General features: G+C 71.1%; 53 protein-coding genes and 4 tRNA genes (1 of these 57 only partly in view). 29 read left to right on the top strand and 28 right to left on the bottom strand.

What is annotated here, in order from left to right; all coding sequences use genetic code 11:
* Positions 1-699, bottom strand: partial view of a substrate-binding domain-containing protein gene (locus tag DEI82_RS02665; RefSeq protein ID WP_111035715.1) — the 5' portion only. 357 nt of this gene lie to the left of the window's left edge; only the first 699 of its 1,056 coding nucleotides appear in the window; its start codon is at positions 697-699; the stop codon falls past the left edge of the window.
* 241 nt (positions 700-940) lie between these two features.
* On the opposite strand from DEI82_RS02665, the gene DEI82_RS02660 reads away from it, so the two are divergent.
* Entirely contained in the window at positions 941-1,951 is a 1,011-nt protein-coding gene (locus DEI82_RS02660; protein WP_111011984.1) for a LacI family DNA-binding transcriptional regulator, read from the top strand.
* On the opposite strand, the gene DEI82_RS02655 is transcribed toward DEI82_RS02660, so the two are convergent.
* The 8 genes from DEI82_RS02655 to DEI82_RS02620 form a co-directional block, all read right to left on the bottom strand.
* A complete protein-coding gene (locus DEI82_RS02655) occupies positions 1,940-3,043 on the bottom strand; it encodes a M20 family metallopeptidase (protein ID WP_111035714.1) in 1,104 nt (367 codons plus the stop codon). The two genes, DEI82_RS02660 and DEI82_RS02655, sit on opposite strands and share 12 nt — an antisense overlap.
* Before the next feature lie 69 nt (positions 3,044-3,112).
* Positions 3,113-3,916 (bottom strand): ABC transporter ATP-binding protein, encoded by an 804-nt coding sequence (locus DEI82_RS02650; protein WP_220037224.1) that lies wholly within the window; start codon positions 3,914-3,916, stop codon positions 3,113-3,115.
* A 5-nt stretch (positions 3,917-3,921) separates the two neighbouring features.
* On the bottom strand, positions 3,922-4,644 hold the full coding sequence (locus tag DEI82_RS16115; protein ID WP_111035712.1) for a GntR family transcriptional regulator: 723 nt from the start codon (positions 4,642-4,644) through the stop codon (positions 3,922-3,924).
* Between the two features lie 111 nt (positions 4,645-4,755).
* Positions 4,756-5,745, bottom strand: coding sequence for an acryloyl-CoA reductase (locus tag DEI82_RS02640; RefSeq protein WP_111035711.1), 990 nt, complete (start codon positions 5,743-5,745; stop codon positions 4,756-4,758).
* 30 nt (positions 5,746-5,775) lie between these two features.
* On the bottom strand, positions 5,776-6,759 hold the full coding sequence (locus tag DEI82_RS02635; protein WP_111035710.1) for an aldo/keto reductase: 984 nt from the start codon (positions 6,757-6,759) through the stop codon (positions 5,776-5,778).
* Between the two features lie 38 nt (positions 6,760-6,797).
* Entirely contained in the window at positions 6,798-7,058 is a 261-nt protein-coding gene (locus DEI82_RS02630) for a Txe/YoeB family addiction module toxin (protein WP_111035709.1), read from the bottom strand.
* A complete protein-coding gene (locus tag DEI82_RS02625; protein WP_111010329.1) occupies positions 7,055-7,306 on the bottom strand; it encodes a type II toxin-antitoxin system Phd/YefM family antitoxin in 252 nt (83 codons plus the stop codon). Before DEI82_RS02625 ends, DEI82_RS02630 begins: the two co-directional genes overlap by 4 nt.
* Before the next feature lie 57 nt (positions 7,307-7,363).
* Entirely contained in the window at positions 7,364-8,392 is a 1,029-nt protein-coding gene (locus DEI82_RS02620) for a 6-phosphofructokinase (RefSeq protein ID WP_111010328.1), read from the bottom strand.
* Positions 8,393-8,516: 124 nt separating this feature from the next.
* Here DEI82_RS02620 and DEI82_RS02615 point away from each other — a divergent pair, with 124 nt between their 5' ends.
* Together DEI82_RS02615 and DEI82_RS02610 are read left to right on the top strand one after the other, a co-directional pair.
* On the top strand, positions 8,517-9,488 hold the full coding sequence (locus DEI82_RS02615) for a DNA-3-methyladenine glycosylase family protein (RefSeq protein WP_375334604.1): 972 nt from the start codon (positions 8,517-8,519) through the stop codon (positions 9,486-9,488).
* Positions 9,489-9,634: 146 nt separating this feature from the next.
* Positions 9,635-13,186, top strand: coding sequence for a proline dehydrogenase family protein (locus DEI82_RS02610; RefSeq protein WP_111035708.1), 3,552 nt, complete (start codon positions 9,635-9,637; stop codon positions 13,184-13,186).
* 62 nt (positions 13,187-13,248) lie between these two features.
* Here the strand turns inward: DEI82_RS02610 and DEI82_RS02605 are convergent, their stop codons facing one another.
* From DEI82_RS02605 to DEI82_RS02590, 4 genes are all read right to left on the bottom strand, one after another.
* Positions 13,249-14,046 (bottom strand): YqjF family protein, encoded by a 798-nt coding sequence (locus tag DEI82_RS02605; RefSeq protein WP_111026575.1) that lies wholly within the window; start codon positions 14,044-14,046, stop codon positions 13,249-13,251.
* The gene (locus DEI82_RS02600; RefSeq protein WP_111035707.1) at positions 14,043-14,903 is read right to left on the bottom strand and encodes a nitroreductase family protein; all 861 of its coding nucleotides are present in this window, start codon (positions 14,901-14,903) and stop codon (positions 14,043-14,045) included. The genes DEI82_RS02605 and DEI82_RS02600 overlap by 4 nt, the downstream gene beginning before the upstream one ends.
* 64 nt (positions 14,904-14,967) lie before the next feature.
* Complete coding sequence (locus DEI82_RS02595; protein ID WP_220037223.1) at positions 14,968-15,393, bottom strand: hypothetical protein; 426 nt, start codon at positions 15,391-15,393, stop codon at positions 14,968-14,970.
* A 2-nt stretch (positions 15,394-15,395) separates the two neighbouring features.
* Complete coding sequence (locus DEI82_RS02590) at positions 15,396-15,833, bottom strand: Lrp/AsnC family transcriptional regulator (RefSeq protein WP_111010397.1); 438 nt, start codon at positions 15,831-15,833, stop codon at positions 15,396-15,398.
* Positions 15,834-16,085: 252 nt separating this feature from the next.
* On the opposite strand from DEI82_RS02590, the gene ddaH reads away from it, so the two are divergent.
* Entirely contained in the window at positions 16,086-16,955 is an 870-nt protein-coding gene (gene ddaH / locus DEI82_RS02585; RefSeq protein WP_181435077.1) for a dimethylargininase, read from the top strand.
* A gap of 28 nt (positions 16,956-16,983) precedes the next feature.
* On the opposite strand, the gene DEI82_RS02580 is transcribed toward ddaH, so the two are convergent.
* The 4 genes from DEI82_RS02580 to DEI82_RS02565 form a co-directional block, all read right to left on the bottom strand.
* Complete coding sequence (locus tag DEI82_RS02580) at positions 16,984-18,261, bottom strand: MFS transporter (protein WP_111035706.1); 1,278 nt, start codon at positions 18,259-18,261, stop codon at positions 16,984-16,986.
* Between the two features lie 230 nt (positions 18,262-18,491).
* A tRNA-Phe gene (locus DEI82_RS02575) sits at positions 18,492-18,567 on the bottom strand.
* Positions 18,568-18,627: 60 nt separating this feature from the next.
* Positions 18,628-18,704, bottom strand: a tRNA-Asp gene (locus tag DEI82_RS02570).
* Positions 18,705-18,747: 43 nt separating this feature from the next.
* A tRNA-Glu gene (locus DEI82_RS02565) sits at positions 18,748-18,820 on the bottom strand.
* Between the two features lie 292 nt (positions 18,821-19,112).
* On the opposite strand from DEI82_RS02565, the gene DEI82_RS02560 reads away from it, so the two are divergent.
* Complete coding sequence (locus DEI82_RS02560) at positions 19,113-20,480, top strand: M23 family metallopeptidase (RefSeq protein WP_111035705.1); 1,368 nt, start codon at positions 19,113-19,115, stop codon at positions 20,478-20,480.
* Positions 20,481-20,511: 31 nt separating this feature from the next.
* Positions 20,512-21,996: an NlpC/P60 family protein gene (locus DEI82_RS02555; RefSeq protein ID WP_111035704.1), complete on the top strand. Its 1,485-nt coding sequence runs from the start codon at positions 20,512-20,514 to the stop codon at positions 21,994-21,996.
* 168 nt (positions 21,997-22,164) lie between these two features.
* On the opposite strand, the gene DEI82_RS02550 is transcribed toward DEI82_RS02555, so the two are convergent.
* Positions 22,165-22,653, bottom strand: a complete 489-nt coding sequence (locus DEI82_RS02550; protein ID WP_111010321.1) for an inorganic diphosphatase — start codon at positions 22,651-22,653, stop codon at positions 22,165-22,167.
* Positions 22,654-22,716: 63 nt separating this feature from the next.
* On the opposite strand from DEI82_RS02550, the gene tilS reads away from it, so the two are divergent.
* The 14 genes from tilS (at position 22,717) to DEI82_RS02485 (ending at position 35,736) form a co-directional block, all read left to right on the top strand.
* Complete coding sequence (tilS, locus tag DEI82_RS02545) at positions 22,717-23,841, top strand: tRNA lysidine(34) synthetase TilS (protein ID WP_111035817.1); 1,125 nt, start codon at positions 22,717-22,719, stop codon at positions 23,839-23,841.
* 49 nt (positions 23,842-23,890) lie between these two features.
* Complete coding sequence (gene hpt / locus DEI82_RS02540; protein WP_111035703.1) at positions 23,891-24,442, top strand: hypoxanthine phosphoribosyltransferase; 552 nt, start codon at positions 23,891-23,893, stop codon at positions 24,440-24,442.
* A gap of 126 nt (positions 24,443-24,568) precedes the next feature.
* Positions 24,569-26,566 carry an ATP-dependent zinc metalloprotease FtsH gene (ftsH, locus tag DEI82_RS02535; protein WP_111010319.1) on the top strand — a complete coding sequence of 666 codons (1,998 nt, stop codon included), beginning with the start codon at positions 24,569-24,571 and terminating at the stop codon, positions 26,564-26,566.
* A 9-nt stretch (positions 26,567-26,575) separates the two neighbouring features.
* Positions 26,576-27,550 carry a dihydropteroate synthase gene (gene folP / locus DEI82_RS02530; RefSeq protein ID WP_111035702.1) on the top strand — a complete coding sequence of 325 codons (975 nt, stop codon included), beginning with the start codon at positions 26,576-26,578 and terminating at the stop codon, positions 27,548-27,550.
* The gene (folB, locus tag DEI82_RS16430) at positions 27,547-27,924 is read left to right on the top strand and encodes a dihydroneopterin aldolase (protein WP_111035701.1); all 378 of its coding nucleotides are present in this window, start codon (positions 27,547-27,549) and stop codon (positions 27,922-27,924) included. Before folP ends, folB begins: the two co-directional genes overlap by 4 nt.
* Complete coding sequence (gene folK / locus DEI82_RS16425) at positions 27,921-28,460, top strand: 2-amino-4-hydroxy-6-hydroxymethyldihydropteridine diphosphokinase (RefSeq protein WP_111035700.1); 540 nt, start codon at positions 27,921-27,923, stop codon at positions 28,458-28,460. The genes folB and folK overlap by 4 nt, the downstream gene beginning before the upstream one ends.
* Positions 28,457-28,933, top strand: coding sequence for a DUF3180 domain-containing protein (locus DEI82_RS02515; RefSeq protein ID WP_111010315.1), 477 nt, complete (start codon positions 28,457-28,459; stop codon positions 28,931-28,933). Before folK ends, DEI82_RS02515 begins: the two co-directional genes overlap by 4 nt.
* 38 nt (positions 28,934-28,971) lie before the next feature.
* Positions 28,972-29,478 (top strand): PH domain-containing protein, encoded by a 507-nt coding sequence (locus DEI82_RS02510; RefSeq protein ID WP_111010314.1) that lies wholly within the window; start codon positions 28,972-28,974, stop codon positions 29,476-29,478.
* On the top strand, positions 29,475-31,205 hold the full coding sequence (locus DEI82_RS02505) for a PH domain-containing protein (RefSeq protein ID WP_111035699.1): 1,731 nt from the start codon (positions 29,475-29,477) through the stop codon (positions 31,203-31,205). The genes DEI82_RS02510 and DEI82_RS02505 overlap by 4 nt, the downstream gene beginning before the upstream one ends.
* The gene (locus DEI82_RS02500) at positions 31,202-31,900 is read left to right on the top strand and encodes a Rossmann-like and DUF2520 domain-containing protein (protein WP_111010313.1); all 699 of its coding nucleotides are present in this window, start codon (positions 31,202-31,204) and stop codon (positions 31,898-31,900) included. Before DEI82_RS02505 ends, DEI82_RS02500 begins: the two co-directional genes overlap by 4 nt.
* A gap of 97 nt (positions 31,901-31,997) precedes the next feature.
* Positions 31,998-33,557 carry a lysine--tRNA ligase gene (gene lysS, locus DEI82_RS02495; protein ID WP_111035698.1) on the top strand — a complete coding sequence of 520 codons (1,560 nt, stop codon included), beginning with the start codon at positions 31,998-32,000 and terminating at the stop codon, positions 33,555-33,557.
* A 209-nt stretch (positions 33,558-33,766) separates the two neighbouring features.
* Complete coding sequence (locus DEI82_RS02490) at positions 33,767-34,033, top strand: hypothetical protein (protein WP_146242812.1); 267 nt, start codon at positions 33,767-33,769, stop codon at positions 34,031-34,033.
* 81 nt (positions 34,034-34,114) lie between these two features.
* The gene (locus DEI82_RS16420; RefSeq protein ID WP_258369821.1) at positions 34,115-34,246 is read left to right on the top strand and encodes a hypothetical protein; all 132 of its coding nucleotides are present in this window, start codon (positions 34,115-34,117) and stop codon (positions 34,244-34,246) included.
* A 443-nt stretch (positions 34,247-34,689) separates the two neighbouring features.
* Positions 34,690-35,736: a sigma-70 family RNA polymerase sigma factor gene (locus DEI82_RS02485; protein ID WP_111011998.1), complete on the top strand. Its 1,047-nt coding sequence runs from the start codon at positions 34,690-34,692 to the stop codon at positions 35,734-35,736.
* Between the two features lie 195 nt (positions 35,737-35,931).
* Here the strand turns inward: DEI82_RS02485 and DEI82_RS02480 are convergent, their stop codons facing one another.
* Complete coding sequence (locus DEI82_RS02480; protein ID WP_111011999.1) at positions 35,932-36,879, bottom strand: NAD(+)/NADH kinase; 948 nt, start codon at positions 36,877-36,879, stop codon at positions 35,932-35,934.
* Positions 36,880-37,098: 219 nt separating this feature from the next.
* On the opposite strand from DEI82_RS02480, the gene DEI82_RS02475 reads away from it, so the two are divergent.
* Complete coding sequence (locus DEI82_RS02475) at positions 37,099-39,597, top strand: ATP-dependent Clp protease ATP-binding subunit (protein ID WP_111010393.1); 2,499 nt, start codon at positions 37,099-37,101, stop codon at positions 39,595-39,597.
* 105 nt (positions 39,598-39,702) lie between these two features.
* Here the strand turns inward: DEI82_RS02475 and DEI82_RS02470 are convergent, their stop codons facing one another.
* A complete protein-coding gene (locus tag DEI82_RS02470) occupies positions 39,703-40,065 on the bottom strand; it encodes a hypothetical protein (RefSeq protein WP_146242811.1) in 363 nt (120 codons plus the stop codon).
* A 138-nt stretch (positions 40,066-40,203) separates the two neighbouring features.
* On the opposite strand from DEI82_RS02470, the gene DEI82_RS02465 reads away from it, so the two are divergent.
* From DEI82_RS02465 to DEI82_RS02450, 3 genes are all read left to right on the top strand, one after another.
* Positions 40,204-40,743, top strand: a complete 540-nt coding sequence (locus DEI82_RS02465) for an amino-acid N-acetyltransferase (RefSeq protein WP_111035696.1) — start codon at positions 40,204-40,206, stop codon at positions 40,741-40,743.
* Positions 40,744-40,806: 63 nt separating this feature from the next.
* A complete protein-coding gene (locus DEI82_RS16110; protein ID WP_181435076.1) occupies positions 40,807-41,574 on the top strand; it encodes a hypothetical protein in 768 nt (255 codons plus the stop codon).
* A complete protein-coding gene (locus DEI82_RS02450; protein ID WP_111010304.1) occupies positions 41,574-41,954 on the top strand; it encodes a dehydrogenase in 381 nt (126 codons plus the stop codon). Before DEI82_RS16110 ends, DEI82_RS02450 begins: the two co-directional genes overlap by 1 nt.
* Before the next feature lie 136 nt (positions 41,955-42,090).
* On the opposite strand, the gene DEI82_RS02445 is transcribed toward DEI82_RS02450, so the two are convergent.
* Positions 42,091-43,488, bottom strand: a complete 1,398-nt coding sequence (locus DEI82_RS02445; protein ID WP_111035694.1) for a sensor histidine kinase KdpD — start codon at positions 43,486-43,488, stop codon at positions 42,091-42,093.
* Complete coding sequence (locus DEI82_RS02440; RefSeq protein ID WP_111035693.1) at positions 43,488-44,168, bottom strand: response regulator transcription factor; 681 nt, start codon at positions 44,166-44,168, stop codon at positions 43,488-43,490. Before DEI82_RS02440 ends, DEI82_RS02445 begins: the two co-directional genes overlap by 1 nt.
* A gap of 135 nt (positions 44,169-44,303) precedes the next feature.
* Here DEI82_RS02440 and DEI82_RS16105 point away from each other — a divergent pair, with 135 nt between their 5' ends.
* Positions 44,304-44,897 (top strand): hypothetical protein, encoded by a 594-nt coding sequence (locus tag DEI82_RS16105; RefSeq protein WP_181435075.1) that lies wholly within the window; start codon positions 44,304-44,306, stop codon positions 44,895-44,897.
* A 106-nt stretch (positions 44,898-45,003) separates the two neighbouring features.
* Here the strand turns inward: DEI82_RS16105 and radA are convergent, their stop codons facing one another.
* Together radA and DEI82_RS02425 are read right to left on the bottom strand one after the other, a co-directional pair.
* Positions 45,004-46,365: a DNA repair protein RadA gene (gene radA, locus DEI82_RS02430; protein WP_111035692.1), complete on the bottom strand. Its 1,362-nt coding sequence runs from the start codon at positions 46,363-46,365 to the stop codon at positions 45,004-45,006.
* Positions 46,366-46,374: 9 nt separating this feature from the next.
* Complete coding sequence (locus DEI82_RS02425) at positions 46,375-47,352, bottom strand: SGNH/GDSL hydrolase family protein (protein ID WP_111012003.1); 978 nt, start codon at positions 47,350-47,352, stop codon at positions 46,375-46,377.
* 143 nt (positions 47,353-47,495) lie between these two features.
* On the opposite strand from DEI82_RS02425, the gene DEI82_RS02420 reads away from it, so the two are divergent.
* Both DEI82_RS02420 and DEI82_RS15940 read left to right on the top strand, forming a co-directional pair.
* Positions 47,496-47,585 (top strand) — tRNA-Ser (locus tag DEI82_RS02420).
* Positions 47,586-48,439: 854 nt separating this feature from the next.
* Complete coding sequence (locus DEI82_RS15940; RefSeq protein WP_146242810.1) at positions 48,440-50,197, top strand: restriction endonuclease; 1,758 nt, start codon at positions 48,440-48,442, stop codon at positions 50,195-50,197.
* A gap of 266 nt (positions 50,198-50,463) precedes the next feature.
* On the opposite strand, the gene DEI82_RS02415 is transcribed toward DEI82_RS15940, so the two are convergent.
* Together DEI82_RS02415 and DEI82_RS02410 are read right to left on the bottom strand one after the other, a co-directional pair.
* Entirely contained in the window at positions 50,464-50,706 is a 243-nt protein-coding gene (locus DEI82_RS02415; protein ID WP_111035691.1) for a hypothetical protein, read from the bottom strand.
* Between the two features lie 566 nt (positions 50,707-51,272).
* Positions 51,273-52,007 (bottom strand): trypsin-like peptidase domain-containing protein, encoded by a 735-nt coding sequence (locus tag DEI82_RS02410; protein ID WP_181435074.1) that lies wholly within the window; start codon positions 52,005-52,007, stop codon positions 51,273-51,275.
* A 907-nt stretch (positions 52,008-52,914) separates the two neighbouring features.
* Between DEI82_RS02410 and DEI82_RS16415 the strand changes: the two genes are divergently transcribed.
* Together DEI82_RS16415 and DEI82_RS02400 are read left to right on the top strand one after the other, a co-directional pair.
* Positions 52,915-53,040, top strand: coding sequence for a hypothetical protein (locus DEI82_RS16415; protein ID WP_258371920.1), 126 nt, complete (start codon positions 52,915-52,917; stop codon positions 53,038-53,040).
* Positions 53,041-53,239: 199 nt separating this feature from the next.
* A complete protein-coding gene (locus tag DEI82_RS02400) occupies positions 53,240-53,785 on the top strand; it encodes a hypothetical protein (RefSeq protein WP_146242809.1) in 546 nt (181 codons plus the stop codon).
* A 29-nt stretch (positions 53,786-53,814) separates the two neighbouring features.
* Here DEI82_RS02400 and DEI82_RS02395 read toward each other — a convergent pair whose 3' ends face one another.
* Together DEI82_RS02395 and DEI82_RS02390 are read right to left on the bottom strand one after the other, a co-directional pair.
* Positions 53,815-54,381 (bottom strand): hypothetical protein, encoded by a 567-nt coding sequence (locus DEI82_RS02395; protein WP_111035688.1) that lies wholly within the window; start codon positions 54,379-54,381, stop codon positions 53,815-53,817.
* Between the two features lie 26 nt (positions 54,382-54,407).
* On the bottom strand, positions 54,408-55,457 hold the full coding sequence (locus tag DEI82_RS02390; RefSeq protein WP_111035687.1) for a hypothetical protein: 1,050 nt from the start codon (positions 55,455-55,457) through the stop codon (positions 54,408-54,410).
* Positions 55,458-55,917: the final 460 nt, after the last annotated feature.

Below are 55,917 nucleotides of genomic sequence, written 5' to 3'. Positions count from 1 at the left end.
GTTGACGTTCTGCCCGTCGACGACGGCCTTGATGGTCATGCCACCGGCCTTGACCGTGTCCTGGAAACCGTCCTGCCGTTGGATCTGGATGGAGCTGTTGAGGGCGGCGACCACGCCGACCTCGCCCTTGCCACCGGACAGCGTGAGGAACGCCTTGCCGAGCTGCTGACCACCGACGGTGTTCGCGGTGCCGACCTGGGTGTCGATGGCGCTCGCGTCGGCCACGGACCCGTCCGTCGAGACGACCGCGATGCCCTTGGCCTTCGCGGCCTTGAGCGCGGGGACGAGCGCGTTGGCGTCGTACGGGTCGACGATGATCGCGTCGACGCCCGAGGACGTCAGGTTCTCGATGCCCGACACCTGCGTCGCCGCGTCGTCGTTGCCGCTGACGAGCTGGACGTTGGCGCCGGCCTTCTTGGCCACCGCCTGGATGCCGGTGTTCATCTGCGTGAAGAAGGACGTCTGTTCGTCGATGTCGACGACGCCGATCTTGAAGGTGCCGCCCGACTTGGGCTTGCAGGCGGTGGGGACCCCGGTCGGCGCCGGGACGCCGGCAGCCAGGGTGGAGGACGACGCGTCCTTCGACGAGCTGGTGGAGCCCGACGACGCGGTCGTGGACGTGGCGTCGCAACCGGCAAGGGCGGTCACGGCCGCGAGACCGATGACGGCGGACACGGCGATCCGGCGGGAGGAGTTCATGGGTGGCCTCTCGAGGGCGGGGTGGTGGGTGTGGTCGGGGTGCGCGTTCGGCGGGGCGGTCCTGTTCGGCAATCGGTTGCCGAAGGACGTGCACCCATGATGCCGTCGTGATTGTTTCGACCGCGCACGACCTCTGTTTCCGGGAGGTAAAACCTCCGTTCGCCGTGGCAACCGATTGCCCGCATCGAACGAGTACGATGCCCGTGGGCGGCACACACCGCGCGGGGAGGAGGACGACGAGATGGTGACGCTCGCCGACGTGGCCGCGCTCGCGGGGGTGTCCGAGGCCACGGTGTCGCGCGTGATGTCCTCGTCCCGCCCCGTCGGCCGGGACGTCGAGGCCCGGGTGCGTCGAGCGGCGACGGAGCTCGGCTACGTGGGCAACAGCATCGCTCGGGCGCTCCGCAAGAACCGGACGGACACCGTCGGCATGGTGGTGCCGAGCATCCTCAACCCGTTCTTCACGACCCTGGTCGACAGCGTCGAACGTGCCCTCCACGCGGAGGGCAAGCAGCTGTCACTCTGCGACTCGCGGCAGAACCCCGAGGTCGAGGCGGAGCAGCTCCGGTCCCTGGTCCACCGTCAGGTCGACGGCATCATCGTCAGCGCGTGCGACCAGGTCGCGAGCGTGCCCGCCCTGCGCGCCGCGGCACTGTCCGTGCCCCTGGTGCAGCTGGACCGGCGCGTGGACGTGGAGGGCACGGACTGGATCGGCATCGACGACGACGAGGCGATGCGGCTGGTGCTCGAGGAGCTGGCGAGCACGGGGGTCCGGACCGCGGCGTTCGTCACGAGTGCGCTCACGAACTCCTCGACCCACCTGCGCCTCGAGGGGTTCCGGCGGCATGCGGCACGTCTCGGGATCACCGTCCGCGAGTCGTGGATCCAGTTCGGCGAGTACACGATCGAGAGCGGTGAAGCCGCGGCGCGTCAGCTGCTGGCCGGAGCGGACCGGCCCGAGGCGATCGTCTGCGCTGACGACCTCATCGCGATCGGCGTCCTCCGGGCGTGCCGGCAGCTCGGCGTCCGCGTCCCGGACGAGGTCCAGGTGACCGGTTTCGACGACATCACCTTCGCTGCGTACGTGGTCCCGGGCCTGACCACGCTCGCGCAGCCCACGGACCTGATGGCGACCGAGGCGTTCCGGCTCCTCGGTGTCGCCTCGACGTCCCTCGCCACCCGCCGTCCCGCCACCCGGATGTCCTTCGCGCCCACGTTGGTCGTCCGCGAGACGACGCGGTCACACCGGTGACGCGGCCCAACGCACGCCCGCGCTGACGTACGCAAGCACGGCGTCCGCCAGGAGGTCGAGTGACACGGACTCGTCCACCGAGTGCACCCGCGTCGGGTCGCCTGGCCCCCAGACCACCATCGGGACGTCCGGCATCGAGCGCACGAAGACCGATGCGTCGGTGAAGTAGGCGGCGGGCTCGGGGGCGACACGGCCGGGCAGGCTGGCCACCCACGGATCGGTCTCGTCCGTCCACACCGGGGCGAGGTCGAGTTCGACGGTGACGTCCGCGACGTCGGGTCGCCCGCGCCACCAGTCGAGGATCCGGGCAGCGGAGGCGGCCTCGGTCACCCGGTGGTCGACCCGGACGACGCACACGTCGGGCACCATGTTCGGCACCGATCCCCCGGCGATCGTCCCGACGTTGAGCGTCTCCGCGCCGAGTCGTGGGTGTGCGGTGAGCGGGACGGCATCGAGGCGCAGCAGGACGTCGCGCATCGCGAGGACGGCGTTGCGCCCGGCGCTCGGCGTGCTGCCGTGGGCGGAGGTCCCTCGCGTCTCCACCCGCAGCCAGAGCGCACCGCGGTGGCCGAGCACGATCCGGTTCGCCGTGGACTCGGGGATGACGACGGCACCGAGGTCGATCCCCGCCGCGGTCAGCATGTCGACGAGGACGGGCGCTCCGAGGCAGCCCGACTCCTCGCCCACCGACAACGCGAGCACGACGGGGAGGTCCTGTTCGTGCAGTCGAGCCACCGCCACCATCGCCGCGGCGAGGCCGGCCTTCATGTCGGAGGACCCGCGACCGCGGAGTCGCCCCTCCGCGATGCGCGGTTGGAACGGCGGCGTTCTCCAGGAGCCCTCCGCGCCGGTGGGCACCACGTCGGCGTGGCAGGAGAAGGCCAGGTGCGGTCCGCTCGAGCGGGGTGACGGCCGTGCGGGCACCACGAGGAGTCCGTCCGTCGTCGCCGGCGAGCGGACCACGCGGCTGCCGGCGTGCCCCGCGAACCACGCCTGGACCAGGTCCAACACCAGCCCCTCGCCCGCCGACCCGGTGACGGAGTCGACGCGGATCAGGTCGGAGAGGAGTTCCGTGACATCGGGAGTACCCATCCGCGAAGGGTACCCAGGCGACCGCGGTCGTGCTGATCGGACCGTCGGGCCGGTGCCGCGCCTCCCGGCTCAGGCGGCCCGGCGCGCCTGCCAGCGTCCGTCGGTGCGCGTGATCGCGAGCGGGAACGCGAAGCAGGCGGACACGGCCTCGGACGTGATGACGTCGTCCGCGCGGCCCGCGGCGACCACCCCGCCGTCACGGAGGAGCATCGCGTGCGACGTCGACGCCGGCAGGTCCTCGAGGTGGTGCGTCACCATGACGCTCGCGAGGTCGGGATGCCGGTGGCGGAGAGCGTCGACCGTCTCGAGCAGGTGCTCCCGGGCCGCGACGTCGAGGCCGGTGGCGGGCTCGTCGAGCAGGAGCAGGCGCGGCTCGGACATGAGCGCCCGGGCGATGAGCGTTCGACCGCGCTCGCCCTGCGACAGGACGGCCCAGGACGCGTTCCACCGGTCGCGCAACCCGACGCCGGCGATGTGCTCGAGGGCGAGTGCGCGCTGCTCGGGGGTCGGTTCCCACCGCATCATGAGGTCGGTCGTGCCCGTGAGCCCGGTCAGCACGGTGTCGAGGACCGAGAGCGGCGTGAGCATCCGGTGGCGCGGGTCGACGTGGCCGATGTGCTCGCGGAGCTCCCGCACGTCGGTGCGGCCGAGTCGTCGTCCGAGCAGGTCGACGCTGCCGGCGCTGGGGTGGCTCGTTGCGCCGAGCACGGCGAGCAGTGTCGACTTGCCGGCGCCGTTCGGTCCGAGGAGCGCCCAGTGCTCCCCGGCGCGCACGACGAGGTCGACCTCGTGCACGAGGTCGCGGCCGCCGCGGGTGACGCGGAGGCCCCGTGCGTCGACCAGGGGACTGTCGGAGGTGGTGCTGGTGCTCACCCGGGTCAGATCCCGGGACCGGAGGTGATGACGAGTGCGGCTTCCTCGGGCTCGGCGGTCGCGAGGTCGGCGGCCCGGACGGCGTCGAGGTGGTCGGCCATGCCGTCGGCGAGGGCGCGGACGGCGGCGGCACCGGCCTCGCCGTCCCGGTCGGTGGCCGCGTCACGGAGGCTGGCGACCGCGTCCGCCGCGGCGGCGAACACGGGTTCGGCGCTGCCGACGGTCACGAAGCGCGCCCGGGCGAGGACCGAGGCGCTCAGCTTCGTGAGCAGCGCGTTGTCCGCGTGGTCGACGAGGAACCCGATGAGGGCGTGCACGTCGTCGTCCACGGCCCGGTCGCTCGCCGCGGCGTGGGTGCGGACGTCCGCGAGCAGGGCGTCGAGCGCGTCGGTGTCCTCGTCGGTGAACCGGGGGAACGCCCAGCGGGCGGCGAGTTCGGCGAACCCGAACAGCACCGAGAACGCCTCGTGGTACTGCCGACCGGTCGGGGTGGCGATGCGCGTGTATCGGTTCGCCTCCATCTCGACCAGGCCGTAGTCGACGAGCTTGGCGATGGCTTCGCGGATGGGCGTGCGGGAGACGCCGAGCCAGCGCACGAGCTCGTCGTCGTTGAGCCGTTCGCCGGGCTGCAGCGTTCCGTCGTGGATCGCCGCGAGCATCTTGTCGAACACCACGTCGCGGAGCAGGCGGCGCGGTGCGGCGTCGGCGGTGGGCTGGGGGACCGGCATGGGGGCGACCTTTCGGGCACGAGGGTCGGGACGCGTACCCGAATCCTAGGAGGTGATTTCACAATCACTTGACATGCAATGCGGGTGGAACCCGCGGGCGAGGTGACGGTGTCAGGCGCGCACGTCGACGACCGTGCGCCCGTGCACCCGCCCGGCCAGGACCTCCCGGCCGACGGCGACCACGTCGGCGAGTCCCACGGCCGTCGTCACGCTGTCGAGCAGCGCCGGATCGAGGTCCGCGGCGAGGAGCGCCCACGCCCGTTCGCGCAGGTCGCGCGGTGCCGCGACCGAGTCGACGCCGAGCAGCGCGACCGAGCGCAGGATGAACGGGAGGACCGACCCGGCCATCCGCGCGTCCTGCGCGAGCCCGCACGCCGTCACGGCGCCGCCCCACGCGGTCTGCGCCAGCACGTTCACGAGCGTCGCACCCCCGACGCTGTCGACCGCACCGGCCCACCGTGGGCGCTGCACCGGGCGGCCCGGGGTGTCGAAGTCGTGGCGGTCCACCACCTCGGCCGCTCCGAGCCGGTGCAGGGCCTCGGTGTGCTGCGGCCGACCCGTCGACGCGGCGACCCGGTGTCCCCGCGCCGCCAGCAGCGCGACCGCGATCGACCCGACCCCGCCCGACGCTCCCGTGACGAGCACCGTACCGGCGCCTGGCGCGACGAACCGCTCGAGCGCGAGCACGCTGAGCGCGGCCGTGTACCCGGCCGTACCGATCGCGGCGGCCCGTTGCGCCGTGATGCCCGCGGGGACCGGCAGGAGCACCGCGGCGGGGACGACCGCGAGACCGGCGTACCCGCCGTCGCGGGTCTCGCCGAGCCCGGCGCCGTTGAGCGTCACGAGGGTGCCCGGGGCCGGGGCGGAGGCGGTGCCGTCGCCGACCGCGCGGACGGTCCCGACGACGTCGATGCCCGGCACGAGTGGGTCGGCGCGCTGCACGCCCGGGTCACCCGCCAGCGCCATGCCGTCCTTGTAGTTGACGCTCGAGTGCGTCACGTCGACCAGGACCTCGTCCGGGCCCGGTTCGCGGACGTCGTGGTCCTCGACGACCGGTCCGGTACCGGTCCGGACGACGACCGCGCGTGTGCGCTCGCTCACCGGGAGGCCCGGCCCGCGGTCACGGGAGCGTCACCACCGGTCGTGCACGGACGCCCGGAACCAACGGTCGTACACCTCGTGGATCCGACGGTCGAGGTCCGCCCCGAGCGCCGGCAGCGACCCCGCCGCCGCGTTCGACCGGGCCTGCTCGACGTTCCGGGCGCCCGGGATCGCCGCCGTGACGCCGTCCTGTTCGACGATCCAGGCGAGCGCGGCCTGCGGGACGGAGACGCCCTCGGGCACGGCCGCGGCGAACTCCTGCGCCGCGTGCACGCCGTCCTCGAAGTCGACGCCGCTGAACGTCTCGCCCTGGTCGAACGCCTCGCCGTGGCGGTTGTACGTCCGGTGGTCCTGCGAGGCGAAGGTCGTCTCGGTCGTGTACTTGCCCGAGAGCAGCCCCGAGGCGAGCGGGACGCGGGCGAGGATGCCGACCCCGGCCTCCCGGGCGGCGGGCAGGACCGCGTCGAGCGGCTTGAGGCGGAACGCGTTGAGGATGATCTGCACGCTCGCGACACCCGGCCGGGCGATCGCGGTGAGCGCCTGGTCGGTCTCCTCGACGCTCACGCCGTACGCGGCGATGGAGCCGTCGGCGACCAGGGCGTCGAGCGCGTCGTACACCGCGTCGTCCTCGAACACGGCGGTGGGCGGGCAGTGGAGCTGCACGAGGTCGAGCGTGTCCTGGCCGAGGTTGCGGCGCGAGCGGTCCACCCACGTGCGGAAGTTGGCGGCGACGTAGTTCGCGGGGACCTGGTCGGCGCGGCGACCCATCTTCGTGGCGACGGTCAGCGGCACGTCCGGGTTGGCGGCGCGCCACCGACCGATGAGCTGCTCGCTCCGGCCGTCCCCGTACACGTCCGCGGTGTCGAACAGCGTGACGCCGGCCTCGGCCGAGGCGTCGAGGAGTGCCATCGCGTCGGACTCCGGCACGTCACCCCAGTCACCCCCGAGCTGCCACGTCCCGAGTCCGATGACGGACACGTCCCGACCAGTCCTGCCCAAGGTGCGACTCTGCATGGGGACGACGGTAGTCCGCGGCGCGCGGTCCGGCGTCGTCACTCGTCGTGGTGGTACCGGCACTGCGCGATGAGGACGCTGTCGTCCGTGACGCGGTACACGAGACGGTGCTCGTCCGTGATGCGCCGGGACCAGTACCCACGGAGCCCGTGCTTGAGCGGCTCCGGTCTGCCGATGCCCTCGTTGCCGTTGCGCGCGATGTCACGGAGCAGCCCGTTGATCCGCTTGACGATCTTCCGGTCCTGCTGTTGCCACCACTCGGAGTCGGCCCAGGCAGCGTCGTCCCAGACGTACTTCACTCGTCCAGGTCCCGCTCCGTGCCCTCCCCGCGCTCCAGGCGCTCGATCGAGGCGAGCAGCCGCCGGGCGTTCGCGGGGTTCCTCAGCAGGTAGGCGGTCTCCTTCAGGGACTCGTAGTCGTCGAGGGACACGAGCACGACCGATTCGTGGCCCGCGCGCGTGACCACGACCTCCTCGCGGTCGTCCGTGACGGCGTTGAGGGTCTCGGCGAAGTGGGAACGCGTCTCCGAGTAGCTGAGGATGCGCATTGTGACCTCCTGACGTACGCAGAGTTGTACGTCAGCTGCGACGCCAGCGCCATGCGGTCAGCCGAACAGGATCGCCGCCTCGTCGTAGCGCTCCTGCGGCACCGTCTTGAGCTCGCCGATCGCGTCGGCGAACGACACGTGCACGATGTCCGTCCCGCGCAGCGCGACCATGCGGCCCCAGCGTCCCTCGACCACGGAGTCGATCGCCGCCATCCCGAGCCGCGTGGACAGCACCCGGTCGTACGACGTCGGGGTCCCGCCGCGCTGGATGTGGCCGAGCGTCGTGGCGCGGGTCTCGATGCCCGTCATGCCCTCGATGAGCGGTGCGAGGCGCTCGCCGATGCCGCCCAGGCGCGGGCGACCGAACGCGTCGAGGCCACGCTCCGAGTGCGGGTCGTCCTCCTGGTCCGGCACGAACCCCTCGGCGACGACGACGAGCGGCGCCCGACCGCGGTCGTGGGCCGAGCGCACCCAGTCCGCGATCTGCGCCATGCTCGTCTTCTGCTCGGGGATGAGGATCGCGTGCGCCCCGGCCGCCATGCCGCTGTGCAGGGCGATCCACCCGACGTGGCGTCCCATCACCTCGGCGACCATGCAGCGGCTGTGCGACTCGCCCGTCGTCCGGAGCCGGTCCATGGCGTCGGTCGCGATCTGCACCGCGGTGTCGAAGCCGAACGTGTAGTCCGTCGCGCTCAGGTCGTTGTCGACGGTCTTCGGCACCCCGACGATCTTGAGGCCCGCGTCCGTGAGGCGGCGCGCGGCGGCGAGGGTGCCCTCGCCGCCGATCGCGATGATCGCGTCGATGCCGAGCCGGTCGAGGTTCGCCGCGATCGCCGCGGCGCCCCCGTTCTCGCCCTCGAACGGGTTCGTCCGGCTCGTGCCGAGGATCGTCCCGCCCTGCTTGGCGATCCCCTGGATCTCCTTGCGACCGAGCGGCACGACGTCCGCCTGCACCACGCCGCGCCAGCCGTCACGGAACCCCACGAACTCGTGCCCGTGGATCGCGATGCCCTTGACGACGGCGCCGCGGATGACCGCGTTGAGCCCCGGGCAGTCGCCGCCGCTGGTGAGGATGCCGATGCGCATGAGGGAGCACTCCGTGGTGTCGGGCCCGGCCCGTCCGGCCGCGCGGTGGTCCCCATCATCGCGGACCGGGTCGACGACGGCATCCCCCCCCGCTTCCCGGGAGGCCCACCCGGCCGGTTCGGCGATGTCACCGCCGCCACGTACGATCCTCCGCGTGATCGTCGAACCTGCCGCACCCCCGGCGCAGCGACACGACACCGTCTACCGGCCCGGGCACCACGTCGACGTCCGGGCCACGCTGCGCCCGCTCATGCGCGGCACGGGGGACCCTGCCTTCCGTCAGGTCGACGCCACGACCTGGCTCGCGCTCCGCACGCCCGCCGGTCCCGTGACCGTCGCCGTCCGCGCCGTCGGCGACGAGGTCCGGGTGTCCACCTGGGGCGACGGCGCCGAGTGGGCGATCGCGCACGCGCCGGAACTCCTCGGTCGGGGTGACGACTGGACGGGGTTCGACGTCAGCGGCAACGCCTTCCTCGCCGCGGCGCGACACCGTCAACCGGGGTTACGCCTCTGCCGCACGAACACCGTCGTCGCGATGCTCGTGCCCGCGATCCTCGAGCAGAAGGTCACGAGCCGTCAGGCCTGGCGCGCCTGGCGGTCCCTCGTCCGGCGGTACGGCACCCCGGCGCCCGGCCCCGCCCCTGAGGGCATGGCGGTCCCGCCCGACGCCGACACCTGGGCGCGGGTGCCGAGCTGGGAGTGGCACCGGGCGGGGATCGAGCCCGGCCGCTCGGCGACGGTGATGCGCGCCGTGCGGGTCGCCGCGTCGCTCGAGCGGACCCTGTCCCTCGGTCGTGGCGGCAGTGTCGTGGCGGAACGCCTCATGTCGATCCCGGGCATCGGCGTGTGGACCGCCGCCGAGACCACGCAGCGCTCCCACGGCGACCCGGACTCACCGAGTGTCGGCGACTACCACCTGCCGGCCGTCGTGGGATGGGCGCTCGCCGGCGCTCCGGTCGACGACGACGGCATGCTCGAGCTCCTCGAGCCGTGGCGGGGACACCGGGAACGGGTCATGCGGCTCATCACGGGCAGCGGCTTCCGGAAGCCGTCGTTCGGTCCGCGCATGACGATCCAGGACCACCGCTTCCACTGACCGGCCGCACCCGTGGTCGCCGCGGCCGTGGGCCTCCCGCCGCGGCCCCGGGCCTCCCGGTGGGGGACGGGCGACACTCGGCCCGCGTCCACCGCGCGCCGGGCGCGCCCCCAGGTCCCGTCGGACCGCCCGAATACCATCGGAGGATGCCGGACCCGCGCCTCCAGGACTGCACCGACGACGCGGTCGCCCTCGTCCGCCGTTGGACCGCGGCGGCCGCGATGCTCCGGCCGGACGCCGGGGCCGTCCGGCTCGCGGGGGTGCTCCGCGACGAGCGCGGCCTCGACGTCACGCTCGGGTTCATCGACCGCGTCGGCCGACCGCAGGACCCGAAGGTCGCCGCGCAGCACCTCGAACGACTCGCGCGTGAGGTCCCGGACCCCGTCGCCTGGCACCTCCGCGGCGCGGCCACCGTCGGCGGTGGGTTCGCGCAGATGATGCCGTGGGCCGTCGTCCCCCCGGCACGCCGTGTGCTGCGCCGCATGGCCGGACACCTCGTGGTCGACGCCGCACCAGCGCGCCTCGGCGCCGCCCTCGCCAAGCTGGCGGTCCCGGGCACGGTGCTCGACGTCCTGCCGCTCGGACGCCCGGTGTCCGGTGACGACGAGTCCGACCGGCAGCTCCGGCGCACCATCGACCTGCTCGACCGCGACGACGTGGACCGCGTCACCACCTCGGTCGCCGTGGCGCTCCCGCAGCCCGTGCTCTGGGCGTTCGACGACACCGTCGTCCGCGGAGTCGAGCGCCTGCTGCCGCTGTACCGGGCGGCCGTGGCGGGTGGCAGCCGCGTCACGCTCCGGGTGGACACCCACGACGACCTCGACCTGACGCTCGCGGTGTTCCGGACCCTGCTCGACCGGCCCGAGTTCCTCGAGCTCCCGGCGGGCCTCACCCTGCCCGCCGCGGTGCCGGACACCCGGCGTGCCCTCGACGACCTCACTGCCTGGTCGCAGGCCCGCCGCGCCCGGGGCGGATCACCGATCACCGTCCGGATCGACGCCGGCGCCGCCGACCCCGTCGAACGGGTGGAGGCCGCGCTCCACGACCGCTCGCTGGCCACGTTCGGCACCACACAGGAGATCCAGGCGGCGACCCTCCGCCTGCTCGACGCCGCGCTGACGCCCGCGCGGACGGACGCCGTCCGGATCGAGGTCCTCGGGCACGACCTGTACGACCTCGCCACCGCCCGCGTGCTCGCCGAGCGCCGTGGTGTCGTCGACGCCCTCCAACTCGGCATGCTCCTCGGCGTGGACGGCACCCACCTGCAGGCCGTCCGGGCCGACGTCGGGTCGGTGTTCCTCGTCACGCCGGTCGTCGACCCCGACGAGTACGACGCCGCCGTCGGGTACCTCGCCCGGCGGTTGTACGACCTGGCGGACCCCGAGCAGGCCGCGGGTGCCTCGACGACGACCGACACCGCGAGCGCCGGGTCCGAGCAGCGGCGCGAGCGGTACCTGGCCGCGGTCGAGGCGCTGGACGACCCCGTCCCGTCGACGTTCCGCACCCAGGACCGCACGGCCCCGCTCGGACCCCCGCCGCACGTCGCCGACTTCCACAACGCGCAGGGCACCGACCCGACCATCCGCGCCAACCGCGCCTGGGCCGGCGAGGTGCTGCGTCGCGTGCCGGGATCGTCGCTCGGTCGGCAGACGATCCGGAACGCGGGCGTCGCCGACCGGAACCGGCTCGAGCGCATCGTCGCCGCCACCGCGCAGGCGGGCGTGAACTGGGGACGGCAGGACCCGCAGGACCGCGCCGAGTTGCTCGACCTCATCGCCCACGAGCTCGAGGTCCGGCGCGGTGACCTCGTCGAGGTCGCGGTCGCCGAGACGGGCCTGACGCTCGCCGAGGCAGACGCCGAGGTCGGCCGAGCCGTCGACGCCGCACACCACGCCGCCGACCGCGCCCGGCACCTCGCGGACATCACGGGCGCGACCCCGGTGCCGCCGCGCCTCACCGTCGTCGTGCCGACCTGGACCTCCCCGATCGCCGTCGTCGCAGGGGACGTCCTGGCGGCGATCGCGGCCGGCAGCGGTGTCGTGCTCAAGCCGGCGCCGGCCGCTCGGCGGACCGGTGCGCTCGTGGCCGACGTCCTGTGGGACGCCGGTGTGCCGCACGCGCTGCTCGTCCTCGTCGACCTCGACGTCGACCGGCTCGGCCGCGACCTCGTCGCTCACCCCGCGGTCGACCGCGTGCTCCTCACGGGCACGGCGGACACCGCGCGGTCCTTCGCCTGGTGGAGGGCGGGCCTCCCGCTCACCGCCGCGACGACCGGCACGAACGCGATCGTCGTCACGCCGTCCGCCGACGTCGACCTCGCCGTCCGCGACGTCGTGCGGAGTGCCTTCGCCCACGCCGGACAGGACCGCGCCGCGGCGTCGCTCGTCGTCCTCGTCGGTGCCGTGCGTGAGGACGACCGGTTCCGCCGGCTGCTCGTCGACGCGACCCGGAGCCTCCGCGTCGCCTGGCCGGACGACCCCGCCGCCCAGATGGGACCGCTCGTCGACGAGCCCCGGGGGAGCGTGCGGCAGGCACTCACCGAGCTCGGACCGGGGGAGTCGTGGCTCCTGCAGCCGGAACCCCTGGACGACTCCGGGCGGCTCTGGTCTCCGGGCATCCGCGACGGCGTCCGACCGGGCAGCACGTTCCACCAGACGCCCGTGCCCGCACCCGTGCTCGGGATCGTCGAGGCCGAGACCCTCGACGACGCGATCGCGATCCAGAACGGCACGGACTACGGTCTCGCCGCGGGCATCCACTCCCTCGACACCGACGAGGTCACCCGCTGGCTCGACCGCGTGCAGGCGGGTGACCTGTTCGTGAACCGTGCGACGACCGGCACCCTGGTCCGCCGACAGCCCACCGGCGGCTGGAAGCGCTCCGCGATCGGCACCGGCACGAAGTCGGGCGCCCCGCTGTCGGTCGCGACACTCGGCCGCTGGGAGCCCACGCCGCACACCCCGCACGGGAGCATCCGACTGCACGGCGTCCCCGCGCGGGTCGCGGCCGTGATCGAGGCCGCGCGGAGCGGCCTGACGTTCGAGGAGTTCGACCGGGTGCGGTCCGGGGCACGGAGCGACGTCGCCGCGCGCTCCGCGGAGTTCGCCCGCTCCGCGGACACCGCCGGTCTCGGGATGGAACGCAACGTGCTCCGCTACCGGCCCCAGTCGGTCATCATCCGCGCGTCCGAGGGCACGTCGGCCGGTGACCTCGTCCGCGTGCTCGTCGCCGCGACCGCCTCCCGCGCCCACGTGCTCGTCAGCACCGCGGTGCCGATGCCCGGCAGCCTCGTGCAGCTGTTCGCCGGCCCGCGGTCCCCGCTCGACGTCGTCGACCAGATCGTCGAGTCCGACGACGAGTGGCTCGGGCGCGCGGCGGCCGGCGCGGTGTTCCGCGAGCAGTGGTCGTCGGACGAGCCCACGCCCGAGGACGAGCTCGCCGCGGTCCTGTCGCCGACGTACGAGCCGGTGCCGCACACCGCGTTCGGCGGTCCTGGTGCCCGGATCCGCCTGCTCGGCGGCGACTCGTTGGCGCTCGAGGAGGCCCTCGGTGCCTCGATCGACGTGGCGGTGCACGCGGGCCCCGTGGTCGAGGCCGGACTCGTCGAGATGCTGCCGTTCCTCCGCGAGCAGACCGTGACGATCACGGCGCACCGGTTCGGGGTGCCGGACCGGGCGTTCGTGGAGCTGCGGGTCTGACGCGGTCGCGCTGGTCGCGCCGGTCGCGCCGGTCGCGCTGGTCGCGACCGGCGGATGTCGGCTCAGGCCGTCCCGCGGGCGAACGACGTCGTCACACCGGGCGACCACAGCACGGAGTCCGGCGGGACGTCGGCGAGCGAGCGCGGCAGCCCGACCTCGCCCATCAGGTCGTCGTGCACCGACTCGGCCGTCGCGTGGTGCAGTGGCCAGGCCGGGTGCTCGTTCGGCCAGAACCGGGTCGCCCCGAAGCGGTGGACGTGCATGCCCCATCGGGCGGTCAGGAACTGCTCGAGCGGTGACGGTTCGGCGATGGGCGCACCGACGTGCACGGCGAACCGCGAGCGCGCCGAGGACCCGTGGCGCCGCATCGCGTACGCCACGCGGCCGCCCTCGCCGTGTCGGCCAGCGGCGGCACCCCGGCCGCGCGTCCCGTCCACGCCCCACCGCGTCGCCGCGTGCGCCCAGTGGTACGGCAGCCCGAGCATCGCCCGTGCCGCGACCGCCGGGAGGAACCGGCCCGCGTCCAGCGACAGGAACACGACGCCGTGCCGCCCCCGGTCGTCGACCGTGTAGACCCGCACGTTGACCTCGACGAACGTCCCGAGCCGCCGCATCGGCGCGAGCGGCGGGAACGCGGTGTCCGTGAACCGGAACCCGATGAGGCCGACCCAGGTGGTCACCCCGTCGTCGACGCCGTCCGCGCCCATGGTGTCCGGTCGGACGCCGGCCGGGAGGAGCGGGGCCACGGCCGACACGTCGACCCGCCAGTGCAGGAACACGACGTCGTGCCATCCCTGCCGGATGAACGCGCGGCCGGGCAGTGCCGGGGCGGTCGTCAGGACGGGAGCGACCCCCGTCACGACGCGTCCCTCCCCGAGGTCGTCGCGTCGGCCGCCGGTTCGTCCTCGATCGGCGTCACGAGCGGTGCGTCGTCCCAGCCCGTCTGCGGCGTGCGACACGTCCCGCGGAACACGTACTGCGACGGCCGCTTCCGCTCGTTCGACACCCAGTCGATCGCGGGGCGGCGGCGCTCGGGCGGCAGGTACCCGAGCCGGTACACGGCCATGAGCTCGAGGTCGTCCGGCACCCCGAGGACGTCCTCGACCTCGGCCCAGGCGCTCGGGATCTCCATCGGGAACGACACGAACTGGATGCCCATGCCGAGCTGGGTCGTGGCGAGCCAGATGTTCTCCATCGCCGCGCCCATGCTGAACACCGAGTAGAAGGCGTTCGTCTCCTCGTGCCGGTACTCGTGCCGGTCGAGCATCACCCCCATGAGCAGCGGCGATCCCGCGACGAGCTTCCGGTTCTCCTCGCCGAGGGTCTGCGGCACCCGCAGGGTGTTCATGAGCTTCTGGCCGCGGGGCGTGAACACCTGCTTCGTGAACGGCCGGAGCGGTGCGGGCAGCTTGTCGAACAGCATGCCGTCGCGCCGGGTCTCCATCTCGGCCTTCGAGAACCGGAAGTACGGCTTGTACCGCTCGAAGAACGTGCCCTCGGCCATCGTCCGCGTCATCGACGAGCCGCTGATCGCGGCGATCCGCTCGATCGTCGGCCGTTCCTCGACGAGCACGAACCGCCACGGCTGGCTGTTGAGCTGCGAGGGCGCGCGCCCGGCGAGCTCGATCAGCAGGCGCTGGTGTTCCTCGGAGACGGGATCGGGCAGGAACGCCCCGTTCGTCGTCCGCCGCCGTCTGATCGCCTCGATGAGCTCCACTGCCGCTGTCCTTCCCGGCGGTCGGACGGGAGGCCCGGTGCACGCGGGTGGGCCGGCTCCCGGGTCAGGAGCGCTCGGGCCGTCCCGCGCGGAGTCCGAGCACGGCGCCGAGGTAGGACGGTGCCGCCGCGACCGCGACTCTCCAGTGTGCACGCGATCGGGCGGGGATGCGCGGTGCGGCGGCGAGGGGCACGAGTGCGGGCAGGAGGAACGCCGCGGCCCGCGAGCGGGTCCACACGGGCGTCGTCACGGCGGCGCCGGTCAGGGTCGCCGTCACGACGAACAGCGCGTGGTGCACGACCCGGAGCCGCTTCGTCCGGATGACGCCGGTCGCGACCGCGGTGCCCCACGCGCAGTTCGCGAGGTAGGCGGCGGTGGCGGCGGTGACCAGGAGGCGGGCCGGAGCGGTGCCCGCGCGACGGGTGCCGGGCCTCCCGGGCGAGCGCGGGACGGAGCGGCGGACCGGCGTCCGGGTCGTGCGCGGTGCCACGCTCACAGCGACTCGCGCGAGACGAGTCGCGACAGCACGATCGCACTGCGGGTGTGGTCGACGTGCGGGGCGGAGCGGACGCGGTCGAGGGCCTCCTCGAGCGACGCGATGTCCCGACTCCGCATGTGCACGACGGCGTCGGCGCTCCCGGTGACCGTTCCGGCGTCGACGACCTCGGGCACGTTCTCGAGCACGGCGCGGAGTTCGTCGGGCGAGACGGTGCCGCGGCAGTACAGCTCGACCCAGGCCTCGGTCCCGCGTTCCTCGACGGCGGGGTCGACCTTGATCGTGAAGCCCTGGATGACGTCATCGGCCACCAGGCGGTCCACGCGGCGCTTCACCGCGGACGCCGAGAGCCCGACCACCGCGCCGATGTCGCCGTAGCCGGCGCGGGCGTTCTCGCGGAGTTGGTCGAGGATGCGGTGGTCGAGCGAATCCATCGCCGTCATGCTACGCGCGGTCGTCGCGTCCGCCCCGGAGCAGGCGCACGGATCCTGCGCGGACGCACATGCGATCGGCGCCGCCGCGACACCCCCACGGCGGGGTCTGTCCGCGGGGCGCGCCGCGTGGCACACTGTGCCGGGGCGTCGACCTGGTCCGCCTCGTCCACGGGTGAGTGAGCCTGCACCTCACCCCAGCGCTCCTCGAACGGTGTCCCCTGGCAGGCTCGGGTCCGCCGCCCAGGAGACCCCTTGTCGAACCCGGCCCCCGCCACCACCACAGCGCTCGCCCGCACGGCGACCAAGCGCACCGTCCTCATGTGCAAGCCGACGCACTACACGGTGAGCTACCGCATCAACCCCTGGATGCACCCGGAGGAGCCGACCGACACCGCGAAGGCGGTCGCCCAGTGGCAGACCCTCGTCGACACGTACGAGCGGCTCGGGTTCGACATCCACTTCATCGACCCGATCGAGGGGCTGCCCGACATGGTCTACGCGGCCAACGGCGGGTTCGTGCTCGACGGCGTCGCCTACGGCGCGAAGTTCCAGTACCCGGAGCGCCAGCCCGAGGGCCCCGCGTACATGGACTGGTTCCGCGAGCACGGCCTCCGCGTCGCCGAGCCGGTCGAGACGAACGAGGGCGAGGGCGACTTCCTGCTCGTCGGGGGCGTCATCCTGGCCGGCACCGGGTTCCGCAGCGACAGCACCTCGCACGAGGAGATCGCCCGCGTGTACGGCCGCGAGGTCGTCACCCTGAAGCTCGTCAACCCGGCGTTCTACCACCTCGACACCGCGATCGCGGTCCTCGACCCCAAGCCGGTGGACGGCGTCGCGAACATCGCCTACCTGGAGTCCGCGTTCGACGAGGCCTCGCTCGCCGAGCTCCGCCGCCGGTTCCCCGACGCGATCATCGCCACCGAGGAGGACGCAGCGATCCTCGGGCTCAACTCCTACAGCGACGGCCACAACGTCGTCATCGCCGCCCGCGCGACGACCTTCGCCGAGCAGCTCCGCCAGCGCGGGTACAACCCGATCGGGGTCGACCTGTCCGAGCTGCTGCTCGGCGGCGGTGGCGTCAAGTGCTGCACGCTCGACCTGCACCCCGTCGAGACCGCCTGACCGGTCCCTGTCCCCGAGCCCGTCGTGACTACGCGGCGGCGGGCTCGGCCGGGAGCTCCCGCATGCCGAGCAGGGGCGAGAGCAGGACGGGCAGCGCCGCGAGCAGGGCACCGACGCCGGCGACCCACATGGTCGCCTCGACACCGAGCCACGTGCCGAGCAGTCCCGCCGTGATGCCCCCGATGGGCACCACGCCCCACACCACGAACCGGATCGACGCGTTCATCCGGCCGAGGAGGCGCGGCGGACAGATCCGCTGCCGGTAGGTGACCTGCGTGATGTTGTAGACGAGGACACCGGCGCTCGTGAGGAACTCGGCCAGCACGAGCAGCGGGACCGCGAGCGTCGGCACCAGCCCCGGCGTCGCGAGCAGCAGCGCCCCGACCCCGGCTGCGACGGCCGCGACGGGGATCGCGGTGCCCTCGCCGACGCGTCGGGCCACCCTGCCGGCGGCCAGCGCGCCGAGGAGTCCCCCGACCGCGCCGACGCTCGTCGCGGCGCCCCACACGAGCGTGCCGAGGTGCAGGTCGCGGAGGACGAGGAGCGGCAGCACCGTCCCCCCGATCCCCGAGAACAGGTTCAAGCCGGCCGTGCACAGGACGACCCGGACCAGGAGCGGCTGGTGGAACACGAACGCCAGGCCCTCGCGGATCTCGGTCACGAGTGGCAGGCGTTCGTGCTCGGGCCGCGGCTGCTCGTCGTCCCGGATCCCGAGGAGTGCGACGAACGACGCGAGGTAGCTCAGCGCGTCGATCCCGACGACGAGCGCCGGCCGCAGCGCCGCGAGCAGGGCACCCGAGGCCGCGGGACCCCCGACGCGCGCGACCTGCTGTGACGCCTCGAGCTTGCCGTTCGCGTCGCCGAGGAGCGCCGACGGCAGGATCATCGGCGGGTAGCTCTGGTACGCCACGTCGAAGAACACCGTCGCCGCGCCGACCAGGGCCGCCACGACCATGAGCTGCCAGATCGTCAGCGCGCCGAGCAGCCACGCGACGGGGATGGTCGCCAGGAGCAACGCGCGGGTCAGGTCCGCCGCGAGCATCACCCGGCGCTTCCGCATCCGGTCCACCCAGGCACCCGCGGGCAACCCGATGACGAGGAACGCCACCGTCTCGAGCGCGGTGAGGACGCCGATCTCGAACGTCGAGGCGGCGAGCACCGTGACCGCCAGGGTCGGGATCGCCAGCACGGCGAGCTCACTGCCGACCGCGCTCGCCGACTCGCCGCTCCACAGCCGGAGGAACGGTGCGTTGCGCCACACCGTGGCGGGTTCCGCCGCCCCCGTCGTCCGACCCGGCTCCGTCATCCGCTCAGTATGCCGGGAGGCCCGTCCCGCCCCCGCCACCCGTCGCGCCCGGCTTCGCACACCCGCCGTTCGGCTTCACACACGCGCCGCGCGGCTTCGCACACCCGCCGTCCTGTTGCACCCCGCGATGCCGTTGTTCAACGGGACACGACGTGTTCAACGCTCGGCGGGAGTCCGATCGGCGGCAGTCGGGAACGACGAAGGCCCCCGCTCTCGCGAGGGCCTTGCGATGGTGGCTGGACACGGCATCGATCCGTGGACCTTTCGATTTTCAGTCGAACGCTCTACCAACTGAGCTATCCAGCCGTGGGCGACTCGATGGATCGAGTGGTGCCCGGGACGACTCGGTCCGAGGACCGGACGCCATGGCGACCCTGACGGGACTTGAACCCGCGACCTCCGCCGTGACAGGGCGGCACGCTAACCAACTGCGCTACAGGGCCATGCTTGTTGAGTTGTGGAAGGCGCCGGACACCCCGCCTGCAGTGACCCCAACGGGATTCGAACCCGTGCTGCCGCCGTGAAAGGGCGGTGTCCTAGGCCACTAAACGATGGGGCCGTCAAGCGATGCTTCACAGCTACCGGAGAACCAGCATACGGAAGCTCGCCGCGAATGCCAAACCGAGCGGATACCGCCTCGCCGGTCGGCGTGTCGCGGGCGTCGTGACCGGGGCAGCCGGGTTCACTCGCCGCAGAGAGAACCCCGTGCCGTCGTTCCCCGTGGGTCCGACGTCGGTGCCCCATGCCCCTCGCCAGGGGGGTGGAGTGTCCGACACCCCTGTTGTTACTGTTGCGACTGTTGACAGTGTGACTCGGGTGCGCCTCGCCGTGCTGTTACGAAATCGAGACCGATGACTTCTTCCTCCTCCATCAGCCGCCGATCCGCGCCCCGACGCGCCGCTCGGGGCCTCGCCGTCCCCGCGAGCCGACCCCGTGCCCTCGTCCTCGCCGTCGTCGTCGCGCTCACGGGGGGTGTCCTCGCCGCGACCGGGACGCCCTCGTCGGCGTCCGCCACGTCCTACCCGAGCTGGTCCGACGTCCAGGCGGCCAAGGCGTCCCAGGCGGCCCAGCAGGCGAAGGTGACCGAGATCAAGGGACTCATCGCGTCCCTCCAGTCCCAGGTGTCGGCCAAGCAGGCCGCTGCGGAGAAGGCCGGCGAGGCCTACCAGACGGCGCAGACCGAGTACGACGAGGCCGCGCTCAAGGAGCAGAAGCTCCGGACGCAGGCGGACGAGGCCCGCAAGACCGCGGCCGCGTCGGAACGCCAGGCCGGGCAGCTCGCCGCGCAGCTCGGACGCTCATCGAACAACGACGTCACCTCGAACCTCCTGGCGCACCCGTCCGGAGCGAAGGACCTGCTCTACCAGCTCGGCGCGATGTCGAAGCTGTCCGAGCAGGCCGACGGCATCTACGAGCAGGCGAGCCAGGACCGCGGCACGGCGCAGGCGCTGACCGACCAGGCCGGGGTGGCGAAGAAGGCGCTCGGAACACTCCGTGACGCCGCGCAGCAGAAACTGGCCGACGCGAACGACGCCGCGACGGCCGCGCAGAGCGCTCTCGACGACCAGAACGACAACCAGGCGCGGTTGCAGGCGCAGCTCGTCCTCCTGACGACGAACACCAAGAACGTGCAGGCGAACTACGACAAGGGCGTCGCCGTCGCCAAGGCCGCGGCTGCCGCGCGAGCCGCCGCTGCCGCGCGAGCCGCTGCTGCTGCCCGGGCGGCTGCCGCTCGTGCCGCCGCTGCCGCCCGGACCGGGGGCGCCGCCGCGCAGACGAGCACGGGCGCCACCACCACGACGCCGAACGGGTCGGGCTGGGTCCGCCCGTCCGCCGGGTACCAGACGAGCCCCTACGGCTACCGCGTCGACCCCTACACCGGTGCGTACGCCCTGCACGCCGGGGTCGACCTCGCGCCGGGCTGTGGTGCGCCGATCTACGCCGCCCACAGCGGGACCGTCACCTTCGCCGCGAACGGCGGGGGTTACGGCAACGAGGTCATCATCGACAACGGTGGCGGCATCTCGACGGCGTACGGCCACATCGTCAACGGCGGGTTCCTGGTCCACGCGGGCCAGACCGTGGTCGCGGGACAGCAGATCGCGCTCGTCGGCTCGACCGGCTGGTCGACCGGCTGCCACCTCCACTTCGAGACCCGGGTGAGCGGCGCTGCCGTCGACCCGGTCCCCTTCATGGCTGCGCGGGGGATCTCGGTATGACCACGAGCGCGCCCAGGAGGCACTGACCCGCATGAAGCCAGCACGCGTCCTCATCGGAGGCGCCGCGACCCTCGCGGTGCTCGGACTGACGTTCACCGTCGCCGCACCGGCGTCGGCCAGTCCGTCCGCTCCCTCTTGGGCCGACGTGCAGGCGGCGAAGCAGTCCCAGGCGGCGACGCAGCACCAGGTCGACACGTTGACCTCGTCGCTCGACGCGCTGCAGACCCAGGCGGAGCGGGCCTCGGTCGCCGAGCAGCAGGCCGGTGAGGCGTACCAGCGGGCGGCATCGCGACAGCAGGCGGCGCAGACCCGGGTCGACACCCTGACGCGCCAGTCGAAGCAGGCCGAGGCGAAGGCGAAGGTCTCCGCCCAGCAGGTCGCCGGCCTCGTGGTCGAGCTCTCGCGGACGGGCGGCGGCGACCTCTCGACGGCGATGCTCGTCGACGGCGCCGACGCGAAGGACCTGCTGTACCAGGTCGGCACGATGTCGCACCTGTCGGCTCGCTCGGCGGGCATCCTCGCCGACGCCGAGGCCGACCAGCGGCAGGTCGACGCCCTGCAGCACCAGGCCTCCGCGGCCGAGACCGTGCTCGGCAAGGCCACCACGGCCGCCAAGACGTCGCTGTCCGACGCGAACGACCAGGCCGCGAGCGCCGCCGGACGGCTCAAGAGCGTGCAGGACCAGCAGTCGACGCTCTTCGACCAGCTGGCGTACCTCAAGGGAACGACGGCGAGCACCGAGGCCGCGTACTTCGCCGACCAGCAGGCGAAGCAAGCCGAGCAGGTGATCGCGACCTCGACGACCAGTGGGAGCGCCGGCACCACGAAGGCCGCCGGAACGGGGAGCGCCGGCACCACGAAGGCCGCCGGAACGGGGAGCGCGGGCAGCACGAAGGCCACCGGGACGGGGAGCACCGGGACGACCGCGTCGAAGCCGACCACCGGGACGACCGCGTCGAAGCCGACCACCGGGACGACCGCGTCGAAGCCCACCACGACGACGCCCTCGAGCAAGCCGACGACCGGGACGAGCACGGCCCCGAAGCCGGTCAGCACGCCCACCGCGAAGCCGACGACGAGCACGCCGAAGCCGCCGACGTCGAGCACCGGCTCGTCCTCACCGTCCAAGGGCTCCGCCGCGCTGGCGTTCGCGTCGGCCCAGATCGGCAAGCCGTACGTGTTCGGTGCCGCCGGTCCGAACTCCTACGACTGCTCGGGGCTCGTGATGGCCGCGTACAGCAGCGTCGGCGTGGCCGTCGGTGGGCACCGGGTCGACTGGCAGTACGAGCACTTCGCCGCGCTCGGCCGACTCGTGCCGCTGTCGCAGGCACAGCCGGGCGACATCATCTTCTACTCGACGACGGGCACGAACCCGGCGGGGATGTACCACGACACGATCTACGCCGGCGGCGGTCGGATGGTCGAGGCCCCCAAGCCGGGACTCAGCGTGCGGAACTACGCTGTGTACACGTACCAGATCGTCCCCTACGTGGCGCGCCCCACCGGCTCGCTCTGATGACCCGGCCGGGACCCCTTCGGGTGGGGTTCCGAGCCGATGACGGTGCCGACCCCTTCGGGTGGGGTCGTCACCGGACGAAGGCGGCGGGCGCCCCATGGGCACCCGCCGCCTTCACTTCTCCCAGCCGGCCGCCTGGCCAGCGCCGCGCCTCGGGGCGCGACGGACTCAGTGGCCCGGCTGGTACGCGGCGAAGCCCGCCGCGACGATCTCCTCGGCCTCGGCGGCGTCACCCCAGCCCTCGGCGTTGACGAACTTGCCCGGCTCGAGGTCCTTGTAGCGCTCGAAGAAGTGGGCGATCTCGGCCTTCGTCTGCTCGTCGACGTCGGCGATGTCCTGGATGTGCTGCCAGCGCGGGTCCTTCGCCGGGACGCAGAGCACCTTGGCGTCGGAGCCGGCCTCGTCGCTCATCTTGAACACGCCGACCGGGCGGACCTTGACGCCGACGCCGGGGAACGCGGGGTACTCGAGCAGGACGAGGGCGTCCACGGGGTCACCGTCGAGCCCGAGGGTGTTCTCGAAGAAGCCGTAGTCGGTGGGGTAGACGAACGACGTGAACAGGACGCGGTCCAGGTACACCCGACCGGTCTCGTGGTCGACCTCGTACTTGTTGCGGCTGCCCTTGGGGATCTCGATGACGACGTCGTACGCGGCCATGTGGCACTCCTCGATGTGGATGGTTCTGCGGTCCTACAGCGCCGATAACGTTACAGGGTGGACATGCACCGGCCCCGGCTCGGACCCGCCGCCGCCGCCGTGCGCCGCGCGGTGCGGACGTCCCTCGCGGACGCCCGTTCGGCGGGCGTCCTCGCCTCCGGTGACCTCGTCCTCGTGGCGCTGAGCGGCGGCCCCGATTCGCTCGCACTCGCGGCCGCGACCGCGTTCGAGGCGCCCAGGCAGGGCCTCCGCGCGGGCGCCGTCGTCGTCGACCACGGCCTCCAGGCGGGCAGCGGGGCGGTCGCGAGCGCGGCCTCCCGGCAGGCGGAGGCGCTCGGGCTCACGCCCGTCGTCGTCGACCACGTCCGCGTCGGTGACGCGGGTGGGCCGGAGGCCGCCGCCCGGGAGGCCCGGTACCGGGCGATCGCGGCCGTCGCCGCGGCGGAGCGGTCGCCGCTGGTCCTGGTCGGGCACACGATGGACGACCAGGCCGAGACGGTCCTGCTCGGCCTCCTGCGCGGCAGCGGTCCGGACAGCCTGTCGGGCATGCCGGCGCGGTCACCGGCGCCGGTGGCGCCCGGGCCGCTGCTCGCCCGCCCGCTGCTCGGGGTCCGGCGGGCGACGACCGTCGCGGCCTGTGCCGAGAGCGGCCTGGAGCCGTGGACGGACCCACAGAACAACGACCCCGCGTTCGCCCGGGTCCGGGTGCGCGCGCGCGTGCTGCCGGTGCTCGCCGAGGAGCTCGGCGACGGCGTGGTCGAGGCCCTGGCTCGCACCGCCGACCAGATCCGCGAAGACGCGAGCGCGCTCGACCACTTCGCCGAGGAGCTCGCCGAGGAACTCGCGGAGCACGCCGAGGCGGGCATCGCGGTGTCCGTGTCGGGACTCGCGACCAACCCGCCGGCCCTGCGGCAGCGACTCGTGCGCCTCGCGGTCGAGGGGGAGTTCGGCGTCGTGCTCTCGCGGCTCCAGACGCTCGAGGTGTGCCGGCTCGTGACGGACTGGTCGGGACAGGGGCCGATCGACCTGCCCGGCGTCCGCGTGCGGCGCGAGGGCGACCGCCTGCTGTTCGCGAGCACGACGTCCGGGCCGGTGTCCGAGTCCGGGCGGCCGGTGTCCGAGTCCGGGCCGGGGTCGCCCGGCCGTATCCTGGGAGACCCGGGCGGCACCGGCCCGGCGCACCACTGACCCGCGCACCACTGACCCGCGCACCACTGATCAGAGAGGGCACGCCCCCGTGGAACTCACCGACGTCCAGGCCGACCTGAGCGAGGTCCTGTTCACCGCCGAGCAGATCGACGCCCGGATCGCCGAGCTCGCCCGCGCGGTCGAGGCCGACTACACCGGGCGCGACCCGCTGCTCGTCGGCGTGCTCAAGGGCGCGGTCATGGTGATGGCGGACTTCTCGCGTGAGCTCAAGCTCCCGATCACCATGGACTGGATGGCGGTGTCGTCCTACGGGTCCGGCACCAAGTCGTCCGGCGTCGTGCGGATCCTCAAGGACCTCGACACCGACCTGCACGGCCGCGACGTCCTCATCGTCGAGGACATCATCGACTCCGGGCTCACCCTGTCCTGGCTCCGGCAGAACCTCGTGAGCCGCGGGGCCGCGAGCGTCGAGATCGTCGCGTTGCTCCGCAAGCCCGAGGCGGCCAAGGTGCAGGTGGACGTCAAGTACGTCGGCTTCGACATCCCGGACGCGTTCGTGATCGGGTACGGCCTCGACTACCACGAGCGTTACCGCAACCTGCGTGGTGTCGGGGTCCTGGCGCCGCACGTCTACTCCTGACGAACGGCCCTCCGGACGTCGAGTTCGCCCTCGGAGGACACCCACTCGCCCCACAGAGTCCCGGCCGTATGCTGACTCCGACGCAACATCGGCAGAGAAAGGTGTCGGGCGTGTCGCCCGGATCACATGGACTTCAAGCGCATCTTCCGTGGGCCGTACCTGTACGTGATCATCGCGGTCATCGGGATCTGGATCGGCTGGGCCGTGATCAGTCAGTCCGGGACGTCGCAGATCACGACGCAGAAGGGCCTCGAGCAGCTCGGTGACGGCAAGGTCGCCTCTGCCACCATCAACTCCACCGAGCAGCGCGTCGACCTCGTGCTCAAGGACGGCAACCAGACGGAGCAGTTCTACTACTCCACGCCGCGTGGGCCGGACGTCGTCTCGGCGGTCGACAAGGCGAACCTGTCGAAGGGCTACAACGACACCGTCCAGCAGTCGAACGTGTTCGTCTCGCTCCTGCTGACGTTCCTGCCGTTCCTCGTCATCGGTCTGGTGTTCTGGTTCCTCCTGTCGAGCGCCCAGGGCGGCGGCTCGCGCGTCATGCAGTTCGGCAAGTCCCGCGCGAAGATGAACAACAAGGAGAACCCGCAGGTCACCTTCGCCGACGTCGCCGGCGCGGACGAGGCCATCGAGGAGCTCCAGGAGATCAAGGAGTTCCTCAAGGAGCCGGCCAAGTTCCAGGCGGTCGGCGCGCGGATCCCGAAGGGCGTGCTGCTGTACGGCCCTCCCGGGACCGGCAAGACCCTGCTCGCCCGCGCCGTCGCCGGCGAGGCCGGGGTGCCGTTCTTCTCGATCTCCGGTTCGGACTTCGTCGAGATGTTCGTCGGTGTCGGTGCGAGCCGCGTCCGTGACCTGTTCGACCAGGCCAAGCAGAACGCTCCCGCGATCATCTTCGTCGACGAGATCGACGCCGTCGGTCGTCACCGCGGTGCCGGCATCGGCGGCGGCAACGACGAGCGCGAGCAGACGCTGAACCAGCTCCTCGTCGAGATGGACGGCTTCGACGTCAAGACGAACGTCATCCTCATCGCCGCGACGAACCGTCCCGACGTGCTCGACCCCGCGCTCCTCCGGCCGGGTCGCTTCGACCGCCAGATCGGCGTCGACGCCCCGAGCCTCATCGGCCGCAAGCAGATCCTGCAGGTGCACGGCAAGGGCAAGCCCCTCGCCGCGAGCGTCGACCTCGACGTCCTCGCCCGCAAGACCCCCGGGTTCACGGGTGCCGACCTGGCGAACGTCCTCAACGAGGCCGCGCTGCTCACCGCGCGCTCGAACGCGCAGCTCATCGACAACCGCGCGCTGGACGAGGCCGTCGACCGCGTGATGGCCGGTCCGCAGCGCCGGACCCGCGTCATGAGCGACCAGGAGCGCCTCATCACCGCGTACCACGAGGGCGGTCACGCGCTCGCGGCCTCGGCCATGCGGCACACCGACCCCGTCACGAAGATCACGATCCTCCCGCGCGGTCGTGCCCTCGGGTACACGATGGTGCTCCCGCTCGAGGACAAGTACTCCGTCACGCGCAACGAGCTGCTCGACCAGCTCGCCTACGCCATGGGCGGTCGTGTCGCCGAGGAGATCGTGTTCCACGACCCCACCACGGGTGCGTCGAACGACATCGAGAAGGCCACGGCGACCGCACGCAAGATGGTCACCGAGTACGGCATGAGCACGGCGGTCGGTTCGGTCAAGCTCGGCCAGGGGTCGGGCGAGCCGTTCCTCGGCCGTGACATGGGCGCCCAGCGCGACTACTCGGAGAACATCGCCGAGACCGTCGACGCCGAGGTCCGTGCCCTGCTCGAGTCCGCGCACGACGAGGCCTACCAGGTCATCAACGCGAACCGCGACATCCTCGACCACCTGGCGGGCGCCCTCCTCGAGAAGGAGACGCTCGACCAGAACGAGCTCGCCGAGATCTTCAAGGACGTCCGGAAGCTGCCCGAGCGCCCGCAGTGGCTCTCGAGCGACAGCCGCCCCGTGAGCGACCTGCCCGCGATCTCGCTGCCGGTCAAGGCGCCGGTGGACGAGGGCGCCGTCGACGGCGGCATCGACTCCGAGCCCCCGGCGAAGCCGCGTCGGGCACGGGCCCCGCGCGGGAACCCCGGTATCGCGCCGGCGTAGGCCAGCGGGATGACCGACCTCCCCAGCCGGCGCGAGCGCCGGATCTCCGAGGCGAGCCGCGCCCGCGCCGCCGCAGCCGAACCGGCGACCGTCGCCATCGACCTCCCTGCCCTGCAGCAGGAGGCGGCGACGCGTCGCCGATCGGCGCGTGCGGCGGGCGCGGCCCCATCGACGCCGGGCCGGGCGCGGATCATGGGCATCCTCAACGTGACGCCCGACTCGTTCAGCGACGGTGGCGAACACCACCGACGCGACGCCGCCGTGACGCACGCGCGCCGGCTCGTGGCCGACGGCGCCGACCTCGTCGACGTCGGCGGCGAGTCCACCCGGCCGGGTGCGCCGCGGGTGCCGGTCGACGAGGAACAGCGTCGCGTGCTGCCGGTCGTGCAGGACCTGGTGGCCGAGGGCATCACGGTGAGCGTCGACACGATGAACGCGGCGACGGCCGAGCGGTCGCTCGAGCTCGGGGCGTCGATCGTCAACGACGTCTCCGGCGGGTTGGCCGACCCCGACATGGCCCGCGTCGTCGCCGCGAGTGGTGCGGGCTTCGTCGTCATGCACTGGCGCGGCCACAGCGACGTGATGCACCGGAACGCCGTGTACGAGGACGCCGTCGAGGACGTCCGCCGCGAGCTCGAACTCCGGGTCGCGGAGCTCATCGTGCTCGGTGTGCACCCGGACCAGGTCGTCGTGGACCCGGGGCTCGGGTTCGCGAAGCACGGTCGGCAGAACTGGGAGATCCTGGCCGGGTACGAGCGCTTCGCGTCGCTCGGGCTCCCGGTGCTCGTCGCGGCGTCACGCAAGCGCTTCCTCGCCGGCGTCGGGAGCGATCCGGACGCCCCACCCCGGGACCGGGACCTGGCGACCGCGGCGATCACGCTGCTCGCCGCCGAGCGTGGGGCCTGGGGCGTCCGGGTCCACGACCCCGCCCCGAACCGCGCGGTGCTCGACGTCTGGGACGCCTGGAGGGCCGCGCGATCGTGAACGACGTCATCCGCCTCACGGGGGTCCGGGCCCGCGGTCACCACGGGGTCTTCGACCACGAGCGCGCCGACGGGCAGGACTTCGTCGTCGACGTCGCCGTCGAGGTCGACGCCCGTGCCGCCGCGGGCTCCGACGACCTCGACCGCACGGTGCACTACGGCGTGCTCGCCGAGCAGGTCGTCGCGGCCGTCGAGTCCGACCCGGTCGACCTCATCGAGACCCTGGCGGAGCGCATCGCCGCCGTCGTCCTGGGGCACCCGGCGGCACTCGCCACCGAGGTCACCGTGCACAAGCCCCAGGCACCGATCACGGTGCCGTTCGCGGACGTGTCGATCACCATCCGCCGGGACCGCTCCGCGCGGGTCGACCCGTGAGGCGCGCCGTCATCGCCCTCGGTGCCAACCTCGGCGACCGGGGGTCGACCCTGCGCGAGGCCGCTGCGGCGATCCTCGCGGTGCCGGGGGTGCGCCCGGTCGCCGCATCGCACGAGGTCGAGTCCGTCGCGATGACCCTCTCCGGGCCCGACGAGACGAAGCCCCGGTACCGCAACGGGGTGGTCGTGGTCGACACCGATCTCGAGCCGCACGCACTCCTCGCCGAGCTGCACGACATCGAGGACGCCCACGGCCGGGTCCGCGTCGAGCGGTGGGGGGACCGGACGCTCGACCTCGACATCGTGGCCGTCGACGACGTCGTGCTCGACGCCGCCGACCTGACGCTCCCGCATCCCCGGGCCGCCGAGCGGGCGTTCGTGCTCGCGCCCTGGCTCGACGCCGACCCCGACGCGGTCCTCCCCGGCGCCGGTCCGGTCGCCGCGCTGCTCGCCGCGGTCGGCGACGACACCGTCCGCGTCGAGGAACCCCGACTGTTCGCGTCCCGTCCGTCCGAGCTCCCGGGAGCACCCCAGTGAGACACACCCGCGCCTCCACCCTGATCAGCGTCGCGATCGTCGCCGGTGTCGCCGGGTTCGCCCTCGACGCCGCTCTGGCGTCCCGGCAGCGGCCCGTCATCGTGCTCTCGTCGGCGCTCGGGCTGACCCTGGGCTTCATCGGCATCGCGCTCGTGCTCATGGCGATCCCGGTCCGTCGGCACGCCCGTGGCACCGCGACCCGCCCCGTCGACGCCTTCTACGCCACGCGGGTGGTGGTCCTCGCCAAGGCCTCGAGCATCTGCGGCGTGCTGTTCGGCGCGTTCACGGGCGGCGGGCTCGCGTTCGTCCTCACGCGGGCCGTCGTCCCCGCGCTAGGCTCCATCCTGCCCAGCGTCGTCGCGGTGTTCGGTGGTCTGGTGCTCATGGTGTGTGCGCTCGTCGCGGAGCACATGTGCACGGTGCCGCCCCGGGACGACGACGACTCCGACCCGGGTGGGACGACCGCGATCTGACCGACCCGGCAGCAGCGACGCCGACGACAGGGGGACCGATGCCGAGGGAACGTCTCGACCTGCCGGGGATCCCCTGGAGCCGGGTGTCGCCGCGCCTGGTCTGGACCGAACTCGTCACCGTCCTCGTCGTCGGGGTGGTCATCACCGCCGGGTGCTTCCTCATCGGCGTGGCGTTCCGGGGGTCCTCACCGACGACCGCGCTCGTGTGGACGCTCATCGGGCTCGCCGCCGCGGTGGTCACCGCCCTCGTCGCTGCCTTCACGCCCCGGCGGATCCGGTCGATCGGGTACGCCCTCCGCGACGACGACCTCGTGGTGCGGCGCGGACTCATGTTCCAGCGGTTCATCGCCGTGCCGTACGGCCGCATGCAGCTCGTCGACATCAGCCGCGGGCCGCTCGGTCGTGCCCTCGGTCTGAGCGACCTCCGGTTCGTGACGGCGGCGGCGAGCACGAACGTCCGGCTGCCCGGGCTCCCCGAGGCCGACGCGGACCGCCTGCGCGACGAACTCGTCGCGATGGCCGAGAGCCGACGGGTCGGGCTGTGACCTCCCGGCCGTCCGGCCCGCCGCTGCCGCCGCTCCCGCAGCCCCACCGGCAGGGCGACGCCGCCGCGGCCGCCGACCTGACCGACGGGACGTGGCACCGCCTGCACCCGCTGACGCCGCTGCTCCGCGGAGGGATCGCGTTGCTCGTGATCCTCGGGTGGGTGGTCAACACCCTCCGCGAGCGGCTGCTGGACCTCGTGATCCCGGGTGGTGCCCGGGGCGGCGAGCAGGGCGACCCGATCGACTACGTCGTCCGCCACGACTACGTGGGCGTCGCGCTCCTCGGGGTGCTCGTGTTCATCCTCGTGCTCATCGGCCTGTTCACGCTGTCCTGGCGCATGCACACCTTCCGCGTGACCGGCGAGGTCGTCGAGGTCCGCTCGGGCGTGCTGTTCCGGAACCACCGCAAGGCCCGCCTCGACCGCATCCAGGCCGTCAACGTCGTCCGCCCGTTCGTGGCCCGGCTCGTCGGCACGGCCCGGCTCGAGATCTCCCAGGCGGGCAACGACGCGAACGTGCAGCTGGCGTACCTCGGCTCGCGGCCGGCCGACGACCTGCGGCAGCGCATCCTGCTGCTGGCGAGCGGTGCCCGCGCCGACGTGCCGGGCGGGTCCCGGGCCGCCCGGCCGCCGGGACGGTTCGTCGACGAGCGGATGACGGAGTTCCTGGCCCCGGAACTCGACCCCGCCGCAGTGCGCGCCACGCGCGTCGTGCGCGTGCACACCGGGCGGCTCATCGGCTCCGTGCTCCTGTCGAACACGACCGTCGTGCTCGCCCTCGCCGCGGTCGGCATCATCGTGAGCGTCGCCGTGACGGGCCAGTACTTCCTGCTCGTGACGTTGTTCCCGGCGATGATCGGCGCCGTCGGGGTCACGGTCCGCCGCTTCACGAAGTCGCTGCAGTACTCGATCGCGGCGACCCCGGACGGGATCCGCATCGGCTACGGCCTCGTGTCGACCTCGAACGAGACCCTGCCGCCCGGGCGCATCCACGCCGTCGCGGTCACGCAGCCGCTGCTGTGGCGTCCGTTCGGCTGGTGGGACGTCCGCGTCAACCGCGCCTCGCACGCCGGCGGCTCCCGTCAGAACCAGCAGACGTCCTCGGTCGTGCTGCCCGTCGGCGACACCGCGGACGTCCGTGCCGTGCTCGAGATCATCCTGCCGGAGCTCGTCGGCACCGCGGTCGCCGGTCCCGCCGCCTCCTTCGCCAGCCTGCAGGAGGGCTCGGCCGCCGCGGTCGACGTCGTGCAGGGCAGCCTGACGGGGTCGGGCGACGCCGGTGGGTTCACGCGGTCACCCGGTCGCGGCGCCTGGCTCCGACCGCTGTCCTGGCGTCGCAACGGCTACCGGAGCGTCCCCGGGGCGGTGCTGCTCCGCCTCGGCGCGGTCTGGCGGTCGCTCGTCGTCGTGCCCCTGCCGCGCGTGCAGAGCATCCGGGTGGCACAGGGCCCCCTCGAGCGCGCGCTCGGGCTCGCCGAGGTCCACGTGCACACCGTGCACGGCCCGGTCGTCGCGCGGATCGGCGCGCTCGCCGTGCCCGACGCGATGCGGCTGTTCTCCGGCACCGAGGCCGAGGCCGTCCGCGCGGCTGCCGCCGACACCTCGCACCGGTGGCGTGACGACCGGGAGGCCCGGGGCGCCGACCCCGCGTCGGTCACCGCGTCCGCAGCGGGGGCGGCGCCCGTGGGGTGGGAGCACGTGCCACGACCGGACGGAGGACCACGATGAGCGAGCGGGCCGGACGACTCGGGGTCGGCGTCGTCGGTGCGGGCCGGGTGGGCCCGGTGCTCGGCGCCGCGCTCGCGAACGCGGGGCACGCGGTCGTCGGCATCACCGCGGTGTCCGACGCAGGACTCGACCGGGCCGAGGCGCTCCTGCCCGGCGCGCCCGTGCTCGGGACCCCGGAACTCGTCGAGCGGAGCGAACTCGTCCTGCTCGCCGTGCCGGACGACCAGCTGCCGGGGCTCGTGCAGGGTCTGGCCGACGCCGGCATCTGGCAGGCGGGACAGCTCGTCGTGCACACGAGCCCGGACCACGGGGTCGGGGTCCTCGCGCCCGCGACCGCCCAGGGCGTCATCCCGCTGGCGATCCACCCCGCGATGGCGTTCACGGGCACGAGCGTCGACCTCGCCCGCCTCCGGGATGCCTACTGCGCGGTGACCTCGCCCGCGCCGGTGTTGCCGATCGCGCAGGCGCTCGTGGTCGAGATGGGTGCCGAGCCGGTCGTCGTCCGTGAGGCCGACCGCGCCGCCTACGCCGACGCGGTCCGGGCCGCGGTGGACTTCTCGAGCGCGATCGTCGACCAGGCCGCCGGGACGCTGGCGGCGATCGGCGTCGACCACCCGGGACGCGTGCTCGGCGCGCTCGTCCGGTCCGCCGTCGAGAACGCGCTCGCGCAGGCGGACGGGCAGCAGGCGCTGTAGCGGTGCGCGGTCCCCGGCAAGCGCCTCCCGGCCGGCTGCGCCGTGGTGGGCCGGTAGCATCGACGCATCCCCCACGACCCCCGGAGCTGCGCGCGCGATGACCGACGAACCCGCTGAGACCACCGACCCCGAGGCCGTCGCCCTCGAGACCGCCCGCGTCGACGCCGAGGCAGCCGCCGCGGCCGAGACGAGCGAGCAGCGTCAGGTGCGCCTCGACAAGCGGGAGCGGTTGCTGGCGGCGGGCATCGAGGCCTACCCGGTCGAGCTCGGGATCACGACGACGATCCCCGCGGTCCGCGCCGAGCACGCCGACCTGCCGAGCGGCGAGGAGACCGACGACGTCGTCGGGCTCGCCGGCCGCGTGGTGCACTCGCGGAACACCGGCAAGCTGTGCTTCGCGACCCTCCAGTCCGGCGACGGCTCCCGCATCCAGGCGATGGTGTCGCTCGCCGAGGTCGGGGACGAGTCGCTCGCGCGCTGGAAGGAGTTCGTCGACCTCGGTGACCACGTGTTCGTGCACGGCCGCGTGATCTCGTCCCGCCGCGGCGAGCTGAGCGTCATGGTCGACGACTGGGCGATCGCGGCGAAGGCGATCCTGCCGCTGCCGAACCTGCACACCGAGCTGAGCGAGGAGACCCGGGTCCGCGCCCGCTACCTCGACCTCATCGTCCGCGAGCAGGCGCGCACCACCGTGCGCGCACGTGCCGGCGTGATGCAGTCCCTCCGCGCGACGTTCGCCGCCCACGACTACCTCGAGGTCGAGACGCCGATGCTGCAGACCCAGCACGGTGGCGCGTCGGCCCGCCCGTTCGTGACGCACTCGAACGCGTTCGACACCGAGCTGTACCTCCGGATCGCGCCCGAGCTGTTCCTCAAGCGCGCGGTCGTCGGCGGCATCGAGCGTGTGTTCGAGATCAACCGGAACTTCCGGAACGAGGGCGCCGACTCCACGCACTCGCCCGAGTTCGCGATGCTCGAGGCGTACCAGGCCTACGGGAACTACGAGCAGATGGCCGACCTGACGCAGGAGCTCGTGCAGAACGCCGCGCTCGCCGTCACCGGCGGGCTCGTCGTGACGCTCGCGGACGGCACCGAGTACGACCTCGGCGGCGAGTGGGACCGCGTCGACATGTACGGCTCGCTCTCCGCCGCGGCCGGTCGCGAGATCACGCCCGACACCCCGCTCGCCGAGCTGCAGGCGCTCGCCGAGACCGAGGGCGTCGAGGTCGCGCACGCCACCCACGGCAAGTACGTCGAGGAGCTCTGGGAGCACTTCGTCATCGACTCGCTCGAGCGCCCGACGTTCGTCATGAACTTCCCGGTGGACACGTCCCCGCTGACGCGGGAGCACCGGTCGCGCCCGGGCGTCGTCGAGAAGTGGGACCTCTACGTCCGCGGGTTCGAGCTCGCCACGGCGTACTCCGAGCTCGTCGACCCGGTCGTGCAACGCGAGCGGTTCGTCGAGCAGGCGAAGCTCGCCGCGGGCGGCGACGTCGAGGCCATGCGCGTCGACGAGGAGTTCCTGCGCGCCCTCGAGCACGGCATGCCGCCGTCGGGCGGGATGGGGATGGGCATCGACCGCCTGCTCATGGCGATCACGGGCCTCGGGATCCGCGAGACGATCCTGTTCCCGCTCGTCAAGGGCGCTGGGGCTTAGGGCAACGCGCCAGCGTTGCGCGACGCCAGCCCCGGGCGAGCCTGCGAGCACGGCAGTCGACGCACTCCTGCGCACACGGACGACAACGCAACGTGCGGGCGCATGCGCACTCGTCGTCGGCGTGCCACACGGCGGACGCGCTCCGCTCGCTGGCCGTGCGCTCAGGTCCCCCGCACGGCACCCCGAGCACCGGGACGTACCATGGTCGCGTGCCTCATGGAGTCGTGACCGGGATCATCTTCTCGCTGACGCCGACCGTCGTCGTCGGCCTGGTGTTCTGGTTCGTCATGCGGGCGATCATCCGGGCCGACCGCACCGAGCGCGCGACCTACGCCAAGCTCGAACGGGAGGAACGCGCCCGTTTCGCCGCGGAGCGTGCCGCCGGTGGACCCGGCGCGGGTACCGCGGGGCCGCGTGACGTGCAGGCGCCGAACCGCCCCGCGGCCGTCCCCGCCTCGCCGCAGTCCGCGGAGTAGTCGCTCCCGGACGTCCGGCGGTCAGCGCCGCGACACGAGCCGTTCACCCCGCCGTCGTCGGGGCTGGTCAGCATCGCCGGCATGACCGATCTGCTGCATGCCGTCGCCCGCTCGTTCGTCGGGGACATCGAGAGCGAGTACGACGAGTTCGACCTCGACGCCGAAGCGGAGGGGGCCCAGCGACGCACGGACTGGCTCGAACCGAGCTGGTGACCGCCGATCGACCCCCGGGTGACGAGCGTGTTACGGGATCGTTGCCGAAAAGGGGTACGGACGTGTCGCGGGGGCCCCATCCGCACGCGTACCCCGGAACGTGTCGGCCGCCGGGTGACAGGGCGGGGTACAGGCCCGGAATCGGTTCGAATGCGGGCGGGGATCCGTGGATTTCCGGGCTCGTCCCCCAGCATCTCCGGGATCGGAGGGCCGGTCGGCGGAGTGGTCCCGTACCCCCACCCGGGGGTCCGCGATGACGAAGCACGGAGATCCCTGGGAAAAGCAGGAAACGATTTGTGGGGTACACCTCCGGGCCGCTTTACTCGTTGCACGCCCCGATGGAGGGGCAGCAGGACCAGCGCCGAACGACACCGTCCGACGTGATCCGGCCCGGCCCAGCCGGTTCGGCCCCCGTCAACCGTCACCGCGAAGGAGAGTCAGCCATGACCATCGCAACCGAAGCTCCGAGCACCACCCGGCGTTCCAAGACCACCACGAAGGTCGAGGCGGGACCGCGCGAGCTCGACAGCGTCGACACCGCGATCGAGGCCGACGAGCGTCTCGCCGGTGTGCGCGGCGCCTCGGTCGACCAGGTCGGCGACTACCTCCGCCACATCGGCCGCCTGCCGCTGCTCTCCGCCGAGGAGGAAGCGGACATCGCCCGCCGCATCGAGGTCGGCCTGTTCGCCGAGGAGAAGCTCGCGAACACGCCCGACGTGCCGAAGCAGCTGCAGCGTGAACTCCGCTGGCTCGTCCGTGACGGCCAGCGCGCCAAGGAGCGGATGATCACCTCGAACCTCCGCCTCGTCGTGAGCATCGCCAAGCGCTACTCGCAGCGCGGTCTGCCGTTCATGGACGTGATCCAGGAGGGCAACCTCGGCCTGGTCCGTGCGGTGGAGAAGTTCGACTTCACGCAGGGCTACAAGTTCTCGACCTACGCGACCTGGTGGATCCGCCAGGCGATCTCGCGCGGTCTCGCCGACAAGGCCCGCACCATCCGCATCCCGGTGCACACCGTGGAGCTCATCAACAAGATCTCGCGCACCGAGCGCGACCTCACCGTCGACCTCGGCCGGGCGCCGAGCCCCGAAGAGGTCGCCGAGGAGCTGAGCATGGACGTCGAGGAACTCCTCGACCTCAAGGGCCGCTCGCACGAGCCCGTGTCGATCCACACGGTGGTCGGTGACTCGGACGACTCCGAGCTCGGGGACTTCATCGAGGACGAGGACGCCGCGAGCCCGAACGAGATGACCGAGAGCACGCTGCTCCACCGGGACATCCGGTCGATCGTCGCCGAGCTGCCCACGGACGAGGCGCGCGTCATCCGCATGCGCTACGGCCTCGACGACGACCACCCGATGACCCTCGACGAGATCTCGAAGGTCGTCCACACCACGCGCCAGGCGGTCAGCCGCGTCGAGTCCCGCGCCAAGCTCCGCCTGTTCGCCAAGGCGGTCAGCCAGGACATGCAGCTCTACCTGACCGACTGAGGTCCAGGACCACGGCCGACCCGGACGGGGTCGGTGCGGGGAGTCGGGTCGTCCTGTGGGAAGGCGATCCGGCGGGGTGATGGGAACGGCCCGCCCGAGTCACACGACTCGGGCGGGCCGTCGTCGTCGGTCCCGACGGTCGCGCGGGCCGCTCCGGTGGTCCTGCACCGGGCCTCCCGGCCTGGAGTCGCGGCCTCAGCCCTCCTCGGGCTCCGGCCGGTCGTGCTGCCGCAGCCGCTGCCGGACCTCGGAGGGGATGAGCTCGATGAGCTGGTCCGGTCGCACCGGGAGGTCGAGCAGGCTCAGCTTGACCCGGCCGGTCCGCCCGTGGCGCTCGGCGTCGAGGCGGATCACCGTGCCGGCGTTCTTGCGCAGCCGGACCTCGAGTTGCGCACCGGTGGCGACCTCGCCGACGACGAGCCCGTCGACCTCGAGCGCGGCGCTGCGCGTGCCCTCGGCGATGTCGAACCGGTAGCGCTCCTTCGCCGCGAGGACCACCGAGCGGTCGATCCCGGCCATCGGGGCGACGGGCGTCACGACCGAGCCGGACAGGGCGGGGGAGAGCACCGGGCCCCCGGCGGCGTAGTTGTAGGCGGTGGAGCCGGCGGGGGTCGAGGCGACGACGGCGTCGGCGCGGTAGTACCCGTACGTGAGGCCCCCGATCGTCAGGTCGGCCGAGACCTGCCCGGCGCCGGGGCGCCGGACGATCGTCAGGTCGTTGAACGCGAGGTAGTTCGTGCGGGCACCCGACCACGTCAGCACGGCCTCGAGCGCGTGGTGCGGCTCGAGCGAGTAGTCACCGGCGGACATCCGTTCGAGCGCCGCGGCGAGCTCCTCGGGTTCGATCTCGACGAGGAACCCGACGTTGCCGTAGTTCACCCCGAGGACCGGCACCGGACGTGCGGCCACGAGGCGCATCGACCCGAGCATCGTGCCGTCGCCCCCGAGGGACACGACGAGGTCGACCCGCTCGCAGAACTCGACGTCGTCGAGCACCTCGATCCCCGGGCCGAGCCGCGCGGCGTCGATCCGGCGCGCGACGAGCTGGCCCCGCCCCGACGCGTGCCAGCGCTGCAGGGTCTCGACCGACGCCCGGACGTCCTTCGAGGGGTGCATCACGATCCCGACGAGTGGTGCCTCCATGGTCCGGAGGGTAGCGGTGACCACCTGACCGCGGCCAGGGTCAGGCGAGGCGAGCACCGCCTCCCGGGCCGTCCGGACGGACCGCGCACGTGGGTCACGCCCACGGCGAACAGGGGCAGCCCCGCGGAGGCGCGCTGGTTAGTCTCGATGTACGTCGCCGGGCCCACCAGGGACCGGCACATCTGTCGGCTCCACCCCCTCGGAGCCAAGGGAGAGCACATGTTCGAGAGATTCACCGACCGAGCCCGTCGTGTTGTCGTCCTCGCCCAGGAAGAGGCGAAGATGCTCAACCACAACTACATCGGCACCGAGCACATCCTCCTCGGTCTCATCCACGAGGGTGAGGGCGTCGCCGCCAAGGCACTCGAGTCGCTCGGGATCTCCCTCGACGCGGTCCGCGAGCAGGTCCAGGACATCATCGGCCAGGGCCAGCAGCAGCCGACGGGGCACATCCCGTTCACCCCGCGCGCCAAGAAGGTGCTCGAGCTGTCCCTGCGCGAGGCGCTGCAGCTCGGCCACAACTACATCGGCACGGAGCACATCCTGCTCGGGCTCATCCGCGAGGGCGAGGGCGTCGCCGCCCAGGTCCTCGTGAAGCTCGGCGCCGACCTCAACCGGGTCCGCCAGCAGGTCATCCAGCTCCTGTCCGGGTACCAGGGCAAGGAGGCCGTCGCCGTGGGCGGCGAGAACCAGCAGGGTGCACAGCAGGGTTCGCAGGTGCTCGACCAGTTCGGTCGCAACCTCACCCAGGCCGCGCGTGACGCCAAGCTCGACCCGGTGATCGGGCGCGAGAAGGAGATGGAGCGGGTCATGCAGATCCTCTCCCGCCGTTCCAAGAACAACCCCGTCCTCATCGGCGAGCCGGGCGTCGGCAAGACCGCCGTCGTCGAGGGCCTCGCCCAGGCGATCGTCAAGGGCGAGGTGCCCGAGACGCTCAAGGACAAGCAGCTCTACTCGCTCGACCTCGGGTCGCTCATCGCCGGGTCCCGCTACCGCGGTGACTTCGAGGAGCGCCTCAAGAAGGTCACGAAGGAGATCCGCACCCGCGGCGACATCATCGTCTTCATCGACGAGATCCACACGCTCGTCGGTGCCGGTGCGGCCGAGGGCGCGATCGACGCCGCCTCGATCCTCAAGCCGCTGCTCGCCCGTGGTGAGCTCCAGACCATCGGAGCCACCACGCTCGACGAGTACCGCAAGCACTTCGAGAAGGACGCCGCGCTCGAGCGCCGGTTCCAGCCGGTCCAGGTGAACGAGCCGTCCCTCCCGCACGCGATCAACATCCTCAAGGGCCTCCGCGACAAGTACGAGGCGTTCCACAAGGTGTCGATCACCGACGGCGCGATCGTCGCCGCGGCGAACCTGGCCGACCGCTACGTGCAGGACCGGTTCCTGCCGGACAAGGCCATCGACCTGATCGACGAGGCCGGTGCACGCCTCCGCCTGTCGATCCTGTCGGCGCCGCCGGAGCTCCGTGACTTCGACGAGAAGATCTCGACGGTCCGCGGGCAGAAGGAAGCCGCCATCGAGGAGCAGGACTTCGAGAAGGCCGCGTCGCTCCGCGACGAGGAGAAGAAGCTGCTCGGCGAGCGGCTCCGCCTCGAGAAGCAGTGGCGTGCGGGTGACGTCGCCGCGTCCGGCACCGTCGACGAGGGCATCATCGCCGAGGTCCTGGCGCAGGCCACGGGCATCCCGGTGTTCAAGCTCACGGAAGAGGAGACCTCGCGCCTCGTCTTCATGGAGAAGGCCCTGCACGAGCGCGTCATCGGTCAGGAGGAAGCGATCTCCGCCCTGTCGAAGACGATCCGCCGGACCCGCGCCGGCCTCAAGGACCCGAACCGGCCCTCCGGCTCGTTCATCTTCGCCGGCCCCACCGGCGTCGGGAAGACCGAGCTGGCCAAGGCGCTCGCCGAGTTCCTGTTCGACGACGAGGGCGCGCTGATCTCCCTCGACATGTCGGAGTTCGGTGAGAAGCACACGGTCTCGCGGCTGTTCGGTGCCCCTCCCGGGTTCGTCGGGTTCGAGGAGGGCGGCCAGCTCACCGAGAAGGTGCGCCGCAAGCCGTTCTCCGTGGTCCTGTTCGACGAGATCGAGAAGGCCCACCCGGACATCTTCAACTCGCTCCTGCAGGTGCTCGAGGAAGGCCGCCTGACCGATGGTCAGGGTCGCGTGGTCGACTTCAAGAACACCGTCATCATCATGACGACGAACCTCGGTTCGCAGGGCATCGCGGGTGGTCCCGTCGGGTTCCAGGTCGAGGGCAACTCGTCCGTCGGCTACGACCGGATGCGCGCCAAGGTGAACGAGGAGCTGAAGAAGCACTTCAAGCCCGAGTTCCTGAACCGCGTCGACGACACGATCGTGTTCCCGCAGCTGTCGCAGGACGAGCTGCTGCAGATCGTCGACCTGTTCGTCAAGCGCCTGTCCGACCGCCTGCTCGACCGCGACATGACCGTCGAGCTGTCGCTCGCCGCCAAGGAGCAGCTCATCAAGGTCGGGTTCGACCCCGCCCTCGGTGCCCGGCCCCTGCGTCGCGCGATGCAGCACGAAGTCGAGGACCAGCTGTCCGAGCACATCCTGCAGGGTGAGCTCACGGCGGGCGACCACGTCAAGGTCGACTTCGCCGACGGTGCCTTCCAGTTCGAGACCGGGCGTCAGCCGGGCCGCGAGGAAGTGCTCGCCGGGGCTGCCGAGCCGGCCGGGGAGCTCGAGGCGTAAGGGCCTCCTCCCCACACACGACGCGATCCCCTCCGCACCACTGGAAACGGTGGTGGGGAGGGGATCGCGTCGTTTCGGGGCTCGTCCCGCAGGGGACGCTCCGGGCTAGGGGTGGGTGACCTCGCCGTCACGAGCGTCGCCGGCCGTGTAGCCGCCGCCGTCCGTCACGTTGCCGCCGCCCTCGGTGTCGTCGAACGTGAGGCGCCCGTCGCCGGTGCTGCTCTCGCTGCCCTGCAGGTCCTCGTTCTCCTCGCTGTCGCCCGAGAGGCCGTCCGCCAGGCCGTTCGTCTGGTCGAAGATGTGCCCCACCGAGTCGTCGCCCAGGGCACCGATGTTCGTGTGCCCGCCCGAGTCGTGCGTGTGGTCGTGGTCGATTGCTGCGGCGTCGCCCGAGGGCTCCGCTGCGTGGCGCCCCTCGCTGCCGAGGGGGACCGCCGGGTGCTGTGCTGCGTCGTTGGAGTCAGTCATGGCGCGCACGCTACGCCGGGTGCCTGGTGCGCCGTCAGGTCGGATCCAGCTTCCGCCCACCGGCCGGGAGGGACGGTGCGGACCGGTCCCGCGCCTCCCGGCCGTCGTGTGCGCGGCACCCCGGCTAGGGTGGAGCGGATGGACGACCAGGAGCCGGCGGCACTCGCGCGCGACGAGCACGGGATCCTCGTCCGTCCGGCGCTCGCCTCGGACGTGCCACACATCCAGCGGCTCATCGAGCCCTACGTGTCGCGGCGGATCCTGCTCGGCAAGGACAACGTCACCCTGTACGGCTCGATCCAGCAGTTCCGGATCGCCGAGGGGCCCGACGGGGTGCCGATCGGGTGCGGTGCGCTCGCGGTGTTCTGGGACGACATCGCCGAGGTGCGCACGCTCGCGCTCGACCCCGCCTGGCTCCACAAGCGCGTCGGGCACCGGCTCCTCGACGGGCTCGAACACGACGCCCGCCAGCTCGGCATCGGCCGGATCTTCTGCCTGACGTTCGAGGTCGAGTTCTTCACGAAGCACGGCTACCTGGAGATCGGGGAGTCCGTCGTGTCACCCGAGGTCTACGCGGAGCTCGTGCGGTCGTCGGACGAGGGCGTCGCGGAGTTCCTCGACCTCGCCCGGGTCAAGCCGAACACGCTCGGCAACACCCGGATGCTCAAGATCCTCTGAGCCGCTCGCGCCGGTCCGGCGTCGCTCCGCGGGAACCCCGCCGAGCGGACCTACCCTGTCCGCATGTCGTCGTTCCGCAACCCCGTCGGCGGTCAGCCCGCCGCTGTGTACTGGCGGCGGCGCGCCATCGTCGGCGGTGCGCTGCTCCTCGTCATCGTGGTCGTGCTCCTCATCGTCTTCGGCCACGGCGGCGGATCGGAGGCCGCTCCCGCTCCCTCGGCCAGCGCCTCCCGGACCGCGTCCGCGCACCGGTCGTCGAGCGCGGCCGAGCGTGCCGCTGCGCGCGCCGCCGCTGCCGACGCCGCGGCGAACGCATCGGCACGAGCGAGCGCCGCAGCCACCGCGGCCGCGGCCGCGATCGCCACCCCCGAGCCCGGGGCCACCGCCGGCGCGACGTCCGCACCCGCAGCCGGGTCGACCAAGAACGGCGCCACCTGCCGCAAGTCGCAGATCACGCTCAAGGCCCTGACCGACAAGACGCAGTACGGCCCCACGGAGGAACCGAAGATCTCGATGTCCATCACGAACACCGCGTCGACGAGCTGCCACATGGACCTCGGCTCGAGCCAGCAGGTCCTCACGATCACGAGCGGCACCGAGACGTACTGGTCGAGCAAGGACTGCCAGACCGGCGGCACCGACCAGGACATCACCATCAAGGGCGGCCAGACCCTGACGACGCCCGCGATCACGTGGGACCGCACCCGGTCCTCCACGTCGACCTGCGACTCGAGCCGGCCGTCGGTGACCGCGGGTGGCGCGAGCTACCACCTCAGCGTCGCCGTGGGGAACATCACGAGCGCCACCTCGACCCAGTTCGTGCTCCAGTGATGGCCGAGCAACGGTTCCGGAGCGAGCCGCTCGAGGCAGCGCTCGCCGCGCAGGACGTCGCCGCGGTCGCGTTCGCCCTGCGGCACGACATCGTCATCGTGCCGAAGCTCGTCACCGGGCGTCCGAAGGACCAGCAGGTCCGGGTGTTCGGCCGTGAGGGCACCGACAAGCGCATCCTGCTACTGTTCTCGTCCGTCGACGCCTACACCGCGATGGTGCCGGACGAGAAGGTCCGGCAGGTCATGGTGTACGACGCCGCCCGGCTCGAGGAGTTCATCGCCGCGCACCTGGACGTGCTCGAGCAGGTGTTCTTCGACATCGCGGGGCCGAACACGATGCAGGCCGAGCCCGCCGACCTGTTGGCGGCGCTGCGCGCGTAGGCCGGGAGGGCCGGGGCCGGGTCGCGTGGTTCGCACCGGTTCCACGCGGCCGCAGATCGGTGACGTGCGTCCGCACCGGTTCCACGCGGCCGCAGGTCGGTCGCGTGAACACGCACCGGTTCAGCACGGCCGCAGGTCAGTTGCTTGAGTCCGCGCGCTTGCCGCCGCTCGCCGGGAGGGTGAGCGTGAACGCGGCACCGCCTCCCGGTGCGTGCCCGGCGCGGAGCGACCCGCCGAGCCGCCCGACCAGCCGATGGGCGATCGACAGACCGAGGCCGGTGCCGACCGCGCGCTGCCGGCGGTACCGATCGGCGAGGAGCCCCCGCTGGAACGCCTCCGACAGGTCGGCGTCCGAGAGGCCAGGTCCGCCGTCCTCGACGGTGATCGTGGTCGACGGCCGCGCCGGATCGTCGCCGGGCGCGATCCGCACGGTCACCGCCGAACCGGCGGGGGCTGCACGGAGGGCGTTCTCGAGGAGCCCGTCGAGCAGCTGCCGCACCCGCATCGGATCCGAGACGCACGTCGGCAACGAGTGGTGGGCCTCCAGGGCGAGTCGCACGCCGAGGCCGTCCGCGCGCGCGTCCCACGCGGTCAGCGCCTGCGTCGCGATCGCCGCGACGTCGACCGGTTCCGGTCGGAGGGGGAAGTCGTCGGCCTCCAGCCGCGCGAGCTCGAGCAGATCGCGGGTGAAGGCGTCGAGCCGGGCGGTCTCGGTCACCAGGGTCCGCCCGACGGCCGCGACCCCCTGTTCCGGGACGAGTCCGTCCGCCAGCGCGTCCGCGTACCCGCGGATCGCGGTGAGCGGTGTGCGGATCTCGTGGGACACGGACAACAGGAACTCGTGCTGGCGCCCCTCCGAGGTGGCGAGGGCGGCGTCGAGGGTGGCGAGGGCGTCGTCGATGTCCGCGACCTCCGTGATGGTCTCGTGTGTCGCCGCACCCGCGGCCATCCCGCGCTCCCCACCGGCGAGTCGTCGCGCGACGGCGGCGGCTCGACGGAGGGGACGGACCACGAGCCGCGCCACGACGATCCCGACGGCGACCGCCACGGCGACCCCGAACAGCGCGGCGACGAGCAGACGGTCGAGCAGACGCCGCGTCGCGGACCGGACAAGTGAGACGTCCTGCGTCGCGATCACGGTGTCCCCGGCCGACAGTCGTTCGCCCTGCAGCAGGAAGACGTGTCCGGACGCGTGCACCCGCTCCGACAGGACGCCGGCGGTCTGCACCCGCCGGATCGCGGCGGCGGGGACGGGCCCGGTCCGCTTCGGTACCGTCGTCCCGTTCGCGTGCACCAGGAGCAGGCGGATGCTCCGGGCGTGGGTGCGGTCGAGGTTGCGCACGAGCGTGCGGCGCTCCCGCGGGGGCGTCGACGCGACGACGAGGGTCGTGGCCCGCAGCTGCTCGCGCGACTGCTGCATCGTGACCTGGCGGACGAGCTGGTACGCGACCCCGACCGTCGCGAACGTCGCCAGGAGCGCGACGGTCACCGTCGTGAGGACGATGCGCGAGGCGAGGCTGGCACGGCGCGCCATCACGCCGGCCCGAACGCGTAGCCGACGCCACGGACGGTGCGCAGCGGGCCGGTGTCGCCGAGCTTCGCCCGGAGCTGTGCGACGTGCACGTCGACGGTGCGGCTCCCGCGGTAGTCGGCGACGCCCCACACCGCCGCGAGGAGCTGCGACCGCGAGAACACCTGGCCCGGGCTCCCCATCAGGTAGGCGAGGAGGTCGAACTCCGTGGCGGTCAGGTCGACCGCGCGATCGGCCAGTCGGACGGTCCGGGAGCGCTGGTCGAGGCGGAGGTCCCCGACGACGAGCAGGTCGGACTGCAGCGACTGCTGGCTCCGGCGGACGAGGCCCTTGACGCGCGCTGCCAGCTCCCGCGCCGAGAACGGCTTCGTGACGTAGTCGTCCGCCCCGAGCTCCAACCCGAGGACGCGGTCCACCTCGGCGTCCCGAGCCGTGACGAACACCACGGGCGTCCAGTCGCCGACCGCACGGAGCTGCGCGCACACCTCGATTCCGTCGATGCCCGGGAGTCCGATGTCGATGAGGGCCGCGACCGGATGGAGCGACCGGATGGCCTCGAGGCCCGCGCGGCCGTCGCGAGCGATGTGGACACCGAAGCCGGCATCCGCGAGGTAGATGCGCTCCACGTCGGCGATCGTCGGCTCGTCCTCCACGACGACGACCAGGCCGCGGCTGTCGCTCATGACACCATCCAACCCGCTCCCTCCGTCGATCGAGGACGCCTTACACAACCCGTACACAGCCCGAACGTCGTCGTGTCGGAGCGCTCGCAGGATGATCGGCAGGCCGCGGAACCGTCGGCCGCGAAGGAGCAGACCATGAAGACCACCGCATCCCGCATCCTCATCGGAGCAGCCACCGCCGGCGCCGTCGTCGCGCTGACGTTCGGCGTCGGCGCCACCGCCGCGGACGCTGCGACGCCGACCGCCGCGCCGTCGTCGTCCTCGTCGTCCACGCCGTCCTCGTCGTCGTCCTCCGCGACGCGGGTCGCGCTCGCGTTCCCGATGCGCACGCTCCGTGCCCACGCCGTCCGGCTGGAGACCGGCTCGGTGCCGAGCGCGCTGCGGAGCGACATCACGGCCCTGAAGGGCAAGAAGGGGCACGACCGCCGCGAGGCCGTGCACGCGATCGAGACGAAGGCGATCGGCGGCGGCTACGGCGGCGCCGTCGAGACCATCGCGAAGGAGGCCCAGACGGCGTGGGCGTCGAAGCCGGCCGGGCTCGAGCAGGACCGCCGGGCGCTGAAGGGCGACTCGACGTCCGAGCGCCAGGCAGGTCTCGCCGCCATCGAGGTGAAGGCCCTCAAGGGCACGTACGGCAGCGCCATGCAGCACTACGCGCAGACCGTCAAGACGAGCATCGACAAGCACCTCGCGGCGACGGAGGCGACCTCCGTCGGCGCGATCGTCTGACTCGCGGCCCGGACCCGGACCCGAGTGCGACCTGCTGGCCGCACCCGGGTCCGCCGCGTCCCCGTCACCAGTCCTGTGCGATCGGGAGGCGCGGCTTGCGTCCGCCTCAGAACGCCGCGTCGAGCTCGCGCTCGCGCACCGACTTGGTCATCGCGAAGGCGACGCGTAACGCCTCACGCAGGTGCTCGGAGTCGGCGCCGAGCACCGTCGTGAACCCGAGCCGCCGGGCCTCGGACACCCGTTGCTTCTCGCCGGTGGTCGGGCGGATCTCGCCCGCCAAGCTGATCTCGCCCGCGGCGGCGAGCGTGTGCGGGTACGGGCGGTCCCGAGCCGCGCTCGCCAGTGCCAGGGCGATCGCCAGGTCTGCGCCCGGTTCGGTCAGCCGCATGCCGCCGACGGTCGACACGTAGACGTCGCTGTCCGACAGCTTGATGCCGGCGCGGCGCTCGAGGACCGCCAGGAGCATCGCGACGCGGGAGGAGTCGACGCCGTTGACCACCCGCCGGGGCTGCGGCGCGGAACTCGGCACGACGAGCGCCTGGACCTCGACCGGAAGCGCGCGCCGGCCCTCCAGGGCGATCGTGATGCAGGTGCCGCTGACCGGGGCGCCGGCCCGGGACATGAACAGCCCGCTCGGGTCCGGGACCTCGTGGATGCCGTCGCCGGTCATGTCGAAGCAGCCGACCTCGTCCGTCGGGCCGAAGCGGTTCTTGAGCGCGCGGATGAAGCGGAGTGCGGTCTGGCGGTCGCCCTCGAAGTGGCAGACGACGTCGACCAGGTGCTCGAGCAGCCGGGGACCGGCGATCGTGCCGTCCTTGGTGACGTGCCCGACGATGAGGATGGGGAGCGCGCGGTCCTTCGCGACGCGGATGAGGGTCGATGCGACCTCGCGCACCTGGGACACCCCGCCCGCGATGCCGTCGACCGCACTCGACGAGATCGTCTGCACGGAGTCGGCGATCACCAGGTCGGGCTGCACCTGGTCGATCTGCCCCAGGATCACGGCGAGGTCGACCTCGCTCGCCAGGTAGAGCTCGTCGTGCATCGCCCCCGTGCGTTCGGCGCGCATCCGGACCTGGTCCACGGATTCCTCGGCCGAGACGTAGAGGACACGCTTGCCGGCCGCGGCCGCACGGGAGGCGACCTCGAGCAGGAGCGTCGACTTGCCGACTCCGGGCTCGCCGCTCAGCAGGATCGCGGCGCCCGGCACGATGCCACCGCCGAGCACGCGGTCGAACTCGCCGATGCCCGTGCGCCAGTGCGTGACGCGTTCGCCGACGGCCTGGGTGATCGGCTTGGCGACCCGGCCACCGGTGACCGCAACCGCCGCCGTGCCACGGGTGCTCGCCTGGACGGCGGTCGCGTCTTCGACCGTGCCCCACGACTGGCACTCACCGCAGCGGCCGACCCACTTGATGCTGGTCCACCCGCACTCGGTGCAGCGGTACGCGGTCTGGGCCCTGGCCATGCGTCGAGGCTAGGCGGCGCCGCTGACATCGCCGCGGTGGCTCGCGGCGTCGTGGCGCTCGGTCGGCGCGTCCGGGTTCCCCGCGACGTGGCTGCCGTGCGATCGGTGCTGTCGCAGGTGCTGGAGGTCCGGGCTGTGCTCGTCGGCGGTGTCGGCGTCCTGGTCCGCCCGGGCCGCCGCGACCGCCGCCGCACGCGGGCCGAGCTCCTCGACCTCGCGCGCGGAGAGGTAGCGGCGAATCGCCATCAGGGTGTCGACACGGGCGTCGACCGCCGGCTCGAGCGCGCTCGCCCAGATGCGGTAGCCGTTGTCATTCGGGTGGAAGAGGTCGCCGTACGTGTTGCGGAAGGTCCGGCGGAGGCCGACGCGCTTCGTGATCTCGTGCAGGGGCGCGACGGTGAGGCCGAACTCGGCGGCCACGCGGTGCACGATCTCGTTCGCGACCTGGACCTTGCGCTCGCGCTCGCGGAAGAACATGCACGGCAGGTCCGCGACGATCGCGTGCGAGGGCACCGCGGCGTAGATACGGCGGAGGTTCCGCTCGAACTTGTCGGGATGGAAGTCCAGGATGTCGTTCGCCCCGATCACGACCGTGCAGATGTCGGGCGTGTACGTGCCGAGGACCGGGAGTTGCTCGTGCCGGGCACCCCAGGTCGTGGCGCCGGAGACGCTGAGGTTGACGACGCGCAGGGTCGACCGCGACCGCCGCCGGACCCGCCGCGCGAGCAACCCCACGTAGCCCCGGCTCGGCACCGTCGCGCCGACGCCCTGGGCCGCGGAGTCGCCGATCGCCACGTAGGTGAGCTGCCCCTCGTGGTGGATGCGCTCCCGCCACCAGTCCGCGTGCACCGGCAGCATGTCGACGACTCGCTGTGCCGCGGCGCGCTGCCCCCGGACGCCCGCCCGGGCCCCGAGCGCTGCGGCACCGGCGACCGCGAGGCCACCGCCGACGGAGGACACGAGTGCCACGAGAGAGCGCGTCTTCATACCCGGGACGATACGCAGTCGGCCTCAGCGCCAGGTCACCGTGTCCGGGGTCGGTGGACAGCCGTGCATCGGGCGCCGCTGGGGACGGCGAGCCGACGGTCCTGCGTTCCTCGGGCCTCCCGGCATGCGGTAGGATCGTCGGCGGTACCGTGTCCGAGCGGCCTAAGGAGCATGTCTCGAAAACATGTGTGGGGGCAACTCCACCGTGGGTTCAAATCCCACCGGTACCGCCAACGCAGAGAGCTCCAGATCCCCGGAGATACGGGGGTCTGGGGCTCTTTTCGTTCGTTGACGGGCACTCTCCAGTAACCGCGCGGTAACGGAGCACCTGCACGCAACTGCGCGGAGCCTCCGTCGACCCCGGCAGCCGACGATTGCCGACCGAGTCTTCTGTGAGGACCAGCGCGACGCTGGGTTGCTCGCAATCGAGCCGCGCGCTCGTGCATAGTGAGCGAGTCGAAGCTATACAAGGAAGCCCACCGCGACGCTAGTCGAGGGCGGTGGTCGTCGAGGGACCGCTCTGCCGCGTGCCGTCGTGCACGATCCAGCGCTCAGCCGCATGCTGAGCCGGGTAGCTAGTCGTTGCCAAGCTGAAGGAGCGCCAACGGCGTGAGTGTGGGGTCAGGGTTGTAGTGCCAGTTTCAACCACTAACCTCACATCTACCGTCGCCACTTGGGGGAGAGTTAGTTGAGTAATTCAAACGAGTCAACCGAGAGCCGGTCCCTGACAGGCACGTCACCCGTCGCGGGAGTTGGAATCGAAGAGCTCCGTGCGCAGCACCACTTGTGGGTTTCACAGTTGGCTTCGGTCCCAAACCTTCCCGGGAAAAAGGACGAAACCATAGCCATTTTGGTCGAACTCCTCAAACTCGTGGCACAAGGGCCCATCTTGAATTTCGCCGCTCACCCGACTCTCAGTCAAATCGACTCGCCGAAAGACTGGCGCTACTACCGGACTCTCCTGAACTCCCTCGGTCTCACTCAGTCCTCGTTGGCGGGACTTGAGCTCACTCCGGAAGGCGCAGCGTACCTAAGCACGCGGGATCCAAAGGTCCTAGCGAACCTTCTCGCGAGCCGGATCCGTGTCGTGGCCGAATCTCTTGGCCGCCTAATCGACGGCCCACGCACCGTGAAGGAGGTACACGATGAGATCGTGGCAAGCTATCGCCTTCCGTGGGGTAACGTCGCGAACGTTCGGAACCGACTGACGTGGCTCGAGATTCTGGGCGTTGTGGAGTGGCTCGGCGGTGGAAAAATGCACGCGACAGGGCTTGGCCGAGAGCTCTACGATGGCTGGTTGACAGTTTCGCCGATGGCTCTCGAGTACGAAGACGATGCCGCGGTTATCGAAATCGCGGAAGCCCCGGTCGAGATTGCAGCTCTGTTGAACGCGCTGGCGAAGGACCCCGAGAAGCACATAGATCGCGCCACATACAACATTTGGGTTCCGAGCCCGAAAACCGATCCAAATAAGATCGAGAACATGAAGGTCGCTATCGGCGCCGCTGTCGATCCGATCGAGAAGTCCGTGCTCCTGCAGTTCATAGCTGATCGATTCAATCTGAAGCGCAGCAGCGTGGACTCCATGCTTCCGTTCATGCGCGCGGCAGGATTCCTGCAGGAGAAGCAGCGCGGCATTTTCATGGCCACGACCGCCGCCAGAGCGTGGATCGATTCCGGAGACGATCTCAACTTTATTCGTGTGCTCCATGCTCATATGCGCTTCGTAGGCGAGCTGCTTCTTCTGATCAAGACGAGTACGCCTCGGAGCGACGTTTATGCGCATGGCACGAGCGTTGGCCTCAACACCGACAAAGTTCGCTGGCTGATCTCGTTTCTCGAGGACGCAGAGTTGCTTATCCAAACGTCGTGGTCGGCTGTGCAGGCAACAAAGCTTGGACTGGCGGTCAGCGCGTCTCTGCCGCTTGCAGATCTTGACGTCTGGATCAAGGGGGCTCCTTCCGCCGCGAAGAGGCCATCTGACGCGATTCAAGCGGCCATTCGGCCCGAGTCCGGGGAAAATCAGAAGACGCTCGCAGTACGCATCGCAGAGGGCCTAGAGCGAACTGCACTTGATCCATCGGCGGACAACGGTGCGCCCGGAAGTGCTTTCGAAGATTTCATCCAGCGCGCCTTCGAGTACATGGGATTCGAATCCCAGCGCGTCAGTGGATCGGGTGACACCGATGTGCTTGTGAAGTGGCGCGATAGTAGCGGCCTCCTTCGTGTCGGGATAGTCGACGGCAAATCCACATCCTCGGGCAAGGTCAGTCATACTAGTGTGAGCGATATTGCGCTCGAAACGCACAAGTCAAAACATAAAGCAGACTACGTCGCCATTGTGGGTCCTGGCTTTTCGGGCGACACAATTCGCAGTACTGCCAACGCAAAGAATTGGTCACTGATCACGGCGACTGATCTTGGCAGGCTTGTGCGAATCAGTTCTTCGTTCGGTTTTCGGCCGTGGGAAATAGCGGCGGTCCTTGATGGTGAGCAAGGAAAAGCTGAGTTAGAGGAGCTCGTCCGAAACCGCGAGCGTGAACTCGAGGTCACTGCTACTGTTTTGACACGTCTTCGCGAGGAAGCGCAAGCAGGCGAGGTGCTCTCAGCGCGTGATATTTCGCTGATCGAGAGGAAGTCGGCCCTCAGTCCTGGCGTTGATGAAATTGTCGACGTGCTTGGAATCTTAGCCGGGCTCGATCCCGCGCCGATCCGAACTGTTGAGTCGTCGCCTGATCCTCGGCACACTTCGTACGAATTGTCAGAGGTTCTTCCCGCCGTAAGAAGACTTCGATCGCTTGCGGATGCGCTGCAGCGTGGCGCGGCGGCCACGGATCGAAGCTGAGGCGGACAGCCTCTGCCGTCATTGGCCCGGTAGGGTCAGTTCCGGCGGTGCGGTCGCGCCGCTCGAAGAGAACTGTCGCTGAGGTCGAATCACCTGGCACAGGTATAGTCGCGGCTGAAGCCGATCGGCAATCCGCTACGGACACGCGTTGATTTCGAGCGACGGCGTGTGGAGTGTTCTACGAATACGAGTGCGAAGTTAGTGGCCGTCACGCCCTGGTTTCATCGCCTCAATGTCTTGGAAGGTGCAATCGGGGCCCATGACACTTATCGCTCGAGCTTCTCGATGATGCGAGCGGCGGCCTCGTCGCCGGACACGGTTCCGGCGGCGACCTGGCGGCCGAGCTCACGGGTCTCCTCGTCCGTGACCTGATGACCAGCGGCGGCGAGTGCGGCGTCAGCGCGGGCGATCGCGCGCTGGATCTCGGCGTCGGTGCGTGCCGACGCGGTCTCGCGCTGCTTCGCGGTGCCGGACCCGGTGACGGCCTGTAGGTGGGTGACGTGGCGCATGAGGGCTCCGTTCTGTCCGGACCTGGTTTACCGGCGAGGTCCGGCGTTCTGGAGGGATTTCGTCGTCATCGAGCGCCCGAGGGGGTGCTCCGGAAGTTTCGGATAAGGGGCACTATCACTGGCGTGAATCGTGACCCTTGAAGTGACATGGAGCTGAGCATGTGAGCGGGTCCTGGGTGTCCAACTGTCGTCCGCCAGCTAACTTGTCCGACCTCCACTGAATGTGTCTGAAATACGGATGTGCACACGTTGCTTGGCAGCGCGGAGCAGCCACGTCGCCCAGTGCCGGGCTCAGCTCTCGTGCGTCGGGAGGCGTCCGTATAGCGTGCGTGAACTGAGATAGTTCGCGGACCACCTATGTGAGACAGGGTTCGATCCAGAGCAGGGCCGTAGGAGTCCGAAGCCCCTGCCGGTAACCCGGGGCTCACTGGTGGACCGGCTATCGGACGCTGCTGCGCATCTTCTCCCGCTCAAAACGACGACAGGAAAACTGGCGCGCCCAGCGAGGAGCATAGGGTCGCTTCACGCCGAACGCGGCCTGTTGCCTGCGGGAGCGCCTGCAGTGATCAGGTGAAGAGCGAACGCCCGTTCAGCAGCTGAGGTTCCCAGTCGGACACCGCCGAGAATGGAACCGCGTACGCGAACGTCAGCGGCGCGGCGTCCCCCTGCCTCGACGACCGTTCGCCGACGTAGATACCGAAGACGGGGAACGCGGTGGGATCCGCGCTATCCGGAAGTGTTGGCCTCAGCAGGACCGGTGCCCCGGAGCAACCAGCGCCGGCGCGCTGACTCAGTTCCATGAACATGTTGCCGCGAATACCCGGCAGGTTTCCGGGACCCCTGTACCTGCGCAGGTGCCCAGCAGAATACGTCAGTTCAAGTGTGACGCCCTCGCTGTCTCCCCGCCAGTAATCGTCGTCAGGATACCCCAACACCGCATAATCGCCGCTAATTGGGAACCTATCAGTCGAGGTACGCAGGCGCACCCTGCCAGCTGGACGATCGTTCGCCAAAGTGAATACTGCGATATCCTCTGTAGGATGGAATTCCGCAGCCGATACGAACAGAGGACGGAACTCAGCCCCATTGGGGAGCAGTAACGCGGCCGTCTGACCCGGCTGGAGCCCGTCGAGGACATGGCGCGCTGTCATGCCGATGAGCCCATCGTCCTCGTTGTCGATAAGGAACGCCGTTCCGCGGACACCGTGGCCGGGAACGCGCTGCCCCTCAACGGTCAGAGTGACGACCGGGCAAATGCTCCAGTTCCACTCGCTGTGCTGGGCAGGGGTAGAAAGGTCCATGCCTACATTCTGTCGAACAACCCCTGTCCCAGTCATCACGCGGCTTGGCACCCTCAGCCACCCACTGGCAAACAGGTGCTGACTAGGCCTGTGCCTCTGGCTCGTGAAGCTCACCCAGGGCAATCGAGGTCTCTGCGAGGAAGTCCTGAAGATCGCTCTGGGCCAACAAAACCATCTCTTCAGCGCCATCGGCCAGCTGCAACGCCCCAGCGCAGTCGTTTCCACCGAACACGTGCCCGCGCCCGTCGGCAGCGAGCCTCCGACGGCGTCTTTGTACTACACCTGTCCCAGGCCACTCTTGAACCACATGAAGGTAATGTCGTCCACCCCGCGACCCTGCGTGACCGGCAGCGCTCCGGGCAACCATGGAAGCCCGAGCTCTTCGACTTGCTCGACCAGCATGTGGGCAAGAACATACCCGTTGTCGACGGTTGCATCGACTCGCACAGTTGATTGACCGACTCCGAAGCGCGCCCAGGCCCGATACCCGCTTCGCATGCGAACAATGCCGATGTGCTGGTTGCCCTCGACCGCACAGCGGAACGCAGCACCTTCAGCGTCGGACAGATCCGGCGAAGGGCAAACCCGTATCGGGACCTCCGCTTCATACGCGAATAGCTCGCACGCGGAATTGCCGGCTTCGGTCGCTGTTCGAGCGGACTCGCTTCGGATAATCTCTGGGAGCCCTGTCCCCCAACCGGTCCAAGCGACGCCTCCGTTTAACGGATACACGATGATCTCTATAGTCACCGATCCTCTCTACTCCGTGTTGTTGAAGCCGAAGACCTGAGGCTCCAAGACGGCTGGGTCGGGTGATGCCGCGGCGCTCTCCCGTATCGCACCCGAGTAGGCGCCCGCAGGTACAGGCCGGCACGCCGTCGGGGACGAGGGAGACGGGGTCCGCGATATGGCGGGAACCATCGCCCGTCGGCTCGGGATGCCCGTCGAGCAAGCCCCGAACGAGACGTTCGGCCCGATCTTCGCCTCGGACCAGCTTGCGTCGAGCGCGTCGAAGCGCTCAGTTGCACGCTGATCCACCCGTAGGTGCGTCCCTGCTGCCCGGAAGGGTGCCGGTCCTGTCGGTCTCCGGTCTCAGCCTGTGCCTGCCGGCTGGATGCTATTGGCGAGGTCGCCCAGCTCGCTGCAAAACCGTCTCAATTGCCGTTCGGCTGACGCGGCGCTCCCCGTAGTAGGACATTCCGGGCCCGGCGCGCTGTTGGCACACTGTTGCAGTGACGTACTCCTCGCCGATTACCTTCTTCGCCGCCCAGCCCGCGCCTCAATCTCTGGATCCAGCGCTCTGGGGGTTCTATGGCGTCCTCGTGGGTGCGGTCATCAGTCTGGTCGGTTCCGTTGCAGTGCCTTGGATTCGTGACTCGATGGATCGGCGGCGCCAACGTGCTGAGCTGGAGTACGCCGAGAGACGCGAGTGGCTAATGAACTCGATCGCAGCATTGCTCGACTACCGGCAGGCTCAGGGCGCTCGCCAAGGGCAAGGCCCCGCGTTGGCTGCAGTTGGGACAGCGATGAACCAGCTGCGTGCCCGCCTGAAGCCCGAGGAAGAGGACGTCGCCCACGTCCTCCTGGTGATGCTTGCGATGATCCAGGAACCGCGCCCGGGAGTCCCGAACATGGTCGGGCAAGCGATGACTTCGCTCGTCAACTGGGTAAGAGGCGATGTCCGCACCGAAGACCTGGTAGCCGATGTCGAGCGACGCGCGCACATCAAATTCTCGGATGACCGGTCAAGTGCAGAGCCAGCCAGCCCGGCCTCTTGATGTCCGATAGTCGATCGACTATTGAGACGTCATCGACGGCTTCGGTGGGTTCCGTTCAACTCGTTGCGGACGGAGTGAAGGGTGACGTAGGCCGTGTACAGGCGCGGAACGGCGATCAGGAAGAGCAGCAGGACGTAGCTGGCGAAGGCGATAGCCATCGCGGCGAAGAAACCATGAATGGTGCCAGTCTCCGGGTCGGCCGTGAAGTTCATACCGAGCACCAACATAAGCGCAGCGGCGCCCGAAAATAGCGAAGCCACGAGCAGGTGGGCGGCCGACTCGTCCAGGGCGTCCCGATCGATGCGCTCGGTCTCGCCGAATACCGATGCCCGTTCCGTGAGCTTGAGGCGCATCGACGAGATTTGCCCCCAAGCAGCGAGGAAGCTCCCCGCCAGCAGCGCCACACCGCTTAGGAGCGCGCCGGGTGCGGCCAGCCGCGCGTCCGGCAGGGTAAGCATCGCGATGAACGCGCCCGCAGGCACGAGCAACAGAATTGTTCGCGTGAACCGGTCCGGATGTATGGCTTCGTCGCGGTAATCACTGAGGGCCTTCCAGTGCCCGCGGAAGAGTTCGATGGGCCAGAGTTGTGAGGCCACGGCTTCGTCCTCCGTTCAAGCTGGTGTTACTCGGGAAGGGTGGTGGTGATCTTCAACGCGCTCGCGATGCGATTGACCACCGGGGCTGCCTCGTGGATCAGCTGGTACCCCTTGGGACGAGTGGATCCCAGAGGGTAGATGAACAGCTTGTCCACTGTCTCGGCGTTGATCGTTTGCCGTTTGCCTCGCTCGACGATCGAGATCTCGGCGTCGTCGTACTCTATGCCGCTCCTACTGACAGCTGGATCGACGAGCTCGATCACATCGCTCGCGGCGGCCTTGCGCCGCTCGAGCTCTGTAGTTGAGCCCTTCCGTGCAGCCATCGCAAGGATCGCATCGAACACCTTCTCAGCGGTCGTCTTCTTCAAGCCCCACTGCACCAGCTCCAGGTCATAGCTGGTCCGTGTCCCCGCGGCGCTAACACCGCGCCGGCGGAGACGGAAGGACGGGTCCGCGGCGTTGCCGAGGATGCCGTCGAGCCTGGCCCCGTCGATTCTCGGAGTGAGGTGCCAGTTCAGGAATGGACCGACGATCTTGCGGTTGTCGGCGTTCACGGCCACGGCTGCGTGCTGGGCGCGACGCGTCAGCCACTTGATCAAGAGCTCGCCGACATAGGTCTGCCCACGTACTTCCGAGAGCATGATCGCCATCGGCCCAGCCTGGGGGAAGAGCAGCACAACCTGCATCCCACGCACCGCTGCCTTGCGCTCGATCGGCTCGTGCGTGCCGTCCCGACTGACCAATGCGTCATGGTCCTGCTCCCGACCGGTCTCAACCGTCACACGGATGCGCCGGTCCTCGACCTGCACGTCCGTTACCTCGAAGTACGGCACACCCTCGGTCTCATCGAGCTTGGCCTTGCGTTCTGCGTCCGTGGCTTCGTCGACGTAGAACGTCGGCGTCCCGAGCTGGGTCCGATCGTCCTGAAGTTCGAGCAGTTCCTTCTTGAACTGCTCGAACGCATCCACTTCCCCGCCGGCTGCGCTGACATCCTCGAGCGCCATCGCCCCGTTCTGCTCACGTGCGCGACCGAGACGCGGCTCGAGGGTGTGGATCCGGTAGCCGTACGTGGTCATTGAGCGGTAGCCAATCGTTGAGGGTTACCCAGAAACATAGATGACTTCGGTGGCGGCGCCGAAGCGCCAAGCCGCCAACTCTCGGCCGAGCTTCGCTGACCGCTTGTGATCGTCACCCTCAGGTGAGCCCGACCGATGCTGGGTCTCGATAGCCGGTCCTCCGGCGTACGGGCCGTCGCGGTCGCACGCAGCTCTCACCATCTGTCTCACATAGCTGGTCCGCAGACAGTCGCGATGGCGGGGTGCTAACCGGACGCCCATCGGGGAGGTGCTTCGCCTCCGCGCTGCTCTCGGGAGCGGGCGTCCCCCAGCGGCGCTGTGGTGCAATTTGGTGCACCACCACCTGGCTGGGAACGGCTTTGACTGGCCCAACCCGTCAGCAACTTCCCCATGAATCCGGCGGTCGGGGGCGCGCCCGTGCAGGTACGAACACAGGGCGATGGGTTCAAATCCCACCGGT

The sequence above is a fragment of the Curtobacterium sp. MCBD17_019 genome, assembly GCF_003234555.1.
GTDB lineage: Bacteria > Actinomycetota > Actinomycetes > Actinomycetales > Microbacteriaceae > Curtobacterium.
This window is presented reverse-complemented; position numbering and strand designations above follow the sequence as displayed.

Excerpts from the sequence above, each read along its gene's own strand:
- DEI82_RS16415 (WP_258371920.1), top strand. The coding sequence starts at position 52,915 with ATGGCGGGAACCATCGCCCGTCGGCTCGGGATGCCCGTCGAGCAAGCC.
- DEI82_RS02580 (WP_111035706.1), bottom strand. The coding sequence starts at position 18,261 with ATGACGGAGCCGGGTCGGACGACGGGGGCGGCGGAACCCGCCACGGTG.
- DEI82_RS16420 (WP_258369821.1), top strand. The coding sequence starts at position 34,115 with ATGACCGATCTGCTGCATGCCGTCGCCCGCTCGTTCGTCGGGGACATC.
- DEI82_RS02625 (WP_111010329.1), bottom strand. The coding sequence starts at position 7,306 with ATGCGCATCCTCAGCTACTCGGAGACGCGTTCCCACTTCGCCGAGACC.
- DEI82_RS02480 (WP_111011999.1), bottom strand. The coding sequence starts at position 36,879 with ATGGAGGCACCACTCGTCGGGATCGTGATGCACCCCTCGAAGGACGTC.
- DEI82_RS02475 (WP_111010393.1), top strand. The coding sequence starts at position 37,099 with ATGTTCGAGAGATTCACCGACCGAGCCCGTCGTGTTGTCGTCCTCGCC.
- DEI82_RS02415 (WP_111035691.1), bottom strand. The coding sequence starts at position 50,706 with ATGCGCCACGTCACCCACCTACAGGCCGTCACCGGGTCCGGCACCGCG.
- DEI82_RS16105 (WP_181435075.1), top strand. The coding sequence starts at position 44,304 with ATGAAGACCACCGCATCCCGCATCCTCATCGGAGCAGCCACCGCCGGC.
- DEI82_RS02500 (WP_111010313.1), top strand. The coding sequence starts at position 31,202 with ATGAGCGAGCGGGCCGGACGACTCGGGGTCGGCGTCGTCGGTGCGGGC.
- DEI82_RS02440 (WP_111035693.1), bottom strand. The coding sequence starts at position 44,168 with ATGAGCGACAGCCGCGGCCTGGTCGTCGTCGTGGAGGACGAGCCGACG.
- radA (WP_111035692.1), bottom strand. The coding sequence starts at position 46,365 with ATGGCCAGGGCCCAGACCGCGTACCGCTGCACCGAGTGCGGGTGGACC.
- DEI82_RS02445 (WP_111035694.1), bottom strand. The coding sequence starts at position 43,488 with ATGGCGCGCCGTGCCAGCCTCGCCTCGCGCATCGTCCTCACGACGGTG.
- DEI82_RS16110 (WP_181435076.1), top strand. The coding sequence starts at position 40,807 with ATGTCGTCGTTCCGCAACCCCGTCGGCGGTCAGCCCGCCGCTGTGTAC.
- DEI82_RS02655 (WP_111035714.1), bottom strand. The coding sequence starts at position 3,043 with ATGGGTACTCCCGATGTCACGGAACTCCTCTCCGACCTGATCCGCGTC.
- DEI82_RS02560 (WP_111035705.1), top strand. The coding sequence starts at position 19,113 with ATGACTTCTTCCTCCTCCATCAGCCGCCGATCCGCGCCCCGACGCGCC.
- DEI82_RS02470 (WP_146242811.1), bottom strand. The coding sequence starts at position 40,065 with ATGACTGACTCCAACGACGCAGCACAGCACCCGGCGGTCCCCCTCGGC.
- DEI82_RS02660 (WP_111011984.1), top strand. The coding sequence starts at position 941 with ATGGTGACGCTCGCCGACGTGGCCGCGCTCGCGGGGGTGTCCGAGGCC.
- DEI82_RS02510 (WP_111010314.1), top strand. The coding sequence starts at position 28,972 with ATGCCGAGGGAACGTCTCGACCTGCCGGGGATCCCCTGGAGCCGGGTG.
- folP (WP_111035702.1), top strand. The coding sequence starts at position 26,576 with ATGACCGACCTCCCCAGCCGGCGCGAGCGCCGGATCTCCGAGGCGAGC.
- DEI82_RS02485 (WP_111011998.1), top strand. The coding sequence starts at position 34,690 with ATGACCATCGCAACCGAAGCTCCGAGCACCACCCGGCGTTCCAAGACC.
- DEI82_RS02450 (WP_111010304.1), top strand. The coding sequence starts at position 41,574 with ATGGCCGAGCAACGGTTCCGGAGCGAGCCGCTCGAGGCAGCGCTCGCC.
- DEI82_RS02390 (WP_111035687.1), bottom strand. The coding sequence starts at position 55,457 with ATGACCACGTACGGCTACCGGATCCACACCCTCGAGCCGCGTCTCGGT.
- DEI82_RS02590 (WP_111010397.1), bottom strand. The coding sequence starts at position 15,833 with ATGGATTCGCTCGACCACCGCATCCTCGACCAACTCCGCGAGAACGCC.
- DEI82_RS02555 (WP_111035704.1), top strand. The coding sequence starts at position 20,512 with ATGAAGCCAGCACGCGTCCTCATCGGAGGCGCCGCGACCCTCGCGGTG.
- DEI82_RS02465 (WP_111035696.1), top strand. The coding sequence starts at position 40,204 with ATGGACGACCAGGAGCCGGCGGCACTCGCGCGCGACGAGCACGGGATC.
- DEI82_RS02635 (WP_111035710.1), bottom strand. The coding sequence starts at position 6,759 with ATGCAGAGTCGCACCTTGGGCAGGACTGGTCGGGACGTGTCCGTCATC.
- lysS (WP_111035698.1), top strand. The coding sequence starts at position 31,998 with ATGACCGACGAACCCGCTGAGACCACCGACCCCGAGGCCGTCGCCCTC.
- DEI82_RS02550 (WP_111010321.1), bottom strand. The coding sequence starts at position 22,653 with ATGGCCGCGTACGACGTCGTCATCGAGATCCCCAAGGGCAGCCGCAAC.
- tilS (WP_111035817.1), top strand. The coding sequence starts at position 22,717 with ATGCACCGGCCCCGGCTCGGACCCGCCGCCGCCGCCGTGCGCCGCGCG.
- DEI82_RS16115 (WP_111035712.1), bottom strand. The coding sequence starts at position 4,644 with ATGCCGGTCCCCCAGCCCACCGCCGACGCCGCACCGCGCCGCCTGCTC.
- DEI82_RS02610 (WP_111035708.1), top strand. The coding sequence starts at position 9,635 with ATGCCGGACCCGCGCCTCCAGGACTGCACCGACGACGCGGTCGCCCTC.
- DEI82_RS02620 (WP_111010328.1), bottom strand. The coding sequence starts at position 8,392 with ATGCGCATCGGCATCCTCACCAGCGGCGGCGACTGCCCGGGGCTCAAC.
- DEI82_RS02425 (WP_111012003.1), bottom strand. The coding sequence starts at position 47,352 with ATGAAGACGCGCTCTCTCGTGGCACTCGTGTCCTCCGTCGGCGGTGGC.
- DEI82_RS02410 (WP_181435074.1), bottom strand. The coding sequence starts at position 52,007 with ATGGACCTTTCTACCCCTGCCCAGCACAGCGAGTGGAACTGGAGCATT.
- DEI82_RS02615 (WP_375334604.1), top strand. The coding sequence starts at position 8,517 with ATGTCACCGCCGCCACGTACGATCCTCCGCGTGATCGTCGAACCTGCC.
- ftsH (WP_111010319.1), top strand. The coding sequence starts at position 24,569 with ATGGACTTCAAGCGCATCTTCCGTGGGCCGTACCTGTACGTGATCATC.